The sequence below is a fragment of the Clostridium sp. YIM B02555 genome, from assembly GCF_022320955.1.
Lineage (GTDB): Bacteria > Bacillota > Clostridia > Clostridiales > Clostridiaceae > Clostridium > Clostridium saccharoperbutylacetonicum.
The window spans coordinates 1-57,671 of sequence record NZ_JAKJJY010000017.1; the positions used below are offsets into that span (position 1 = coordinate 1).

General features: G+C 29.1%; 50 protein-coding genes, 1 pseudogene and 1 riboswitch (1 of these 52 running past the window's edge). Of the genes and pseudogenes, 3 read left to right on the forward strand and 48 right to left on the reverse strand.

Annotated elements, in window-relative coordinates:
* Positions 1–346 precede the first annotated feature (346 nt).
* The 8 genes from L3B98_RS19905 to L3B98_RS19940 all read right to left on the reverse strand — a co-directional run bounded on the left by L3B98_RS19905 (position 347) and on the right by L3B98_RS19940 (position 11,574).
* Entirely contained in the window at positions 347–2,902 is a 2,556-nt protein-coding gene (locus L3B98_RS19905) for an MBL fold metallo-hydrolase RNA specificity domain-containing protein (RefSeq protein ID WP_238917972.1), read from the reverse strand.
* Between the two features lie 381 nt (positions 2,903–3,283).
* Entirely contained in the window at positions 3,284–5,692 is a 2,409-nt protein-coding gene (locus L3B98_RS19910; RefSeq protein WP_238918070.1) for a homocysteine S-methyltransferase family protein, read from the reverse strand.
* Positions 5,682–6,365: a vitamin B12 dependent-methionine synthase activation domain-containing protein gene (locus tag L3B98_RS19915; RefSeq protein WP_238917973.1), complete on the reverse strand. Its 684-nt coding sequence runs from the start codon at positions 6,363–6,365 to the stop codon at positions 5,682–5,684. Before L3B98_RS19915 ends, L3B98_RS19910 begins: the two co-directional genes overlap by 11 nt.
* Before the next feature lie 143 nt (positions 6,366–6,508).
* Positions 6,509–6,616: riboswitch (SAM riboswitch) on the reverse strand.
* A 53-nt stretch (positions 6,617–6,669) separates the two neighbouring features.
* Positions 6,670–7,620, reverse strand: coding sequence for an MraY family glycosyltransferase (locus tag L3B98_RS19920; protein WP_238917974.1), 951 nt, complete (start codon positions 7,618–7,620; stop codon positions 6,670–6,672).
* A gap of 160 nt (positions 7,621–7,780) precedes the next feature.
* The gene (locus tag L3B98_RS19925; protein ID WP_238917975.1) at positions 7,781–9,628 is read right to left on the reverse strand and encodes a M56 family metallopeptidase; all 1,848 of its coding nucleotides are present in this window, start codon (positions 9,626–9,628) and stop codon (positions 7,781–7,783) included.
* Positions 9,629–9,631: 3 nt separating this feature from the next.
* A complete protein-coding gene (locus L3B98_RS19930; protein WP_015391698.1) occupies positions 9,632–10,006 on the reverse strand; it encodes a CopY/TcrY family copper transport repressor in 375 nt (124 codons plus the stop codon).
* 283 nt (positions 10,007–10,289) lie between these two features.
* On the reverse strand, positions 10,290–10,838 hold the full coding sequence (locus L3B98_RS19935) for a PadR family transcriptional regulator (RefSeq protein ID WP_238917976.1): 549 nt from the start codon (positions 10,836–10,838) through the stop codon (positions 10,290–10,292).
* A 13-nt stretch (positions 10,839–10,851) separates the two neighbouring features.
* The gene (locus L3B98_RS19940; protein ID WP_238917977.1) at positions 10,852–11,574 is read right to left on the reverse strand and encodes a 4Fe-4S binding protein; all 723 of its coding nucleotides are present in this window, start codon (positions 11,572–11,574) and stop codon (positions 10,852–10,854) included.
* Between the two features lie 345 nt (positions 11,575–11,919).
* On the opposite strand from L3B98_RS19940, the gene L3B98_RS19945 reads away from it, so the two are divergent.
* Complete coding sequence (locus L3B98_RS19945; protein WP_238917978.1) at positions 11,920–12,732, forward strand: MerR family transcriptional regulator; 813 nt, start codon at positions 11,920–11,922, stop codon at positions 12,730–12,732.
* Between the two features lie 160 nt (positions 12,733–12,892).
* Here L3B98_RS19945 and L3B98_RS19950 read toward each other — a convergent pair whose 3' ends face one another.
* The 5 genes and pseudogenes from L3B98_RS19950 to L3B98_RS19970 form a co-directional block, all read right to left on the reverse strand.
* Entirely contained in the window at positions 12,893–14,557 is a 1,665-nt protein-coding gene (locus L3B98_RS19950; protein ID WP_238917979.1) for a B12-binding domain-containing radical SAM protein, read from the reverse strand.
* Between the two features lie 83 nt (positions 14,558–14,640).
* Positions 14,641–14,802, reverse strand: a complete 162-nt coding sequence (locus tag L3B98_RS19955; protein WP_238917980.1) for a hypothetical protein — start codon at positions 14,800–14,802, stop codon at positions 14,641–14,643.
* A 292-nt stretch (positions 14,803–15,094) separates the two neighbouring features.
* On the reverse strand, positions 15,095–15,412 hold the full coding sequence (locus L3B98_RS19960) for a hypothetical protein (protein ID WP_238917981.1): 318 nt from the start codon (positions 15,410–15,412) through the stop codon (positions 15,095–15,097).
* A gap of 69 nt (positions 15,413–15,481) precedes the next feature.
* Positions 15,482–15,770: pseudogene (locus tag L3B98_RS19965) on the reverse strand (hypothetical protein); the annotation flags it as partial.
* An 83-nt stretch (positions 15,771–15,853) separates the two neighbouring features.
* Positions 15,854–16,015 (reverse strand): hypothetical protein, encoded by a 162-nt coding sequence (locus L3B98_RS19970; RefSeq protein ID WP_238917982.1) that lies wholly within the window; start codon positions 16,013–16,015, stop codon positions 15,854–15,856.
* 292 nt (positions 16,016–16,307) lie between these two features.
* Between L3B98_RS19970 and L3B98_RS19975 the strand changes: the two genes are divergently transcribed.
* Positions 16,308–16,481, forward strand: coding sequence for a helix-turn-helix transcriptional regulator (locus L3B98_RS19975; protein ID WP_238917983.1), 174 nt, complete (start codon positions 16,308–16,310; stop codon positions 16,479–16,481).
* Between the two features lie 105 nt (positions 16,482–16,586).
* Here L3B98_RS19975 and L3B98_RS19980 read toward each other — a convergent pair whose 3' ends face one another.
* From L3B98_RS19980 to L3B98_RS19995, 4 genes are all read right to left on the reverse strand, one after another.
* Complete coding sequence (locus tag L3B98_RS19980) at positions 16,587–17,732, reverse strand: leucine-rich repeat protein (RefSeq protein WP_238917984.1); 1,146 nt, start codon at positions 17,730–17,732, stop codon at positions 16,587–16,589.
* A gap of 152 nt (positions 17,733–17,884) precedes the next feature.
* Positions 17,885–18,298: an FMN-binding protein gene (locus L3B98_RS19985; RefSeq protein ID WP_238917985.1), complete on the reverse strand. Its 414-nt coding sequence runs from the start codon at positions 18,296–18,298 to the stop codon at positions 17,885–17,887.
* Positions 18,299–18,333: 35 nt separating this feature from the next.
* Complete coding sequence (locus L3B98_RS19990; protein WP_238917986.1) at positions 18,334–18,984, reverse strand: TetR/AcrR family transcriptional regulator; 651 nt, start codon at positions 18,982–18,984, stop codon at positions 18,334–18,336.
* Positions 18,985–19,160: 176 nt separating this feature from the next.
* Positions 19,161–19,721 (reverse strand): hypothetical protein, encoded by a 561-nt coding sequence (locus L3B98_RS19995; protein ID WP_238917987.1) that lies wholly within the window; start codon positions 19,719–19,721, stop codon positions 19,161–19,163.
* 171 nt (positions 19,722–19,892) lie between these two features.
* Here L3B98_RS19995 and L3B98_RS20000 point away from each other — a divergent pair, with 171 nt between their 5' ends.
* Entirely contained in the window at positions 19,893–20,750 is an 858-nt protein-coding gene (locus tag L3B98_RS20000) for a YitT family protein (protein WP_238917988.1), read from the forward strand.
* 223 nt (positions 20,751–20,973) lie between these two features.
* On the opposite strand, the gene L3B98_RS20005 is transcribed toward L3B98_RS20000, so the two are convergent.
* The 31 genes from L3B98_RS20005 to L3B98_RS20155 form a co-directional block, all read right to left on the reverse strand.
* A complete protein-coding gene (locus tag L3B98_RS20005) occupies positions 20,974–21,450 on the reverse strand; it encodes a hypothetical protein (RefSeq protein ID WP_238917989.1) in 477 nt (158 codons plus the stop codon).
* Between the two features lie 417 nt (positions 21,451–21,867).
* A complete protein-coding gene (locus L3B98_RS20010) occupies positions 21,868–22,503 on the reverse strand; it encodes a hypothetical protein (protein ID WP_238917990.1) in 636 nt (211 codons plus the stop codon).
* 902 nt (positions 22,504–23,405) lie between these two features.
* Entirely contained in the window at positions 23,406–23,717 is a 312-nt protein-coding gene (locus tag L3B98_RS20015; RefSeq protein ID WP_238917991.1) for a hypothetical protein, read from the reverse strand.
* Positions 23,714–24,565 carry an RHS repeat-associated core domain-containing protein gene (locus L3B98_RS20020; protein WP_343073700.1) on the reverse strand — a complete coding sequence of 284 codons (852 nt, stop codon included), beginning with the start codon at positions 24,563–24,565 and terminating at the stop codon, positions 23,714–23,716. Before L3B98_RS20020 ends, L3B98_RS20015 begins: the two co-directional genes overlap by 4 nt.
* A gap of 274 nt (positions 24,566–24,839) precedes the next feature.
* Positions 24,840–25,322, reverse strand: coding sequence for an immunity protein YezG family protein (locus L3B98_RS20025; RefSeq protein ID WP_238917993.1), 483 nt, complete (start codon positions 25,320–25,322; stop codon positions 24,840–24,842).
* Positions 25,323–26,135: a DNA/RNA non-specific endonuclease gene (locus L3B98_RS29160; protein ID WP_343073701.1), complete on the reverse strand. Its 813-nt coding sequence runs from the start codon at positions 26,133–26,135 to the stop codon at positions 25,323–25,325.
* Positions 26,136–26,379: 244 nt separating this feature from the next.
* Complete coding sequence (locus L3B98_RS20035) at positions 26,380–26,766, reverse strand: hypothetical protein (RefSeq protein WP_238917994.1); 387 nt, start codon at positions 26,764–26,766, stop codon at positions 26,380–26,382.
* A 31-nt stretch (positions 26,767–26,797) separates the two neighbouring features.
* Positions 26,798–27,388 carry a DUF4291 domain-containing protein gene (locus L3B98_RS20040; protein ID WP_238917995.1) on the reverse strand — a complete coding sequence of 197 codons (591 nt, stop codon included), beginning with the start codon at positions 27,386–27,388 and terminating at the stop codon, positions 26,798–26,800.
* Positions 27,389–27,487: 99 nt separating this feature from the next.
* Positions 27,488–27,877 carry a hypothetical protein gene (locus tag L3B98_RS20045; RefSeq protein WP_238917996.1) on the reverse strand — a complete coding sequence of 130 codons (390 nt, stop codon included), beginning with the start codon at positions 27,875–27,877 and terminating at the stop codon, positions 27,488–27,490.
* A gap of 61 nt (positions 27,878–27,938) precedes the next feature.
* Positions 27,939–28,316 (reverse strand): RHS repeat-associated core domain-containing protein, encoded by a 378-nt coding sequence (locus L3B98_RS20050; RefSeq protein WP_238917997.1) that lies wholly within the window; start codon positions 28,314–28,316, stop codon positions 27,939–27,941.
* A gap of 377 nt (positions 28,317–28,693) precedes the next feature.
* The gene (locus L3B98_RS20055; RefSeq protein ID WP_238917998.1) at positions 28,694–29,335 is read right to left on the reverse strand and encodes a hypothetical protein; all 642 of its coding nucleotides are present in this window, start codon (positions 29,333–29,335) and stop codon (positions 28,694–28,696) included.
* Positions 29,336–29,352: 17 nt separating this feature from the next.
* Positions 29,353–29,691: a hypothetical protein gene (locus L3B98_RS20060; protein ID WP_238917999.1), complete on the reverse strand. Its 339-nt coding sequence runs from the start codon at positions 29,689–29,691 to the stop codon at positions 29,353–29,355.
* A gap of 19 nt (positions 29,692–29,710) precedes the next feature.
* Positions 29,711–37,378: an RHS repeat-associated core domain-containing protein gene (locus L3B98_RS20065; RefSeq protein WP_238918000.1), complete on the reverse strand. Its 7,668-nt coding sequence runs from the start codon at positions 37,376–37,378 to the stop codon at positions 29,711–29,713.
* A gap of 42 nt (positions 37,379–37,420) precedes the next feature.
* Complete coding sequence (locus L3B98_RS20070; RefSeq protein WP_238918001.1) at positions 37,421–38,194, reverse strand: DUF4280 domain-containing protein; 774 nt, start codon at positions 38,192–38,194, stop codon at positions 37,421–37,423.
* A 1-nt stretch (position 38,195) separates the two neighbouring features.
* Positions 38,196–38,717: a hypothetical protein gene (locus L3B98_RS20075; RefSeq protein ID WP_238918002.1), complete on the reverse strand. Its 522-nt coding sequence runs from the start codon at positions 38,715–38,717 to the stop codon at positions 38,196–38,198.
* Positions 38,714–39,817 carry a pentapeptide repeat-containing protein gene (locus tag L3B98_RS20080; RefSeq protein ID WP_238918003.1) on the reverse strand — a complete coding sequence of 368 codons (1,104 nt, stop codon included), beginning with the start codon at positions 39,815–39,817 and terminating at the stop codon, positions 38,714–38,716. The genes L3B98_RS20075 and L3B98_RS20080 overlap by 4 nt, the downstream gene beginning before the upstream one ends.
* Before the next feature lie 98 nt (positions 39,818–39,915).
* A complete protein-coding gene (locus tag L3B98_RS20085) occupies positions 39,916–41,364 on the reverse strand; it encodes a phage baseplate assembly protein V (RefSeq protein WP_238918004.1) in 1,449 nt (482 codons plus the stop codon).
* Between the two features lie 53 nt (positions 41,365–41,417).
* Positions 41,418–42,032 (reverse strand): hypothetical protein, encoded by a 615-nt coding sequence (locus tag L3B98_RS20090; RefSeq protein ID WP_238918005.1) that lies wholly within the window; start codon positions 42,030–42,032, stop codon positions 41,418–41,420.
* A gap of 73 nt (positions 42,033–42,105) precedes the next feature.
* Positions 42,106–43,545: a contractile injection system protein, VgrG/Pvc8 family gene (locus L3B98_RS20095; RefSeq protein ID WP_238918072.1), complete on the reverse strand. Its 1,440-nt coding sequence runs from the start codon at positions 43,543–43,545 to the stop codon at positions 42,106–42,108.
* Positions 43,546–43,957: 412 nt separating this feature from the next.
* Entirely contained in the window at positions 43,958–44,401 is a 444-nt protein-coding gene (locus L3B98_RS20100) for a hypothetical protein (RefSeq protein WP_238918006.1), read from the reverse strand.
* Positions 44,402–44,435: 34 nt separating this feature from the next.
* Positions 44,436–46,631, reverse strand: a complete 2,196-nt coding sequence (locus L3B98_RS20105; protein ID WP_238918007.1) for a hypothetical protein — start codon at positions 46,629–46,631, stop codon at positions 44,436–44,438.
* A gap of 30 nt (positions 46,632–46,661) precedes the next feature.
* On the reverse strand, positions 46,662–47,048 hold the full coding sequence (locus L3B98_RS20110) for a DUF4280 domain-containing protein (RefSeq protein WP_238918008.1): 387 nt from the start codon (positions 47,046–47,048) through the stop codon (positions 46,662–46,664).
* Between the two features lie 23 nt (positions 47,049–47,071).
* Positions 47,072–47,602 (reverse strand): DUF1629 domain-containing protein, encoded by a 531-nt coding sequence (locus L3B98_RS20115; RefSeq protein WP_238918009.1) that lies wholly within the window; start codon positions 47,600–47,602, stop codon positions 47,072–47,074.
* Positions 47,603–47,630: 28 nt separating this feature from the next.
* Positions 47,631–48,236, reverse strand: a complete 606-nt coding sequence (locus tag L3B98_RS20120; RefSeq protein ID WP_238918010.1) for a hypothetical protein — start codon at positions 48,234–48,236, stop codon at positions 47,631–47,633.
* Positions 48,237–48,264: 28 nt separating this feature from the next.
* Positions 48,265–49,683 (reverse strand): phage baseplate assembly protein V, encoded by a 1,419-nt coding sequence (locus L3B98_RS20125; protein ID WP_238918011.1) that lies wholly within the window; start codon positions 49,681–49,683, stop codon positions 48,265–48,267.
* A gap of 16 nt (positions 49,684–49,699) precedes the next feature.
* Positions 49,700–50,290, reverse strand: a complete 591-nt coding sequence (locus L3B98_RS20130) for a hypothetical protein (protein WP_238918012.1) — start codon at positions 50,288–50,290, stop codon at positions 49,700–49,702.
* A 249-nt stretch (positions 50,291–50,539) separates the two neighbouring features.
* Complete coding sequence (locus L3B98_RS20135) at positions 50,540–51,319, reverse strand: hypothetical protein (protein ID WP_238918013.1); 780 nt, start codon at positions 51,317–51,319, stop codon at positions 50,540–50,542.
* 121 nt (positions 51,320–51,440) lie between these two features.
* Complete coding sequence (locus L3B98_RS20140) at positions 51,441–54,059, reverse strand: molecular chaperone (protein ID WP_238918014.1); 2,619 nt, start codon at positions 54,057–54,059, stop codon at positions 51,441–51,443.
* Between the two features lie 92 nt (positions 54,060–54,151).
* Positions 54,152–54,850 (reverse strand): hypothetical protein, encoded by a 699-nt coding sequence (locus L3B98_RS20145; RefSeq protein WP_015391672.1) that lies wholly within the window; start codon positions 54,848–54,850, stop codon positions 54,152–54,154.
* A complete protein-coding gene (locus L3B98_RS20150; RefSeq protein ID WP_238918015.1) occupies positions 54,847–56,127 on the reverse strand; it encodes a normocyte-binding protein in 1,281 nt (426 codons plus the stop codon). Before L3B98_RS20150 ends, L3B98_RS20145 begins: the two co-directional genes overlap by 4 nt.
* 21 nt (positions 56,128–56,148) lie before the next feature.
* On the reverse strand, positions 56,149–57,671 hold the 3' portion of the coding sequence (locus L3B98_RS20155; RefSeq protein ID WP_238918016.1) for a serine/threonine protein phosphatase. 328 nt of this gene lie beyond the right edge of the window; only the last 1,523 of its 1,851 coding nucleotides appear in the window; its start codon lies beyond the right edge, outside the window; its stop codon occupies positions 56,149–56,151.

Sequence of the window (57,671 nt, forward strand, 5' to 3'; positions counted from 1 at the left end):
GTATCTAATTTCTAGTGTAGTGTTACGATTATAATTTCTCAATGATGTATGTATATTCCATTTATAAGTTTGAATATTAATTTGGATATCTATATTGCAAAAATAATTCTTCAAAGTTTAAAGATTTCCAAAGGAAATCAGCCTTCATTGACAATTGATGCCCTGAAAAGGTACCCTGTGGGGAATTGAACATTGATAATTGCAAAATATATATGACAAAAATGATGTCCAAAATTTAATTAAAGCATTGCCCCACATGATGTATATATCACAAATCCTTACACAAAAAATAGAAATAAGTTCTTGAGCTTATGCTCATCACTTATTTCTATTAATTCTTTAGTGGCTAATTTAAGGTCATACTGCATCCTGTCATTTTTTCGAATTCAAACTTAACCTTCTCAAAACCTTCTTCACCCTCTGTAATATTTAATGAAATACTCATATTACTTGGATTATAGGATGGATTTTTCTTTAATAACACCTCATTTTTTTCACATAAAAGCTTTGCTATATTAATTAATTCATTTTGATTTACTTTATCAGAAATAGCAATACTCCAGCCTATTTCAAGTGAAAGGTGTCCAAGCTTTTCTTCATATTTCTGTCCTATTTTAGGTGATATAAATACAAGTTCAATATATTTCACATTTCCATTAGTCTTTATACTTTTTTTATAAGGCTTATGTTCTTCATTTTCAAAAGCTTTGTCAATAGAATTTAAGGCTACATTTTGCTCTATAGCTTTAATTCCATCAACTTCAAAAAATAATTTATCACTACTCAAATCATTATTAATTGCTGAACTTCCTTCTTCAACTATTACAAGCTTCCACCCAGTTTCCTTTTCAAATATTTTATTTTCACTTCCAGCTCCAGAATCTTTTCCATTAAGAAATACATTTATAGAAAACTTTTCTGGATAAAAGGATATTTTTTTAATCAATGCTGGATCAATTATTTTTTTAATAAGAAGCTCAGCTGCACTATTATTTATTTTTTCATTAATACATATTTTCCATTTTGTTTCTTCATAAAATTCCTTCATTAAAACCTCAATATTAGAATCTACTCCTTGAGGAAAATCGAAATTCAATATTATTTCTTTTGTTCCAAGCATTACACTAATTTTTTTGTAGTCAAAAGCTTTAAATTTTTCTTGTACAAGCTGTATCAATTCTTGTTGAGTAAGCTCCTTTGGTTTTAATGCTTCTTCTATATCTTCCTTAGTTTTTGCCTTAAATAAAAATAATCGCTTTACATCACTTTCAAAATATATACTATTTATTATAATTTTTTTAAAATCCTGTATATTGCTATCACTATTATTACTAGAAGAATTATTCATTCCTTTATCTTGTAAAATTCCAAATTCTTTTTCTCCACTCCATATAAATGCCAATTCTTCAATGGTTAAAAGCTTATTATTATAATTTTCATTAACACACTTCCATAGTTCATTTATATTAGCTTCATTTAATGCTTCTTTCCTCCTCAAAACATATGGAAAGTTCTTATGTAACTGCTTTCTAGGATTTCTAATATTTATAACAATTTCTGCTCCACACGCTGGTGTAAAAGTTCTTCCTATAAATTCATCTGCTATTTCTTTACCTAAACTTCTTATAACTTCTTCATTACCATGAACTAAAATAATATTTCTTGCTGATATTCTTTCTAATACGCCCTTAATTTCATTTTTATCTGCATGGGCTGATAATCCAACTTTCCTTACATTGCATTTAACTGGAATATTTAAACCATTTATATTTAAATATCTCTCACTATTTTTATCAGCTTCAGTAAGCTCTAAAATCTTTCTTCCCGGTGACTCTTCATCTTGATATCCTGTAATAATAATGTATCCATTTTCCATTGATGCTATTTTTCCTGCATAAAAGGCACTTTGGCCACCAGTTAGCATACCTGAACTTGAAATAATAATTACAGGTTCTTTTTTGTTAAGTATTTCTTCTCTATTATCTGTAATCATAATTTCCATTATATTATCATCGTAAAAAGGACTTGCACCTCTTAATATTTTCTTTCCAAGAGAATTCTTTAGAAATAATGGATTCTTATTATAAACCCTATTAATATCTCTTACCATTCCATCAACATAAACCTTAACATTTTTTATAAGCCCCTTATTCATGGCACTTTTTAAAATAAGAATTACTTCTTGAGCCCTGCCTAAGGCAAATGCTGGTATTAACATCTTCCCATTATTCTCTATACATTCCTTTACTGCTTCAATTAGATTTCTTTCTTCAACTTCACGATTAGAATGTAATCTATCTCCATAAGTGGATTCAACTATTGCTACATCAGGTCTTAACTTTGGCAATTTCGCTCCTTCAACAGTTCTTTGAGAAAACACGGAAAAATCACCTGAATAAAATACTGCCCCCTCGGGACTCTGTAAATACACACAGCTGGCACCTGCTATATGTCCTGCATTATAAAAGGTAACATGCATATCTTCAAAGATAGGAAATTTCACTTCATAATTTATAGTAAAAATCCTGTTCAAGGTATTTTCCACATCTACTTCAGCATATAAAGGAATTTCTGCATCCCTATTACTCATTATCTTTAAGCTGTCATATAACAAAACCTTAACCAAATCCTTAGTCATATTATTCATGTATATTTTAGCATTTGGATATTCTTTACTAATAATAGGAAGACAGCCTATATGATCTAAATGAGCATGACTTATAATTATTGCATCCAAGCCACCATAAGTCTGAATATCCCTAAAATTAGGCATACTATCCTTGCTTGCATTTTGCCTAATACCAGCATCAAGTAAAATATTTTTATTATTTATTTTAATTAAGATTGAACTTCCACCAACTTCTAAAGCTCCACCTAAAAAATCTATATTAATAATTACCACTCCAATTTATAATATTTATGTTCCAATTATCAATGTTCAATTAACGTACCCAAATATAAAAGCTCCAAGGGAGAAAGTTCATGTTTCCAAATATAAAATTTGGACATTCACTTTTCTTTTAGAATTTCTTAACCTATATCTATAATTAAAATTGAAACTTAATCTATAATGGCTACATTATTTATAATAATGTAATAACTTAATACAAATTATATACATATTTCTAATAAATTTCTATATAATAAAAAGAACTTATACTATTCTTGAAGATTAGTATAAGTCCTTTATTGGTTTTTGGATTTGGAACATCATTTATGTTATACCCAAAATATCAAAGAATATTCATATTAGATGTTAAATTTTTTAATTCCCTTCAAAGCATTATCCAAATACTTTTTTAGCTATTTCTACTGATTCCTTTGCATCCTTAGCATAAAAATCAGCACCTATTCTTTCAGCCGTATCATTAGTAAGCACTGCTCCACCAACAAATACTTTTCCTTGATATCCATCCTCTCTCAAGGCTTTTATCGTTTCTTGCATACTTTTTAGGGTTGTAGTCATAAGAGCACTCAAACCAATTAGCGACACTTTATGCTTTTTAGCCTCTTCCACAACTGTTTCTATAGGTACATCTTTACCCAAATCAATCATTTCATATCCATAATTTTCCAAAATAACTTTTACAATATTTTTACCTATATCATGAATATCCCCTTTAACTGTTGCAACTATTATTTTTCCTCTTGATATAGTTTCAGTATTATTCCTTGCTATTTCAGCTTTCAAAACTTCAAAGGCATTTTTTACTGTTTCAGCAGCTTGAATAAGCTGTGGAAGAAATAATTCACCTTTTTCATATTTTTCTCCAACTACATCTAATGCTGGAATTAAATACTCATTAACTATTTCTAGTTCTTTTTTCTCTTTTAGCAATTCTATAGTTGCCTGTTTTGCTTCTTCCTTTAAACCTTTAATAACTATATATTTTAAATCAGTTTTTCCATTACTACTTACAGTTACATTCTTATTTACTACTCCATCCTTAGCAGTAATTTCCATTGATACTTCTACATTAGCATAATTATTAATATACACTTCTGCACCTTTATCATAATTATACAAAACATTATAGGAATCAATTACTCTTGTCATACCCTTAGCATTTGGATTTATTATTGGTAAGTCTAAACCATTTGCAAGAGCTAAAGCTAAGAAAGTTTCATTCACTAATTCTCTATTTGGCAATCCAAAGGAAATATTTGAAACCCCAAGCACTGTTTTAGCACCCAGCTTCTCTTTAACCATTCTTACAGCCTTTAAAGTTTCCTGAACTTCTTCCTGCTGTGCAGATACAGTCAAAACTAAGCAGTCAATAAATACATCTTCTTTTTTTATTCCATATTCAGCTGCTTTATTTATTATTTTCTCAGCAATTTTAAATCTCTCTTCTGCCTTATTAGGGATTCCTCTCTCATCTAAAGTTAAACCTACAACACTTGCTCCATACTTTTTAACTAATGGAAGTATTTTATCTAAAACTGCCTCTTCTCCATTTACGGAATTTAATATGGGCTTTCCATTATAATATCTAAGGCCAGTTTCTATTGCTTTAAGATCTGAGGAATCAATTTGAAGTGGAGTATCCACAATTCCCTGCAATTCCTTTACAACCTTACGCATCATAGCAGCTTCATCAATTTCAGGCAATCCAACATTAACATCTAAAATATGGGCTCCAGCTTCTATTTGAGATATTCCTTGTTTTAATATATAATCCAAATCTTCATTTTTCAAAGCTTCTTTAAACAATTTCTTTCCTGTTGGATTAATCCTCTCACCTATGATTCTAACACCATCAATTCTTACCACCTTTGATGGAGTACAAATTGCAGAGTACGTTAAATTTTCAATTGGCGCTAAATTTTTATCTTTAACCCTAACAGCTAATTCTTTAATATAATCAGGACTTGTGCCACAGCATCCACCAATTATTCTAACGCCTAAATCAATAAAACTGCATAAGGTATCAGCAAATTCTTCCTTAGTTACGTCATACTTTGTTTCACCATTTAAAGCTAAAGTTGGAAGCCCTGCATTAGGCTGTACCATTACCGGGATATGAGCCAAGCTGCATATTTCTTCAATAACAGGCTTCAACTGTTTTGGTCCTAAGGAACAGTTAACCCCAAGAGCATCAACTCCAAGTCCTTCTAAAACAAGTACCATAGCCTCTGGAGAACAGCCAGTAAAAGTTCTTAAATTTTCTTCAAAGGTCATTGTACAAAATACAGGCAGCTTTGAATTTTCTTTAGCTGCTAATATTGCTGCTTTAAGTTCATATAAATCAGTCATAGTTTCAATTAAGATTATATCTGCTCCAGATTTAACACCTTGAACAATTTGACGTTTAAAAATTTCATAAGCCCTGTCAAAGCTTAAAGTTCCCATAGGTTCTAAAAGTTCCCCTATTGGCCCAATATCTAAAGCAACATAAACATTACTATTACCTTTTGCTCTTTTTGCAATTTTAACAGCTGCATCTACAGCTTCTTCAACCTCTAAATTACAAAGCTTTAACTTCAATTCATTAGCACCAAAAGTATTAGTAGTTATTACATTAGCTCCACTATCTATATATTCTTTATGAATTTCTTCTATAATAAGTGGTTCTTTTATATTTAAAATCTCTGGATTTTCGCCAAGCTTTAATCCTTTCCTTTGAAGCATAGTTCCCATTGCTCCATCAAATATTAAAATGTTATCCTTTATAATTTCCTTAAGCCCCACAGGATTCACCCTCTCTTCTAAAATTGCAATTTTCATAGTTATTGCATTCCTTACAAGTCCTTTTTTCCTTTTCTATTTCACCTTCAACTATACCAATTATTGCTGTTACAGATTTCCTGGGAAATAATAAATTATTTTCAGATACTGTAAGTCCTATTTTCTTTTGTGCATCTAATGCTCTTAAAAAGCTATTTTGAACATCTAATGGCAGATCTCCATACCCAGGACTATATCTAAAAGTAATACTACAGCCATTTGCTGCTGCCTTTTCTTTAACAACATTTTCTACAGCATCACAGACTTCTTCTACTGCTGCAGTAGCACAAGCATCCAGTATAAGTGCTTTTGTTAAATCAGTTTTTTCATATAGCCTAGTTTTCTTTTCCACTTCATTACCTAAAGTCACAGCTAGTAATACGCATTTCTTTGATTTTTTCAAATGCTCTTTTATATCTTTTCCTTTAAGAATTAAGTTTGTGCCTATTACTTCCACACCAGCTTGAGCAGTTATTATATCTTTATATTCATATATAACTCTTGGGATAATTACCTTTTTCACTTCTTCTCTAACTTCATCAATAATTCTCTCTAGGTTTTCATCCAGAGCTTGCCCTTTGTATCCAAGATATCTAAGAACTTCTTTCCTGCTTATTGCAAGTTCAAATACATTCATATTTTGCCCCACCTCAATCAAGTTAATATTTATTAGCTAAGATTTTCTTACTTTAAGTCTCAATTTTAAATTACAAGTTATCAATTATTTTTAAGGACAAAAAAAGCCTAAAGGTATTTCCTTTAGACTTTAAATCTCAAAACACCTTATCTATCAGCTCTTACGCTGCAGGATTTAGCACCTTATATATTTTCAAATATATCGGTTGCTGGGTTTCTTCGGGCCAGTCCCTCCACCACTCTTGATAAGTCTTATAATTAGCCATTATATATTATTAAATCATATTTGTAAAGAAATTATATATTTATTTCTTAATCCATAATAAAAGTAATGATGCTATACTAAAAGCTAAACTTATTAACATTATGTAATTTACAACTTGAACAGTAGTAAAACCTTTTTCTGCCAATCTAAAATGTATTTGACTTCTATCAGCTTGATATACAGGTTTACCTTCTGAAAATCTTTTAAAGATAACAAACAGATTATCAAAGATAGGCACTGCTAAAGCTAATATTGGTATAAACAAACTCATAATAGTAGTTTGTTTAAAAGCTCCATCTAAAGCTGTAATGCTCAAAATAAATCCTAAAAAATTAGCTCCAGAATCGCCCATAAATACCCGTGCTGGGAATTTATTATAATATAAGAAACCTAAAATAGTTCCTACTAACATTAAAGATATCATTGCTGATTCATTTTGCTTCAATATTATTGCCGCAAATAAAAATGTCATTGCTGATATTAAAGACAAGCCTCCTGCTAATCCATCCATTCCATCAGACCAGTTAATTACAGTAGTAACTCCAAATATCCAAGTTATTGTAAGAATAAATTGTATAGTTGAATTTAAAGCTATGTAATGTCCTGTGAAAGGATTAGTGAATCCTAAAAAAGCAATCCCAGATTTAAACACAAGCGCAGCTGCTATTAGTTGAATAACTAGTCTAGGAAATATAGGAAATTCTTTTCCTTTTGTTTTGTACCAATCATCTACCAGACCTATTATTACTATCATTGTGGATGCTATAAATACAGTTATTTTTTTCCCAAGCTCGTCATCATAAAATGCAAGATATGATATAAAAAAACCAATATATAAAGCTATTCCACCACATAATGGCGTTGGTGCTTTATGTTGCTTTCTTTTATTTGGCTTATCCGTAAAATGTATCTTTTTAGCTAATCTCATAAGAAAAGGCATGGTAATCATTGCACCTAAAAGCGATACTACCATTGCTAATATATAATTCATCTTTTCTACTCCTTAGTTAAGTCTATGAAAGTAAATTATATCCACCAATATCCAATTATTCCATCTTGGCTTACTTCCCATTTGATTATACTATTAAAGGTATCTTATATCAATTACAAAATTATTAAGGTTATACTTATAAAAATTAATAATTTATTATTTAATTCTCACTAACTTGTTTTAAAACATAGTACCAAGGAGTTGCTCCTCTTTCTCTATAATCTCCATTTTTCCATTCAAAGAACATATATTTTGAACCGTTAATTTCCTTTATTATATACTTAGAGGCTGTTTTATTATTTACATCTAATACTAAATCTTTTGTCCAAGTTATAGTTTTATCTTCAATTTTACCATTTTCATTGAAAATTAAATTTTTTAAGTATAAATCTCCATTCCATGCCTTTTTATCTGGATTAAATTTATCCACATTTTCAACAAAATCAACACTTTCCCACTTTCCAAGTACTTCAGTATCATTTATAAAAGGATAATCAACTTTGTCAACTCTTGTTTCAACTTTGTCTCCAGAAATGTTAGTATCGAGTGCTGGTGTTGAACTAACCTTTTGTAATACATAGTAATAGGGCTCCATACCTCTAATTGTATAATCTCCACTTTTCCATTGAAAAAACATATACGTTGTCCCATCAATATCTTTGATAACATAACTACTATCAGTCTTGTCTACGTCATTAATAATATGATCCTTTGTCCAGGTAAAAACTGTTCTTGGAACCTTTCCATCCTCTGTAAAACTTATATCTTTTACATATAAATCGCCAGTGAACTGCTTGGTATTTACCTTAAAGTCTTCCATGTTCTTAACAAAATCTACGCTCTTCCATTCACCAACTATATTAGCATCCTTAACAAACGCATAGTCAATTTTATCAACTTTTGCTGCATTGCTGTCATTTATATTTGAAGCTGCTCTTGCATTAGTAAGTACAGCACTACTAATTAATAGTAAAGCTGCAACTGCCATTGCAGAAAATCTATAGGCTTTTTTATTAAATAATTTTATCATAACAATTCTCCTTCTTACTTCAGATTTATTATTTACTATCGAAGTTGTTCCAATTAAAGGTGTTGACTTAGAAAACTTATCAATCATCTCAATAATTGTATAACCATATTCCTTAACTTCTTTATCTTCTGTGTAAGAAAGTGCAAGCGAATCACAGCATACTTCCATATCTTCCTTCATTTTTCTAAAGCCATAATGGATAATTGGATTAAACCAATAAATTACCTTTAAGAAAATAATTATCCAATTTATAACTATATCTCTACGTTTTAAATGAGATAATTCATGAAGAAATATATATCTTAATTTATCAACATCTATTACCTTACTAATATTATTAGGAATTAATATTACAGGCTTAAAATAACCAAATAATGCAGGAATCTTCACAATAGACGTTTCAACTAAAGCTATTTCTTTTTTAATGCTCATTTCATTTTTGCACTGTTTTAATATACTTAGAAGTTCATTATTGTTTGATTTACCATTATTATTTATCTTTCTTCTTAGTCCTCTATACACAAAAAGTATATAAGCGAAAATAAATATCACTCCAATTAGCCAAATAAAACTAAAAATATTCATTCCTGATAAACTAGAATTCATAACTTTATCAGTAGAAAAATCCATAGAATTTATAGTTCTTAGAATCACATCATGGTTATCTACAGAGCTAATTTGACTACGACTTTGTGCCAAAACAGTTCCGAAAGTTTCAGTTTTATTTGAGAACAATAACAAAATATTGTTTCCTACTCCATTAATAATATTAAAGATACTAAATGGACTTTCTGGTAGCTTAAATATAGTTAAACGGAATATTACTAAAAACCATAAGGTATATTGAAATTTAATTCCTAACCTTCCTTTTGAATATTTTCTAAAAATAAGAAGCAAACAAATTAATATACTTGCCGTAATAGATGTTTGAAGTATTAATTTAAATAATTGGCTTAAATAATACATAACCGCATACATAAATTACTTATTCCTTTCATCTAGTATACTTTTAAGGTCTTCTATATCCTCTTTGCTTAAATCACTTTCTTTTATAAAACTCACTAACATATTTTTAATGGCACCATTATAAACTTTACTTAAAAAGGTTTGATTTTCTGCATGTATACATTCATTTTCATTTATTAAAGGATAGTAAAGATATTTTCTTCCTTCTTCTTTAAATCCAAGTGCATTTTTGCTAACCAATCTGCTTATTAAAGTCTTTATTGTTTTAGGTTTCCAATCCTTTATATTTTCTAAAGCCTCAATAATTTGATTTGATGTACACAGCTTTTCTGACCAAACAATTTTCATTACTTCCCATTCTGCCTCAGATATCTTAGGTATTTCTTCCATAAACTTCACTCCTTTATTTGGTATTACAATTGTAATCTACTTTAAGAGTACAACTGTAATCCACAATTGTCAAGATATTTAAGTATAAATTTTCCACTAACTATTCTTTGTATATTTTCAACAACACTTTTAGTAATTTAACTCATTACAAATTGTAGTTAGTTATAACCACTGGTTAGATGGAATTATCACTCAAAAGTAGACAACTTCATCTAATCGGTGGTAATCTAAAAAAAATACTGACAAGAATCTCCTGTCAGTAAATATTTCCGTATCTTCAGTTTTATTCATGCTCTTTATTCAAAAGCTCCAACATTTCATTACTCCAATCAATATACAATTTGGTCTGGCGCATTCCCAAATTTAATACGCATAATATATTCTTATGATTATTATGCATTTTTATATTTTTCTTTAAATCTGCATCAAATAATTTAAACAATTCTAATTTTCCCTCAGCTTCTTCTTTGAACTTAATAATGTGTTTTCTCATTTCATCCGCATTTTTATCAGTTGACAAATACATCTTCAAAAGCAATTCACTTCTAGCAGTATCTTTTTCATTTTCTGCTTCCATCCACTGCTTAAGTTCTTTTTCTCCTTTTGAAGTTATTGTATATCTTATTTTTTCACGTTTTATTTTATCAGATGGTTCCTGCTTAGAAAAATCAATTAATCCTTCTTTCATCATTTTGCTAAGTTCCGGATATATTTGTCCAAAACTTTCCTGCCAAAAAAATGACATTCGCATATTAATAATTTTTTTCATTTCATATCCACTTAGTTCTTCTTCTTGAAGCAGTCCAAGTAATACATATCTTGTTTTTTTCACTTATCTCTCTCCTTTAATTCACTTTATAAGTAATAGCCTTTTTAGGGCAGCTATCAACACAAGCTCCACATAATATACACTCACTGTCCTCCATTTTCTCCGCGTTAACTTTCTCTGAAACATTAAGGCTCATAGGACAACTCTTATCACATATATGGCAATTTATACATTTATCCTTGTGAGCTTCTAATTTAAGTTTTTTAATATGAAGCAGATTTCCTAATTTATTGCCTATCACCATAAATGGTGCCATCCAACAAAAATAATGACAAAAGATTCTTTTACCAAATAAGACAGACGGAATAAAAACTAGAAGTATTACCAAGTAATATATAATGTATCCATATATATTTGATATTGATATTCCATGATCGGTCATATAGAAAAAGTCTACCGTTAATTTTTGCTTGCTAAATACAAAGCTAATAATTATACCTATTATCCATATTAGCCAAATTACATATTTTATATTATTCTTCCAGCCCTGTTTAGCTTTTTTGTCATTAACAAGCACAGTACATTCTTGTATTCCGCTAACTGGGCACAGATATCCACAATATGCTCTTCCTAAAAAAACAGAACTTATTAACATTAAAAGAAATACAATGAAACTACCATTAATTACTCCTTCCAATGCTCCTTGAATAATTAAATATGGTGAAAAATAATATATAGTTATTGGAAACAGTAACATTGAACTTATTAAAAACAATTTTCTAACATTTTGTCTCTTCATATTTTACCCCCATAATATATCTTTTAGTTATATATATGTATCTTAAAGATATATTAATACAAGATAATATGTATGTCAATTATAATTTTTCAAGTTAGGCCCCCCTTTAACCAGTGGTATTCTAAATACAAAAAAATACTAACAAGAATCTCCTGTCAGTAAACTTTTCTAGAAATTATTTAATTTTACGTATACTATCTTCCACTATTTCCTTAACATATTCTATGTCAAATTCATTTCTGCAATAATATGATAAAATATATAATAAGATATTGACTCTAACATAGTGTGAGGCATTATTCTTAATTTGTAGTTAGCAATGATATTTTTTAGGGAGTTGATTTTATGTTTAAGATTGGATATTTTTCTAAACTGACAATGGTATCTGTACGTATGCTGCGATATTATGATGAGGTTGGACTTTTTAAGCCTGCTGAAATAGATACATTCACCGGATATAGGTATTATTCAGCTAAGCAAATCACCAAACTTAATCTCATTGTTTCCCTTCGCGATATGGGCTTTACTGTGTCTGATATAGCCATCGCTGTGAATGAGCAATCTGATGCTAAATTGAGAGACATTTTAAAACAAAAAGAAGAAGAAGTTAAAAATAATATTAAAGCCGAAAAAGATAAACTAAGAAAAATCACTGCTACAATTAAGAATTTAAAAAAGGAGAAAATCAATATGAATTATAATGTCACACTAAAATCAGTACCGTCCTATAAAGTTATCTCATTAAGAGATACTATACCCACATTTGACGCAGAAGGAATCCTTTGGCAAAAGTTAAGCAAATATATTCAAGATGAACAGATTTCTTGTGGTAATATTGCTTATGCTACTTACTACGATGAAGATTATAAAGAAGGGCCAGTTGACATAGAAGTTTCAGTTGTTGTTGAAAAATTATTAAATGATGCTGGTGACTTTACTTTCAAAGAAACTATCCCAATAGAACAAGTTGCAAGTATATTAGTTCCAGGTGATTATTCAAATATTGCTCCTGCATATAATTTTCTAGCACAGTGGATTGAAGAAAATGAATATACCATTTGCGGGTCTGCACGTGCACTACCCCTAAAAGGAGTTTGTAGCGAAGAAAACACTCATGAATACTTGTCTGAAATAAAGGTTCCAGTCAAAAAATTATAAATTAATTAAGGCATAATCAAAAAATAACAAATGAACATTCTAGTCTATTTCTTGTTATTTTCTTTCATATGCCTAAACTTTCTCAGAGCCCCTAAGGCTCTGTTTTTTTATGGACTATGAACTCTTTGGTATTGTTCCCTTTGCTAGCATAAGTTAAACTTTATATATTATCTAATTTAATATACTCATTATTATTATTAAACAAATAGTATGAAGTTTCTTCTACTAATTCACCTTTTGATATATATCGCTCTATATTCAAGCTAAACTTCTCTAAATGATGTTCCTTAAAGGAATACTCTTCTCTTAGCTTTTCCTTTATGCTCTTTTCTTCTTCTCTTTCCATTTCACTTCTTAAGAAGTCTGGCAGACCTCTTTTTTTATAATAAGTCAAATAATTAAACCTAACTATTTCTTTTAAATATTTATTGCTTTCCTTTAGGGCTAACTCATTAAAGTCTAAAAACACTTTATAATATTCAACATTTCCTATATTTTTATTAAAGTATCCTTGCTCTTCAAAAAACATCCCCAAGCTGTAATAAAAATCAAAAGGCTTATCAAATTTTTCCTCAAAGTATTTTATTATAAGTTTAAACTTTTGAGAATTATAGTACTTATCAACCATTTCTTCAACTTTTTTAAGCTTTAAAAGCTCTTCATAGGATATCTTATCTGTTTTCAAAATTTCATATGGTGGATATGGTGAGTATTCCATTCCATATTTATCTGCATCTTCTCTCATGGAAGATCCCTTTAATAGTTTTAAAAATCCAAGTTGTATTTCCTCTGGCCTTATTTCATACATATCATTAAAAGACTTTTTAAAAGATTCATAATCTTCTCCTGGTAATCCTGCTATTAAATCTAAATGCTGATCTATATTTCTTAAGGCATCAATTTCTAAAACTTTTTCTTTTATATCACTGAAATTAACAAACCTATTTATATTTCTTAAAACCTCATCATTAGTAGTTTGGACTCCAACTTCAAATCTAAATCTTCCTTTTGGAGCATTTGCTAAAAGTTCTATTTCCTGAGGCTTTAATATATCTGCTGATATCTCAAAATGAAATTGAGTATTTGTGTCTTGGTTTATTAAAAAGTCCCATATAGCCATTGCAAATTTTGAATTACAATTAAAGGTGCGGTCAACAAATTTAACTAATCTAACTTTTTTATTTATAAAATACATTAAATCCTTTAATACTCTATCTATATCTAAAAATCTAACTCCATGACTTGTAGATGAAAGACAATATTTGCAGTTGAAGGGGCAGCCTCTTGAAGCTTCGTAATATACAATTTTATTACTTAAATCTTCGCCTTCTTCATAAGGAAATACAATTTCCTCCATAGACATTAATGGACGTTTTTCATTAGAATGAACTATTTCATTAGCTTTATAATGCAGACCTCTAACTTCTTCTAATTTCATTTTTCCTAATTTATATAAAATGAAATCCCTATAAGTTTTTTCTCCTTCGCCTTCAATAACGTATTCTCCAACATTATTTTTCAAAAAATTTCTAGAATCAAATGAAACTTCTGGTCCACCATATAAAATTTCTATATTTGAATCTACTCTTTTAATTAAGTTAGAAACCCTTGAGATAAGTTCAACATTCCAAATATAAGTTGAAAATGCAACTACATCAGGCTTTTCCTTAATTATTTCTTCAAGGATTCTTCCTTCTCTATCATTTATAGTGAACTCTTTTATTTTTCCTTCATAATCAAGATCCTTTGTAAAATTCTTTAAATATCTAACAGCTAAATTACTATGGATAAATTTAGAATCAACTGCTGTTAACAATACTTTCATCTGTAACTCGTCCTTTCATGTATCATTAAATTTGAAAATAATAATAATTTTTAATACTTTATATAGTATACATTATTAATTTCTTAATAAAAAGAACTAACACTTATTTTAGTGCTAGTTCTTTTTATTATATTGCCAAAAGAAATTTTTAATTCCGTTATATCTATATCTCTAGTTTCTCTTAATATATCTTGTCTAACCGCATTCAGATTTTCTTTAGTATCTTTATTCTCATTTATCCTCATGTTATTATGTCCCCCTAAAAATCTCTAGACATGTGCATCAAAAACAAGTTTGCAACATACTGTAATCTTACATATAAAATGTTTCTTAATATTAAAATAATTACTCTTCAAAATAATCAAGACACATTCCAATAGTTATATCTTCTAAAACTTCTATATACAAATCACATTTTCTGCATAATAAAATGAATGCTTCAGTGGTTATTACTTCGTCATTCATATTATCTGCACAAAAAATATCGCAAATCCATTCCTAAATGGTGCGATACTCAAGCTATAGAAGTTTATTTTATTAATTATTTAGAAACATAATTAGTATTTTAAGTATGACCACTAGTGGTGCTCTTAATATAAAAGCACTTACAACAATGCCCAGAATTGGTCTCACCTTATTTGATTCTTTTTGAAATAACGAAACCACACCTAATAATAAGCCTATGATTGCAGCAACGATTCTTACTCTAAATTCCCATAAAGCGTAAGTATTAGAATAATATAACGTATAATTCCCACTAATATCTATTATTGCAATTACAATAAAATAGGCTATTTGAGTTAATGCTAACCTATAAGATATAGTACCTTTATTTATCTGTTTTAACTTTTCCACAACAAGTCCTCCACTATAATTTATAAAAATGTTGTAACATATTTCAATTTACTATTACAAAATAATTTTAACATATTTATTACTTAAATCTTCGCCTTCTTCATACGGAAATACAATTTCCTCCATAAGACATTAATAGACGTTTTTCATTAGAATGAACTATTTCATTAGCTTTATAATGCATACCTCTAACTTCTTCTAAAATTATTTCTTCAAGGATTCTTCCTTCTCTATCATTTATAGTAAATTCTTTTATTTTTCCTTCATAATCAAGATCCTTTGTAAAATTCTTTAAATATCTAACAGCTAAATTACTATGGATAAATTTAGAATCAACTGCTGTTAACAATACTTTCATCTGTAACTCGTCTTTTCATGTATCATTAAATTTGAAAATAATAATAATTTTTAATACTTTATATAGTATACATTATTAATTTCTTAATAAAAAGAACTAACACTTATTTTAGTGCTAGTTCTTTTTATTATATTGCCAAAAGCAATTTTTAATTCCGTTATATCTATATCTCTAGTCTCTCTTAATATATCTTGCCTAACTTCATTCAGATTTTCTTTAGTATCTTTCTTCTCATTTATCCTCATGTTTTGTGTGCCCCTGAAAATCTCTAAACATGTGCTTCAAAAATAAGTTTGCAACATACTTTAATTTTGCATATAAAATGTTTCTTGAAATTCAAATAATTACTCTTTAAAAATGCATATTCTTTTTAATTACTACAGTTCATATTCTATCATGTTAATGCGGAAATACTACAGTATTTTAGCATTTTACATTATGTAATATATACAATTTAGAGTAAATGTCTCTTATTATGACTTTGTATAAAATATAATTTTTTACTTAAAACTATTAATAATATAAGGAGTATACCATATGAATGAAACAGAGTTAAAAATTGCAGGCAAAGCACTAAAGAAACTAAGAAAAGAAACCAAATTATCAATTTTTAAAGTTGCAAAAAAGGTGCATATTAGCATGAATTATCTTTCATTGTTGAAACGTGGATTAAATATTCCTTCTGATACAGTACTATTTAACTTAGCTTAATTTTATGAGATTGATCCTGTGGCATTGTTTAAGCTATATGATAAGATTGTTCCACCACCAAATTCACACTACTCTATAAAACTATTACTTATTTTTTGTTTATGATCAAGCACTTACTATGATTTTGCTTGCACTTACACCAGAATTAATTAAAAGTTGTTTCGTTTTTTCACTCTTTACATAAATTGTAGCTTTTGTACAATCTTGAAATGGATTAATTCCTATACCACCACTTGGACTATTTACGTAATTTGCTATGCTTGTTACACTATCTGGAATAGTTATGCTTGTTAAATTTGTGCAGCCTTCAAATGCCTCTTTTTGTATACTTGTTACACCATTTGGTATCACTATGCTACTTAAACTACTACAACCTTGAAATTCAATCTCGTTTATGATTGTTATACCATTTGGCATTTTTATGTTGCTTAAACTGCTACAACCACTAAATGCACCATAGCCTATGGTTTTTACACTATCCGGAATTGTTATGTTTGTTAAATTAATGCAATTCTGAAATATACCATCCCCTATATTTGTTACACTATTTGGAATTGTTAAAGTTGTTAAACCACTACATCCAGCAAATGCCTTAGGCCCAATAGACTGCACACTATTTGGAATAATTATGCTGTTTAAACTCTTACACCCTCTAAAGGCGGCTTCATTTATAATTTTTACACTATCCGGAATTGCTATACTTTTTAAATTAGTGCATCCATTAAATGCAAATGCGCCTATACGTTTTACACTATTTGGAATATCTACATGTGTTAAATTACTACAATTCATACACACTATAGATTCTATACCCGTTGTACTATCTGGTATTGTTATGCTGGTTAAATTCTTGCAGCTAGAAGCTGAAGTAAATCTTATACGTTTTATATCAGTACCATCAATTTTATTTGGTATCACTACTGAGCTATCAGAACCAATATATTCTACTATTGTACCAGTTGATTTATCAAATTTAAAATCACCACTTATTGTAATCTCTGCACGTGCACCACTATCATTTACATAATATCCATCAATTGTTGTATCTTTAGCCATATAACCTTTAGAATCAAAATAATACCATTTAGAATTAATTAGCCTCCAACCGGTAGCCCATGAATTACCTTCTGTGTACCACCAGCCTCTAGGATCGCTTTCCCATTCTGCACTTGCACCTATTGGATTTAATGCTAATACTGAAGCTATTACTAATGTACTAGCTATTACTTTAGTTAATTTTAGTTTTTTCATTTTTATAATCCCTATCCCCTCTTATATGTATTACATTACCATTATTTATTAAGTATAACATATTAGAATTTATTTTAATATTACTTATTCTTGCAATTTAGTGTTAGTCCTTTAAAGGCATTACAAACAACAGTTTTCAATTCAATTAACATTCATTGCTTAATCTTATCTGCACTTTCTAACGCATTTTCAATAGCTTTTAAAATAACTTTAGAACTATTAGTAGCACCTGAAACCGTATCGACTTGAAGAGATTGAGCTTGTACTACTTCTTCTGGAATAATCTCTGCCTTCTTTCCTCTTTCATTTTTATGTTTAACTAATTCAATATCTACTATCTTATGTTTTTCAACTTTAACATTAACTTCAGCTCCAATAAAAGATGTCTCAAATTCACCTGGATAATTTCCATCTTTTATTCTTGACAAATCAACATATGCTATTTTAATTTCTTTTATAGCTTCTTTATATTGTTTAATATCCATAAAATATTTAATACCATATACTCCACCACATAAAATCAAAATACAAATGACTATAATCAGAATATTTTTTACATTAATCATACAAAAACTCCTTTAATCCTTTATCTTACACAATTCTAATTACTTCTTATTGAGTTAATTACAATTTCAAACCCCACCTCAATTAATTCTGACATTGTTTTGTTGTAGCTGTTATTTATGTACTTTTCTTTTTTATCAATTAACCATATTAGTCCCATTAAATGTGACCATAGTGTAAATACAATTGCTATAGGATCAATCTTATTTGAAAATTCTCCTGTTTCAATTCCTCTAGCCACACATTTCTTTAAAATATCTATAGTCACTTCGCCTTCTTCATAGCACTTCCCGACTATTGTTGATTTATTTTTACTATGAAAATCCTCATCTTTATTTTGATAGTCCATCATTGCTTTAAAGTGTGCAGGATATTTATCTTTGAATTCAATAAAACACATACCCATAGTTTTTATTTTTTCACTTTCTGTCTTATCAGAGATTTCAGATAACTTTTTCTCCACCAGTTCATTTATCATTAAAAATCCTTTTAGCATTATTTCATAATATAATTCTTCCTTACTGCTAAAATACGAATATATAGTTTTCTTAGTAAATTCAGCTTCTTTAGCTATATCATCCATTGTTGAATTTTCAAAACCTTTATCAACAAATACTTTTTCTGCTGCATTGATTATGTCATTTCTTCTAATTTGCTTTTCCTTTTCTTTTCGTTCAAGCATCCCCATTTTTATTCCTCCAATTTACCAACTTCACTAAATATAACCTAAAGTATACCCTTAGTATACTTTAGGTTATATTTAGTGTCAAGTTATCAATACTTTACTTATAGTTTTTGCAACAAAATTCATTTTTATGCAAAAAAAATCCCCTCCTAGTGGGGACAAAATTAGCAGGAATTAATTTATGTTAAACAGCTATAATTAGTACTTTCACAATCAATTTTTTCTTCTACTATAACTTCAGTTTTTAACTTAGTTCCTCTTACAAAAAAAACATCTTCCCAAGCTTTAACTTCCTCTATTTTAAAATATTTAACAAGAATTTTTTTTATTTCTTCAATATTTGAACTTAAAAGTATATTTAAATTTTTGAAAGTAAATTCCTTGACTTTTCCTTTTGGTAAGATAACCTTTATTTTATTATTAAATACTTTTCCTCTTTCTTTATTAATATCCCAAATAAATATTTCTCCAGAATCTTTTATATATGAGCTCATCTCCTTTATTAATCGCTCCTTTTCAAAGCTCGTCCATATCTTATTTAAATCAAAAAAGAAAGTGCATGCATCATATTTTCTACTTTTCAAATTTATTTTACTATTATTATCAACATAATCTAAGGATAACTCCTCTTCTGCGTCCTTTGATATATTGTAGATAATTCCAAGATTTTTTTCTCCTACATCTAATATGTCTCCCTGTAGACAAACATCTTCTAAATCAATTACCAAAGTCTTTCCCATAACTTCTCCTCCTACATCCATATATTAATTACATTTTACCATTATTTTGAAATTTTTTCTTCAATTTTTGAATATACTTTTTATAGATACATATTGATAATTTTGTAATTAGGCTAAACTATAGTATAATATGCATAAAGAACGTATAAAAATAAAATAGGAGGCGATTATATGAAAAGTAAGAATAATCACATTTTAACTCTTGTCTATAGAGTTGTATTGATGAGCATAGGTTCAGTTCTTGCCTCAATAGGTCTAGAAATCTTTTTAATCCCTAATAACATAATCGATGGTGGAATAACAGGTATATCCATAATGGCAAGTTATATAACAAATTTACCTTTAGGGTTATTTGTATTTATCTTAAATATACCTTTCCTAGTTTTGGGATATAAGCAAATAGGTAAGACCTTTGCTCTATCAACCTTATTTTCCGTTATATGCTTATCAATTGGCGTATCTTTTTTACATCCAATACCAGGTATAACTAAAGACATACTACTAGCAACTATATTTGGCGGAATTATACTAGGCGTTGGCGTAGGTATAATTATAAGAAATGGCGGTTCTTTAGATGGAACTGAAATAGTTGCAATTATCATGGATAAAAGAAGTAGTTTCTCAATTGGAGAAATCGTAATGTTCATTAATTTATTTATATTAGGTGGGTCTGGTATATTATTTGGCTGGGATAGAGCAATGTATTCACTAATGGCATACTTCATTGCTTTTAAAGCTATAGACATTACCGTTGAAGGTCTCGATGAGTCAAAAGCAGTAATCATTGTATCTGAAAAAAATAAAGATATTTCTGAAGCATTAACTGACAGACTTGGAAGAGGTGTCACCTTATTACATGGAGAAGGTGCTTATAAAGGCAAATCAACAAATGTCATCTATGTAGTTGTATCAAGACTAGAAATTGCAAAGTTAAAAGGAATAGTCAACGATTTTGACGAAGATGCATTAGTAACTGTTACCAGTGTTGAAGCTTCTGGAAAGAGATATAGTAAAAAGGCTATTCACTAATGATATTCATTATATACCTATCTTAATTTAGATAGAAAAGACAAACTCATAGAAAAATAATTTTTCTTAATTGTAAAACCTCATTTTGGTTATTCTTGGCCAAAATGAGGTAAAAAAGTAACTAAGAATTATATATGCGACCAATCTTTATCGGATAGCCGCTTTATTTTAATATACACTAGGTAGTTTACCGCCTAGTAAAAAACAATAACTATGTATATATCTAAAGCCATTGAAGAAAATACTCATCATCTAAATCTTTATAATCTTTTCTATAAAAATCTTCGAAGTTTATGATATTTCCTTTCTTATCTTTTATAGAGTATTTCTTTCGTTTTCCGTTTTCCAAAACTACTATATCTGCGGTAAACATATTAGTTATCCCAGCTTTTCCAAAAATAATTTTTTCAACTTCATCTATACTATTAACTCTTAAAATTCTGTAATCTTCTTCATGTGCCATACGTTCAAATACTAGAAACCCATCTACATCTACCTCTTGTTCTCCTAAACTTAAATTACTTAAACACTGTTCATGACACTCTGATTTAATAATCTCTTTTTCTCTTGGTGAAAAATTTGTTATTAATTCAATAAAGTAATCTGCACCTTCATCTCCACCTTCTAATTCATAAAAAAACTCATTTTCATCTTTAACTTCATCAATAACTTCAAAAAGTTTTCTAATAGTATATTTCATAATATTTATTTTCCCTTCATATATTTATTAAGTAAATCTTTTGTATCTTGTATATTAATTGCTGTTAGAACACTATTTACTATATTTAAAATATATAACACCTTATTCTCAGTAATCTAACCTTTGCTACAATTACATGTGTTTTTATCGATATTTCCTTTATATTTTACCTGATAATCTTTACTCTTCTCTAAAATAGCCAGACTTTCTCATTACCGAATATTATTTCTTCGGTATTAGGTTGTTTCACTATTTAAGTACTATTAAAAACAAATTCTGATTATATTAGATGAGATATAATACTTAACAAAAGCCTTACAATTTCTCACTATGCTGTTCATTTAATTCTTTTAAGCTTAATATCATTAGCTCTAATAATATCAACTAGTGATAGCCTTGTATAACTAGGGAATAACATTATCCATCAACTTCAACTAACATTCTTAAGTATGTTTGAAATTGTGAACTAACATTATTCAATATTTCTCTACTGTTTTGAAGATTTGGCGTACATAAATACTCATAGATTGAGATTAATATATATCCAACCTCAGTATCTATAAATTTTTTTCCCTTATACACATCTATCATTTTCTCTACAATTTCAAATGTATTTTTAACTTTCTGTTTCTCATAAATATTACATTTATCAACTAAAGTTAAAAAACCTTCTTTTCCTATGCTACTTTCTCTGAGTTCGTTTATCAAATTTTTATCCACGATTGTACATATATTTTTCTTATAATTTTGTAATATATTCTTACGATATTCAGAAAGTTTCTTAGATACCAATTCTATTTCTTTTCCTTGTATTATGTCTTCTTTGCTAATTAAAAACATATTTCCTGGTATAGTTATAAATGATTCTACTACTATTTTATCTATCTGATTTTGTTCTTTGTATATAATACTCATTTCTTCTAGTATTTCAAATGCTTTTTGCATTTTAACATTATCTAAACCTTCTGCTGCTCTTAATTCAAACATAACCTCCCATATATAGTAGTTATATTCATTTAACATTTGTTCAGCTACAATAGTTTTTTTCACCATATTATATTAGCTCCTTATCAACATTTAAAACTAAGTCCTTTGCATCCACATGAATTATTATTTTTTAAATAACTATTGTTTTTATTACGACATTCTTTTTTTATAAATTGTCTCTATATATTTTACAATCCTATTTCCGCTTCTCATAGACTGAATATTAGATTTTTCTATATTTCTAATTTATATTTAATGATTTATAGTCCTTTTAATAAAAATCTTACATTTTCTCGCTGCATTGAAAAGTGTTTTCTCAGTCTTCTAAATATTTATTTATCTTCTTTATCACTTCCTTAATACTATTATTATTGTTATTCTTTGTTCTAACAATCGCATCAACACAATTTTGAATACAATGATTGATTCAAGCTGACTTGCAAGTAAGAGCATCATAAAACTACAACATCAATTATTTAAATATAAAACCTCATTTCTGTTATTAGTTTAACAAAAATGAGGTTTCATTTATAGATAAATACTTTCCAACCCTCTCTAACGACATTAGATGTCCATGATACGTTCCTGAACTTAGTTACTTGTAGGCTTACAATCATCATATCCTATTATTTTTCCTGTATCATAAAAATAATACACAGTTGTTGTATTTCCTTTATTCATAGCTTTTCCATTGAATAATGCTTGTTTTTTTATAGACTTATTATCTATGCCTGGTAAATATTGAGCTTGTGAGTGACTAAAATAACATCTGTTAAATAATCTCCTTTTCCTAACAAATTTTTAATAATAGTAAGATAGCCTACACCTTTTATCAAGATGTAGGCTATCCTACTATTATTTTTATTACTGCTTCAAATGTTTTTTTCATCTAATTTATAAAATCTTTATAATAAGTTTGCTCTTACATACATTTAGTCTGTATCGGTTACATCCAAATTATATATTTATTATTCGCTGTCATCATCGTCATCATCAGCTATCCAAGCTGACCAATACTTTGCCATATCTGCAATCCTCTCGACTGCTGAATCACATGCTCTTGATATAAAATCTATTCCTTCTTTACTTCCTATCCAAACTAGAGAAATAGATTCTTTTAAATAGGATTCAATTTCACCTTCAACTCCTTTTAATAATTTAACCTTACATGAAAATTCTTTAAGAACATCTGTTGCCTTGGAATGTGGATATGCGTTTCTTGCAACATCAAGTTTAGGCATATAAATTTCGACTAAATTTGATACTATAGCTTCATTCATTTTTTGAATATCTCCTTCCATTCATTACTTGTAGAGTCAATAACATGTATACTTTTTATATTATTATTAAACAGCTCCAGACCTTGTTGACTAGTACCTAATCCCAAACTTAGCATTTCATTTCGCTCATATTTAACCTCTACCAATCCTGACCCTGGTTTAAATCGTGGCAAATTTGGAAAATCTTCAGCGGCAGAAATATGAGTACCTCCTAATTCTATCAAACCATCTCTTGTTCCAGACTCTAATTCAAACTTAACACTCTTGCTATCTTTACTCCCTTGGTTAACACGCTTAGATAAGTCATTTAATACATAATCTGATTCTGTCGTTACTTTTAACTCACTTGCTCCTTTTTCACGTTTCGTCAATATATTATTCTTCTCCAACTTAGCATATTCTTTATCTGACATTGTTCGATAGAAGTATTCACTTTCAGCCTCCCCCGCCAAATTATTACCTTTATCTTTACACCCATCAATCTCCATATATCCACTAGGATCATAATATATAATAGGATTATTAGAACAATAAGCATAAAGATTTAATCCATCACCACGATAAATATCTTCTTGAGTAAATCTACCAATTACAGGATTATAGAATCTCGCTCTTAAATAATATTGACTAGTAACACCATCATACTGCTGTCCTTTATAAGTAATTCTATTATGAACTTGCTCTTTACCATGAAGCACATTTCCAAAAGCATCATACCAATACTCATTTTTAACTTGCTGATTCTTATCACTAATAAATACTGTACTTCCCTGTTCATCAACAGTATAGTAATGTCTGTCTAGTTTAAATTCTGATGCTAAATTTTGTTCCTCACCTAATTCTGAAATATCAGCAGCAACAACCTCATAATCTCTAGTAAATCTAGAAACAACATTCCAATCATTATCAGCCTCAACTAAAACATTTTCCTTATGGAAAATAAACTTAGTTAATTTTTCATTTTCTTCAATTTCAGCTCTTAAACCTTCAGTATTATATCTGCTCCTATAAAATTATTGTGCTACACATAAAATAGCCCACACCTTTTAACAATTGTGTAGACTATTTTACTCTTAAACTATATTTGGCCTTAAGCTAGAATTTATATTTTCAAAACTTAACCTAATTCTTATTTTTTATATAATCTTCTATTATTTTGATATCTCTTTCTCTATTATTTTCCGGATACAATCCCAGTTTTTCATATCTCCAAATAAGATGTTGTTTATACGGATCACTACTACTTAAATCACTATAATCATAGTCAATATTAAATTCCCCTTTATTATTTAAATATAAAGTAAGATTTGTCCATTGTTGCTGTTTTTCTAATGAAAAAACATTCCACAATTCTCTTAAATATTCATCCAATTCATCTGATAATTCTTCTATCCCTTCATCATCTAAATCATATTTTTCATCTATATCTAAACTATATACTGGTTCATTCTTAGTATTTTCATAAAAATAAAAATACGATATTATCAAATCCTCTGTTACCTCAGAATATAAAATAATTTTTTCCCATTCCACTGGTATGATTTCATCTAATTTGGTCGCAATCTTTTCGTATATTTCATTAACACAATTATTGTTTAAAATCATTTATTTTCCTCCTTTTATGTTCTTTACTACTGCTTTAGCCTTAACTCCATCTATACTATATTTTATTCTAAAACTATCTGGTCTAAGAGAATCTCCTTTATATTTAGGACTTATATCAACTACAACTTTTTGCTTAGCTTTAACTGCATCCGCCCACATATTTTCTAATTTTTTATAAGCACTTGTATTTACATTTCCAATCATCGCAACAATATTATCAACTAATGGTGATCCATCAAATATTATAGCAATTAAATGTCCTCCATGATCTTTATTGCCTTTAATTGTTATTCTATCTTCTCCACCTGCCTCTAACTGATGTTTGTTATTTCTCTTTCTCTTATCCTTTGGTAACACTTCTTTTAATTGTCCACTTGCATTTGTTATTCTACCTAAATTATCAGTTTTATAACCATATCCATTTACAGTATAAGTTTCATTAGGTTTTAGTGTATATTCACCATCAAAATGATTTCCGTTAGCTGATTTTGTTTTACTCTTACAATCCATATAACCACTAGGATCATAATAAACAACAGGATTATTTCCACAATAAGCATAAAGATTTAATCCATCTCCACGATAAATATCCTCCTGCGTAAACCTACCAATTACAGAATTATAGAACCTAGCCCTCAAATAATACTGTTGAGTTATGCTGTCATACTGCTGCCCAGTATAGGTTATCCTATTATGAACCTGTTCTTTACTATGAAGAACATTTCCAAATGCATCATAATAATACTCATTTCTAACTTGCTTATCCCTGTTAGTAATGTTCTCTTTGAGGAAACTTCTATATCTGCTGTAAATACTAGAAAATGATCAACATCTGCCCATCCTTATATGTAATGTATGTTGTACTATGAGTTTCTATTATGATTCTACACTATTATGGTGATTTTTTTCTCAATTTATAAAACCTCATTTCAGTTAATAGCTTAACAAAAATGAGGTTTCAATTTATAATAAAAATTCTCCTAATTTAATACATTTTATAAACCACTAAAATACTACTGATTTCAATTGTTTCATTTTAGAAGCTAAACTGCCGAAACTATTTAATATAATCCAAATAATATTTTAATGCTTTTGCTTCCCATCCCATTCTTGGTTCAATTCTTTTTTCTATGAGAAACTTTAATCCATTCTTAGATTTAATTCTTCCTAGTGCCACTAATATAGGAAGTACAATATTATCAAGTTCATATTCCTGAAGTTTCAACAGCTTATCTTCAATTTCATACAACAACTCCTTTGAAAACTTGGATATCCAATAAGCAGCTCCCATACTTGCATCGCTTGAATAATCATCTAGTGCAAATTCTACTAATAAATCTAACAACTCTCGATTATTGAGATTTTTTTCAAAATAATTTCTAGCTTCTAAATCATAATGTATTGCGTCAATTAATAATTCCCTTATAGTATCTTTGTCTTTCATGATTTAACCTCCATAATATTCTAGTTAAATATTATATCCCTAAATTTCTTTTTATATCATCACTTATATAATATTCTCTCTCTTCCGGCAATAAACTCGTTTCAAAATTTCCTTTTTCAATTTCTTTTCTCCATCTAAACACATCTTCAGAAATGTCATTAATCTTATAAATATATTCTTTGACATATCTTTCTAGAGTATTCCCTCTCATTCCAAGTTGAATAGCCATTCTGTCAATTTTTGTACCATATATATCTACATCAGGATCCCACTGACATATTACATCTGAAATTTTTAATTTATGTCTCCATTCATTTTGAGTTTTATAAATACCTAATTTATCTCTATATTTTGATAAAACAGCTTTAGATATGATTTCATTAAATCCATCCCTAAAAATTTCTATTGATAAAATCCTCTCTTGTCCCTCCTTCGTTCCCCATCCTGATCTATGCATCATCCACAAGAAAGATGTTTTAATCCATGACATTCTATCTAGGTCAAAACTTTCGCCAAAAGTGCCTGTTTTTAAAGCTTCATCTGCTATTTTATCATTGTATCCTTGATATATTGTAATGGTTTTTTCATCAAATTTTGCTGATATATTTTTTAACTTTGACATTTTGTTACTTCACACTTTCCTTAGTTATAATAGATAACAAATTTACCAACATCTATTTTAAGTTTATAATCCGTTATCTATTAATTAAACTTTTATTAACTATTTCGTTTTGGTTGTTCCTTCTACAATCTCAACATTTATCAAATTATTCTTATCATTAAATTTATCTAATTCTTGAGGAGTTATTCCATAGTTTATACCTTCTTTCTTATTTTCAAATCCTTCATGGTGAAACTTTATATTAGGAGATTTCTTTGAACCACGTTGAGGTACTGCTGTTTTTTGTATATATTCATAATATTCAGGATTTAATTCAAATTTCACTATGCATTCAGTTGTACCTGGAAGAACAGTATCATTGGTAAATCCGCCTAACTTTTCTGGTTTTGTAAGTTTTTCTATATTAGTTGTAGTCCATTTTGATGAATCTTTACCAAATGCAGCAGGTTGTAGTTTTTGTTGTTCATTAGTAACTAAAGCTTCTTCCATACTCATTTTCCTATATAGTACTAGATTGCTCTCAACGTTATTACCATCTTCACTTCCACTTTTACTGTTTCCTTTTTTCTAAACACTTCTCTGTAATTTTTTGGTATCCACTATAATCATAATACCTAACAGGATTATTCCCACAATAAGCATAAAGATTAAGTCCATCGCCCCTATAAATATCCTCCTGCGTAAATCTACCAATTACAGGATTATAGAATCTAGCTCTTAAATAATATTGTCCAGTAAACTGTTGCCCAGTATAAGTTATCCTATTATGAACCTGTTTTTTACTATGAAGAACATTTCCAAATGCATCATACCAGTATTCATTTTTAACACTTTGATTTCCATCAGTAATAAATACTGTACTACCTTGCTCATCAACAGTATAATAATTCCTATTTAGGTTAACTTCTTCGCCTTCGCTCAATTCCAAAATATCCGCAGAAACAACCTCATAACCTCTTGTAAATCTAGAAATTACATTAAAGTCTTTATCAGCCTCAACTAAAACATTATCCTTATGGAAAATAAACTTAGTTAATTTTTCATTTTCTTCAATCTCAGCTCTTAATCCTTCAGTATCATATCTGCTTACTAAAGTATTTCCTTCTTTAGTTATCGCCTTAACTTGCTGATTTAAAGTATTATACTCAAAGATATTATTTCCAGTTGAAGTCTCTTCTTATATCGTATTTCCTTGTTTATCATATATGAAAGTATTTACTCTAGATTACTTCAAATGAATATATTGGAATATTGAAAACAAGGTAACCTTTAATTCATAGCTACCTTGTTTATTATTTTTAATCTTTACTTTTTATAAAGAAGCTTTTTAAATATCTCCATATTAGACAATGCATCATTTAATAATCCTTGTTTATATAATGAGATAAATAAAGCAACAGATTTTGCTTGACAATTAATTGCTTTTTCTGGATTAAACTCTATATCTGTAAATGCATTATAAATTATAAGTTCTTTATAAAGATTAGGTTTTCTACTTAATGCATTTATATATATCCAATCATAGAATAATGTTTTAGGCTCTAATGGATAATTCATATTCTCAAGATTAAATCCAACCAAATTTCCTGAACTCCTTAATCTTCTATCTTTCTTAACTTCAAATGGCTCTATTCCAAGTAAATCTTTGTAAGGTCCACCTCTTTCAAATACTTTACTTGATTGAAAAACACATTCAAGTGGGTATTCCTTATTGTTAAAATTATATTTAAGATTAAAAGCACTTAATTGTCTACCCAATTCTACAGGAGATTTTGTTGAAATTTCTAAAACTTTTTCAGTTTTATACATTTCATTAAATCTTTCATGTAACCTTTTTACATTATTTTGTTTTTCTTTAAAACTTCTTCCATCCGAGTTCTGCATATTCACATCTATTTCTTCTATTTCAAATTCTTTAATATACCTAAATATTCTTTTTATGCTCATTATAATATCATCGCCCTTTACTCTGTTTTAAGTATTCTGCTAATATATCTTAAAAATTTAACAATCGCTGTTTCAATATCCTCCTTACATTCTGGATTCCACTCAACAAAACTATCCATATCCCTTGGAATGTTCATAATTAATTCAATTACCTTCTTATCTATCTGATTATAATTATCATATATAGATATCATCTTATCTAATATCACATATGTATTTTCTAATTTTTTTTTATCTAGTCCTTCTCCGTCTCTTAGTCTAACCAAAAATCCCATTTCGTCATCTTCTAATCCTAAAATATTATTTCTCAAATCTTCTATTAATTTCTTTTCTATAAGAGTTCCTTTCTTTTCCATATTAGTCTCCTTACCAATTTTACTTATGCGCTCTCCCACTTTTGCATTCCCTTTTTATTGTGGCTTGTTGCTTTGGATCTTTTTTTATAGCCTCTATATCAGATTTACTTAAAACTTTAACCGCTTCACCATTTATTTGTCCCTGTATTAGAACCTCTGATGATTGTTTTGCATACTTCATAGCAGTTTCATTTCCATTAAGTCTTACTTTCCTCATGTCATCAGTAGTTAAGTCTACAATTCTCTGCTTATCAGGTAACTTACTCAAATCTATACTAACTATATCATTATTTGTTTTTTTAGCCCATCTCTCTGCTTTAGCTATATTAATTGTTGTTGAATTATAAGATGTACTATTATTTTTATTTGCTACATGATCTTCCGGAGTAAATTTTTTATCATTGATGTTCTTAGGTATAATACCTTGTCCTATTGTATCTAACTCATCTTTTCTTATAACTCTAAAAACTATTGAATGCTCATCTACTCCTACGACTACTTTTCCATTATTCTTTTCTTTTATTTCCTTTACTGTATCGTGCATAGATACTTTTTCAAAGCCACTTGGATCATAATACCTAATAGGATTATTAGAACAATAAGCATAAAGATTTAATCCATCACCACGATAAATATCTTCTTGAGTAAATCTACCAATTACAGGATTATAGAATCTAGCTCTTAAATAATACTGCCCTGTGATTCCATCAAACTGTTGTCCCGTATAAGTTATCCTATTATGAATCTGTTCTTGTGCTTCAAGAACATTTCCAAAAGCATCATACCAATACTCATTTTTAACTTGCTGATTCTTATCACTAATAAATATTGTACTACCTTGTTCATCAACAGTATAGAAATAGCTCTTCAATTTAGATTCTTCTATATTTAATCCGTCTTCTGAATCTGCAATATCAGCTGCAACTACTTCATATCCTCTAGTAAATCTAGAAACAACAGTATAATCCTTATCAGCCTCAACTAAAACATTATACTTATGGAAAATAAACTTAGTTAATTTTTCATTTTCTTCAATCTCAGCTCTTAAACCTTCAGTATCATACCTACTAACTAAAGTATTTCCTTCTTTAGTTATCGCCTTAACTTGCTGATTAAAAGTATTGTACTCAAATATATTATTTCCAGTTGAAGTCTCTTCTTTTATTGTATTTCCTTGTTTATCATATGTAAAGTAGTTTACTCCATTTTTGTTATGAAGTTCTTTTAATTGATTTTTAACATTATAAACATACTTTTCGCTAATATCATTTGTAGTCTTAGTTAATCTGTTTCCAACTTTATCATATGTGAAGCTTTCTTTTCGTTCATCATAACTTGAATCAACAAGGCGATTCATTGAGTCATAGCTATAGAAGTTCTTATGCTTTGAACTTACTTTTTGAAGTCTGTTTCCATTTAAATCGTAAGCATAATTATAATCTACTAAAACTTCACCATTTGATGATATCGTAACTAAGCTTTGGACATTTCCATCACCATCATAAGTATAATCTGTCTTTAAGCCATTTCCAACAGTAACAGATTTTATACTATCATTTTTATAATAATCATAAATAGCAAGATTATTTTGATTATCATCTTGAATTAACTTAACTCTATCAACTTCATCATAGCTGTAAATACTGCTTTTTCCTGTGATGTCCTTAATCGTTTTTATATTATTATTTTTATCATAAGTATAGGTTAAAAGAGTTTTTCCAGAAGCACTCTTTCTTTCAAGCATTCCTTCAATATTATAAGCATATTCATATTGCATATTTCCTGTATATGCATTTTTCAAAGTTCCATCTGGATTATATTTAAATCTTTGCTCCACTACCTTTAGCTTATTTTTATTTGGATCTTCTGCTTTTTCAGCTCCATTTGTTTTATTTAACTTTTCTTCTTGCTCATGCTTTTCTTTCCTATCTTTTAATCTTTCTGTAAAGCTTCTTCTTCGAGAACTTTGAGCTAATGGACTAGTCACGAAGCCTTCTTCTGACTTTCTATTAGCCTCTTCAATTGCTTTTAGTCTAGCTTCTTCAGTTTTCTTTGCTTCTAATTCAATTGCTTCCTCATCAACTTGATATGCTTTTACTGACACTATATTTCTATCTACGTTATAGCTTCTATCTACATGATTCTGATTTCTATCAATATGCTTTGTAAGATTTCCTTCCTTATCATAATAGAAATATTCACTATTTCCTTCTTGATCTCTTATTTCACATACTTGTCCTAAACTGTTGTAGATATATTCTATAGTTCCACCATTTGCATCTGTTGTACTTGTTATATTTCCTGCATAGTCATAAGTATATTTCTCAACTCCACCTTCTGGTGTTGTTATTTGAATTATTCTTCCCCAATCATCGAGAAGATAGCTTGTTTGATTTCCATTACCATCAGTAATTCCAGTAATATTTCCTCTTGCATCATACTTGTAGCTTTGAGCTGCTTTATTTTCTTTTCTTGAATTTGGAGTAACTATATCTTTAATTTGCCCAAGTAATGTATAAGTATATTCAACCTTGTTATTTTCTCCATCAATAGAAGTTTTTATATTTCCTTTAGGATCATAAGTATTTTTAGTTATTGTTTCTCCTAAAGCATTTTTAACTTCAATAACTTTTCCCTTTAAGTTATAAGTATAAGTTGTTCCAACTCCATCATCTTTAGCTTCATTATATTGCTCTGGAAGTACTTGTTTTATTATCCTATCATTTTTATCATAAAATAATCTTGTTGTATTTCCTGAAACATTTATGAAATGAGTAAGTCTGTTTTGAGCATCATAAGTATAAGCCTTTTTCTTTTGATCTTCCTTGAAATTAAGTTTTTCAAATAACTTCTCATTTTCTTTCCTATTTTCATGTCTTTCAGTCCAATGTACTCTATAATCATTTTCTCTTATAAATTTGTTACTTATAAGCTTAGCTTCTTCTCCAGAATATTCACTTATGCTGATTACATTATCTGCTTTATCATAATTATAAACATAACTTCTAAAGATTCCATTAGCTTCATCTTTTTCATGTTGCTCTATAACTCTATCTGCCTTGTCGTAAACCCTTCCTATTTCAAAGCCTTTTGGAGTTATTATCTTTGTTATATTGCCATTCTTGTCATATTCATAATTTGTTACGGCCCAAATATTTTTACCAGCAGTTTCTGGTGCTACAAAGCCTCCGTTTATTTCTTCTTTCTTTTGTACTAGATTTCCAACTTTATCATAAATATAATGAATTGCTTTAGTAGTTTTATCATTTATCTTAAAGCTTTCATAAGTCTTATTATTCAAGCAGTCATATTTGTATTTTGCTTTTGCTCCATACTTATCTTTAACTTTAATCAATCTGTTTTCTTCATCATATTCAAAATAAATCTCATGATAATTACTGCAAGCTTCCTTTTCAGAAACTAAGGTTATTCCATGCTTTTCAAGTATCTTATTTCCATTTTTATCATACTCATAGCAAGTTACGTTATACTTAATTTCTGCTTCAGCTTTCTCAACTGGAACTCTTTTTTCAATTAAATTTCCAACTAAATCATATTTAAATAATATAGCATTTCCTTCAACATCTATTTCTTTTATGATATTTCCATGAAGATCATATTCAAAAGTCTTTTCTGCAATTCCTTCTTCATTTATTATTGAACTTAATCTATTCATAGAATCATAAGTATAACTATAACCTAAACCATCATCTGTTTCAGCATTATAATATTCCGGACTTATATGCCTTATAACATTTCCATTTGAGTCATAGAAAAATCTTTCTATTCCTCCATCAGGATAAATTGTTTTTATTTTTCTATTATCCTTATCATAGACATACTCTACTCCAATTCCATCATAAGTTTCATCACTATAATAGTTTGGATTTATTTCCTTTATTATATTTCCTTCACTGTCTCTTATGTTTTTTTCTACAATTCCAAGTGGATTTTTTATGCTTATAAGCCTATCCATATGGTCATAAGAGTATTTGTAGCCTTCATCAGAAATATTTCCCTTCATACATGCATTTGGAGTATAAAGACTTGTTAGATTCCCCATGTTGTCATAATTTTTTATTGTCACATTTCCATTAGCATCTTTTATACTTGCTACAAAATTTAAGTTATTATAACCAAATTCTATTGTTCCATACTTTGTACTTATTTCAGTATTTCTGCCTACTTTGTCATAGGTATATTCATACTCATATCCACTGTTTGTTATTACCCTTACTGGATCTTTTCCTAGTTTTCCATCTAAACCTCCAAGATATTCATACTCATATCTTGTACTGCTTCCATTTCCATCTGTCTTACTTAAAATTCTTCCATTTGAATCATATGTAAATCCTTCAGTTGTCCAATTTGATGCTGAAAGTTTTGTTTTCTTCTCTATTAAATTACCAATGTTATCATAAACATATATAATTTCTTTTTCTTCATTATCTGCTTCTTTTATTATGTTTCCATTTTCATCGTAAGTGTATTCTGTTATTAATCCATTTGGTAAAATCTCTTTTAATAAATATCCAAATTCATCATAAACCTTGTGAGTTTCATATCCATTTCTATCTTTTATATATATTTTATTTTGATAATCATCATATTTATATTCTTCTGTGCTTCCATCTTCATAAAATAGATGTGTTATTAAGCCATCTTTATTAAATCTTGTTTTTTCTGTTCTTTGGCTCTTAGTATAATAGAAGGTTACTTCTTTTTCTGAATCATCATAAGTTATTTTACAAGTATCATTATTTGGGAAGTCTTGACGTATTACTCTTCCCTTATTATCAAAGAAGTTCTTAGTATAAGTATGTCCATTTTGGTCTGTTATGCTGCTTATATATCCCTTATCATCATAAGTATATCTTGTAATTCCTTGATCAACATGAATAACGTCTGTTAAATAATCGCCATCATACTTATACTTAACTATTCTTCCTAGCTCATCTTTTATTTCGATTACTTTTCCATCTTTATAAGTAAAGAATAACTTATAATTTGAGAATGTAGTTAAAGTCTCTATATTTTCTCCTATATAACTTACAGAAAGCTTATTTCCATGTCTGTCAGTTATATTTATTAATTTCCCTGAACTATTATACTTATAAGTTTTCTTATCAAAAGCTGTATTAAATATCCAATAATCCTTTTCTTGTTTTAAAGAATAAATCTTAGCTCCGCCTTTATCATTTACCCAAACTTCATCTCTTAAATAAAAGCTTTCAATATGGCCATCTTGACAAAGTACATTTATTTTATCTCCTTCAACTCCAAGGCAAGTTTCAAAATTTGTTGTCCATCCTAGTCCAAGAAGTCCTATTCTGTTATTTACAGATTCATATTTTCTTTCAATTTTAAATTCTTCATAAATATCTGGAAGGACTATATCTGTTGCTGGAATATATAAACTTCCTGTTGCTCCATCCACTGGGTCAGAGAAGCATACTTTATTACTAACATATTTTCTTATTAATGTAGTTGTTAGATTTGCATCTCCAGTTGTTGCCAATTGGCCTGCCATATCTACAGCCACATCTGTAGCGAGCCTAACTTTACCTAATGTTGAACAGCCTAGTTTTGCAACTTTTCCAACTTTTTCTACCCCTTTAAATGCAGTTGTTCCTCCACCACTTAAGCCACAGTTTAAAGCAAAGGACTTTGCATAGCTTTCCCATCCATTATTTACTTGCCCATCATCTGCGTAATCTGCGAGCAGTTCAAAACCTGTATTGATACCAGAATCAAGACCAATTTTCCCCATTGTCTGTGCCATTTCCTGCAAAGATGCTCCACCTGTTAATAGAGCTGTACTTATTCCAGCTATCATAACTGATCCATATTTTATAGCATTATAAAGTGCCTCATTTCCACCGCATATCTTATCCCTAAAAAAGTTATCCGATTTCGAGTAATCCCCACTTTGAGCTTTACTATAATCCGACAAACCTTCTTTACCTTCAGCTATACCTACCGTAAACGCTGTAGCACCAGAGGCTACTGCAACTCCAGCTATAGCAAGAGTTAAGCCTCCTGTTGCAACTGTAGCAGCTGCAAATACTGCAATCCCAACTCCAACTGCAACTGCCCCAATAACTGAAGCAACTACTCCAAAGCCAATCTTGCTTTTAGCCTCATCTACTTTGGCTTCCATTTCCGCTTTAGCCTGATTATTAATTTCCTTTATTTTATCTGCATCTCCGTCATTTCTATGAGCTATTTCATCTGGCAACTCTGCTGGATCTTTAATACTTCCTTCATATTTGATGGTATTTCCCTTTAAAAAGGTTGCATCCGCCATTTGTATTCCAATGCTTCCCTTAACTATTTCTATTTTGCTTTTGGCAGAAACCTCTACATTTTGTGGTCTAAAAGGTGGCGTGTCTCCACTTCCATTTCTCATTCCAAGCTCTAAATTTTCAGATGCTGTAAGATTTATGTTTTGCCCATTAAGAGACACATCTCCTGATTGAGCTAAGTTTAAGCTTACACCTCCTCCACCTGGTGAAAAATTCATATCACTTGGTGTTAATTTCATTTCACTTCCACCTGTATGAGAAAATGACTTAATATCTGGATTTTGTGTCTTAGCTGAACCTCCTCCCACTCTTACTGAATGAACTGCAATCGCTTCTTTTTCATCATTAGTTGGGAAATATATATGAACTTGACTTTCCTTCTCTGGCATACAATACCAAGCACTGCTTTCTATAGCATAAGTGAAATATTTTTGATTTGAACCAACTTCATATACTGGATCTATCTCAAAATGAACACTCATAGTATTTCCTTTTACATCTTTAACTGTTGCAGGAATACTCATTCCAAAAATCTTATGATTTACCTTAAGTGATGTTCTAAGTCCTCTTTGAAGACCTAAAGTATATATTGTCCTAATTTCTTCTTTGTAAACTTCAATATGAATTTTTGCTACTACACATTCAATCTTATTAAATAAAACTTTTTCACCAAGGGTTAATTTGATTGAACTAATAATATCCCAGTTTGTATATTCCTGAAGAAAATTTTCTTCAAATCCCATAGCTGTGTGCTGATTATAGCTATCGATATTTTTTACAACTTCATAATCTTCTTTATTTATTTCCACATTGTTATTTAATTCTGGTATTCCAAAGTGAAAGCGTCCATACTCTTCTGTAGCTTCAGCAAGTAACACACCATTAAAATGGCTTGCTATTCTCCTTAAAAATTCCCAATCTGTTTCTTCATATTGAAGCACAAATTCCCCTATTGCCTGTCCATTTGTTATACTATCTGTAAAGGCTTTATTAGAATAAGCTTCTAACACCTTTGTTATAACTTTTTGATAGGTCATATCTAAATCACAAAAAGTTCTGCTATTCTTTTTAATATCAAATTCCTTTGTATAAGAAATAGCATGTATTTCCATAACTTGAACATTGCTTTCATAAGTCATAAAAACTTCACTTATTTTTCCTAAAAATAGCTTAGTTTCTTCACCTGTCTCTTCAATTCTTGATACAGTTATTTTTTCTTCACTAACATTTTTATTTAAATATTCTAATATTTTCCCATCTTCTATTAGTAGTTTTACCTTTAAATACGCATGGTCATTAATAGGATATACTATATCTATATCTTCAACTTGAAGCGCATTATAAGGTGTTTCTATTTTCAAACTTTTATACGTCAGCATCATATTAGTCCCTCCTTTTCACATACTAAAATTAAAATTCTCTCTTTATCCTTTTTGTCCACTTGTATATAATTTAATTTTTCCCCCAAATGTACATTGAAGTGTGCACTTTCCAAGTAATGCTGGTTTTCCATCAATGAGAACATCTTCCTTCCCATCTATCCATTCTGTAGCTATCATTGGAGTACATACCCCAACACATTGTTTTAATAAATCTTCACCTACATCTTCTTTTGGTGGTTTTGAAAAGAAATCCATTACCTTTTCCGTAAAACTTTTTGGTCTATCTTTAATATCCTTTGCTATTTTTTTAGCATTTTCTTGCACACTTGGATTCTGAGGACTATTACATATTCCAAAATTTCTTATATTTATTTCTGGTTTGCTATCTCCTACATTTAATTGTGGTATCCCATGTATAAATTCTCCATGACCAACTGGTACTACGACATAACTTTCATGAAGTGCACAGCTGCAAGTAATAGCTGCTGTATGGACTATATAACTTTTTTCAAGTTCCTTTATTCTTTCAGCCTCATCATCAGCAGCTTTTTTATCCTCATCCTTTTTCTTTTGCTTTGCCGCTTCAGCCGCTTCTGCTTCCTGCTTCTCTTTTTCTTTTTCAGCTGCTTTTTCTTCTGGAGATAACATTAACCAATCAATTTCATTGCCAATATCCCTTTTAAGAAAACCTCCAACTCTTTCTGCCATAGTCACAGTTTGATTTATTGTATTTACTGTGTCTTTAACACCTTTTTCAGTTTCATTTATTGCTGTACCTGCTATGACACCATATTTTTCTTCATTATCACTTGCCATCTTATATCACCTCTACTTCCTCAAATTTAATACCCACAAATAGACCTCTTTTTAGCATGCTTTCAACTACATCCAGAGACACTATAAAATAATAATCTACCCCTGCTTTAATTTGAAATATATTGTAATCTTCTATTTTCTTAGAATCTAAAACAATCTTATCTATCCAGCCATTTTTAAAGTAGACAGCTTTATCACTTAATGCATCTAGTAATTCTGGTAGCACTAATCTATATACTTTTTGTGTTTCCATTTCTAAATCTGAAAATACTGCAATTTTATAAACTATAGTATTTTCATATAATTTAAAAAGTTTATGAAGTTCATCTGAAATAAGTAACACAGGTGCTTGTATAAGGTCCGGGTAAATACTATTTTCATCTGCCTTAACAGGCACATTTGTGGAATCTTTATATTTTTTCTCATCTTCTTTTAATAAAGTCATCTTTTGACTATTATTAAAATCTTTTATTTCAATTGCATTTTCAAGCTTTCTGTCTTGCTTTAAAATGAAGTACTTCATATTTCTTCGCCTCCGTCTATATATATAGTTTGAAGCTGTTCTGAAGTTAAATTTATAAAAGGAATATCTTTAGCACTAAATATTACACCTTCTAAATCCGCACCTTCAAATGATACATTTTTAAACTTTGCATTTATAAAATTTGAATTTTTAAGATTTGAATTCGAGAAATCTACATATCTAAGCTCTGCCTTTCTAAAATCTCCCCCTAACAAGTTTCCACTGCTAAATTCAGAGTCTTCAATTTTTGAATTTTCAAAAGAAATACCTACTAATTTTGAATTTACAAATTGACATTTTTTTATTTCTGTAGCCTTAAACTGTCCTCTTACTATACAGCATTCTGAAAAATTTATATTCTTAAGCTTACTTCCTTTAAAATTTATAAATAACATATTCTGATTAGTTAAATCACCATTTTCGAATATACTATTCTTCCACACGGAATATACAAACGGCAACTTTTCCTCATCTTGTTTTTTTAATTCTAAAAGTTCTTTTATATTCTTTTCCCTATTATCCATAGCAAAAAGCGTTTCACTTTTTCCATGATATTCGCTCCACTTTACTACATAATAATTATCTACTGAACTTTCTTGCATCCAATCCTCTTCATCTAAATCCCATAGCCAATTTCTTACATTTTCTGATATATCCATATAATATTTTGATACAAGCTCAAATATTATTTTTTCAATATCATAATCATTAACTTTACCCATATAAATTTTTTTTTCTTTTTTTAATTTTTCCTTGAAGCTATCAAAAGGTTCAAATAAAAAGCTTAAATCTATTTCTTCATATATAGAATCCGAATCTAAATACCAAGATGAATTATAGCCATGAGCTAATATCTTATAAGATTGATTCAGAATATTAATTCTAAGAAGTTCAAATTGAAAAACTGCTATTTTATACTCTTTCTTTATTTCTTGAAAATCTTTTGCTTTTTTTATTATGCTTTTCATTGCAGCTATTATTAAATTTTTAATCTTTTCTTCATTTGCTTTAAAATTTTCTTCAACCTTTAATTTAAAATCTTCAGCTAATTTTTTCGTTATATTTTCATCGAAATGTTCTAATGCTTCTTCTCTATTCATTCCAATCCCTTCCTTCTATTTTGGGAATCCTTCTTTTTAAGTTGATTTAAAACATTTAAAATTAATCATCAGTTTTGTAGCTTTTTCTTTCTATATACCTACTCTGCGTTAACATTAACTTGAGTACCTTTTTCTTTTATCTCACCAGAACTATTAAATTCTAATCCTCCACCTTTATCACAAGTAAAATTCACACCTTGTTTTGCACTTATTAAAAAACTTTTTTGAGCTACAATTTTAATATCTTGTGCTGCATTGATATTTATATTATTTTGACTTGTGATACTAAGTGTCCCATCACTTGTAAGGCTCATATCTGCCTGACCACTATCACAAGAAATAAAGATTCCACCTGGTGTAAGTTTTACTTGCTTATCATTTTTAGTTCTTAAATACTTATCATCTGGATTCCCCATTCGATCTTCTACTTCACCTGTTCCTTGCTCATAGTTACTTACTGCACTGACAGCAAAAGCTTCATCTTCATCCTTTGTTGGGAAATATACTCTTACACTATCTCCTATTTCAGGCATACAATACCATCCACTTCCGTCACTTGATGCTGACATGGTAGAATATTTAAACCAATACGCTGTTCCTGTATCTTGAGCTTCATCTATTTCTAAATGAATTTTCACCAAATCACTTTGAACCTGTATGATTTTCCCATCAATTGAGCTACCAATAACTTTTGTATTATATATTCTTTCCTGCCTTAACCCATTTTTAACTCTTAATTTATAGCAATTTGCCAATATACTATCTTTGATTTGATAAATCCCTTCATATACATAAAAAGCCTGTCCTTGAAATTGTATATTATCTCCAAGCTTCAAAATTTCATGGCTCTCTATTTCATATGTCATATAGTCGGCTTCACTTGCATCTTGTAGATAATTTTCAAGCATATATTTATAACTATTTAAATCTTTATATATTTTATAATTTATATTTTCTGCTTTTAATTCTTTAGCCTGCTCTGGCACTGCCATTACAAACTGTATTGCCTTTCCATCCATAACTGAAAATAGACCTTGATTATATTTAGAAGCTATTCTTTTTAAAAATTCCCAATCTGTTTCTTCATATTGTATAAGTAATTCTTTTACTTCCTCATTAGGTATGTTCAAAATATAATTAGAGGCACTATAATTTTTCATTATAGAATCTATAAGAGCATGAGTTGTCATTGATGTGTTTTGAAAAGATTTGGATTTCTGTTTTATATCCATTAGGTAAGACATGCTTTTTGCTTCAATATTTAACGTATATACATCAAGTTCTACATTTATTTCTATATTAGTAACAACACCATAAAATAAAGTCGTACTCTCTTTTTCTACATAACAAATTTCTATAGTTTTGTTATTTGTAGTTGAATTAATATCGTCGTCTTTAACTTCATTCTTCAAAATTCCTGTTAACTTTAAGAGAGCATGTTCATTTATATTAGTTTCAATTTTCAAACTTTTAATTGCCTCTAGATTGTAACCATTAACTCTTATTTTTTCATAATTAATAGCTTCAACAATTTGATTTCCATCCATTTTTATCACTCCCTCTAAATTTTCTCCCTCATTTAATCAACTCAGCTTTATATTTATTTTATTTTCATAAGCATTATGCTCGCCTTAATTAAAAGTTCCCATGTTTTTAGATCTTTCTCAAAACAATTATAATTACCAATCATCAATGTTCCTTTAAATTCTCTATAAAAAATCAAATTATAAAGTTGCCCTTTTCCTGTTGGCGTCATATATGTTCCATATGATACTTTTGAAGTACCTTCCCCGGCTTCTCCTTCTTCTATCCATTCCAAGAAAAGTCCGATATCCTTAAAGTTTTTTTCCATACCTTTTTTAAAGCTTGCAAAACTTTGCTTCTGAGCTCCTTTGTCTACATAAGCTAATGTGAAACTTACTCCATTATTATCATTAATTAAAGTAACATTTTTATCAGTATTTGCCTTTTCTTCAAAATAAGCCAATGGCATTGGAATTTGTAACTTGCCTTTTAAATATTCTTTCTTCGCAAATCTAAATTCAGTATTATTTATATTTACAAAGCCCGCTTTCATTTGCTCTATTACTTCCTCAAGCGTAATTTCTTCTTTCTTAGAATCTATACTATTTTCCTCTGTAACTTTGTTCCTTTCTTCTTTTTCAAGCCTTTGCTGCATTTTCAGCTTTGCAATTTTTTCATCTATGTTATCCATAACTAACTCCTCCTTTATATTAAAATTTATCCAAAGCTTTTATTTAAGCTTCCACAATATCTTTTAATACTATTTAGCCATTATTCTGAACTCTAGTTCCACTCACTAATATCTCATCACCTTCTGATAATATTAGACTGCTTCCAGCTTCACATAAAATATCTACAGACTTTTGTGCACCTATTATCATTTCATTTTCAGCTCTTAATGAAAGTTTTTGAGCACAGGCAATATTTATATTATTTTGTCCTACAACGTCAACCGTTCCATCGTTATTTAAATTCACAGATGCTTGTCCACCACTGCATTCTATAACTATCCCGCTTGGAGTGAATTTTACTTCTTGCCCTGAATCAGTTTTTAACGATTTATCATCAGGATTTGACATTCTATCTCCCTTTGCCTCTGAGCCTGATTTTCCTTTGTTGCTATCTATTGCATTTACAACAAAGGCTCTACTTTCATCTTTAGTTGGACAATTTAATCTTATTCTTTCCCCAACTTCAGGCATGCAGTACCAACCTCCACCATCTGGAGATGCTGCAACCGTTGCATATGGGAACCAATAGGCTGTTGAAGTATCTATATCACTACTGATTTCGAGTTTAACTTTTACTTTATCTCTTTGAACCTCTAAGATTGAACCATTAATTGAAATTCCTATAGCATTCATATTATAAAGACGTTTTGATTTGAGACCAGTTTTAACTCGTAATTCATATATGTTTTCTAAATTAGCACCTTCCATTGTATAATTTGCGCTTTTAATATAAAATTGCTTATTCTTAAAAGTAAAGTTTTCCCCTAAATTAAATATCTCTTGAGTTCTTATTTGATATGTTATAAAATCAGTTTCTAATGCATCAGCTATGTCATTATTTTTTATATCATTATATTCTTCTATTGCTTTTGATACTTTATAATTTACTATGCTTGTCTTGGATTCTACAGGAATTTCAGGAGTTCCTAGATGCAAATGAATTTCTTGTAATTCCATTGCACATATAAGGCATTGATTATATCTTGATACTATACGCTTTAAAAATTCATAATCGGTTTCATTATATTGCAATATAAATTCTCCAATTGGTTCATTAGGAATATTTATATCATAATTTGCCTTAGAGTAAGCCTTCATAACTTCATCTATTAACTCATGAGTAGTCATATTTATGTTTTGAAAATCTCTTTTTTTCTTCTGAATATCCATTGTGTAATCAAAACTTTTAGCTTCAATAAATAATTTATACACATAACCTTCAGTAATTACTTTAATATTTGTAATAATTCCATTAAATAAAGAAGTATGTGCTTCTTCTTTTTCATAAAATACTTCTATTGGTGTTCTCTCATCTGTCTTTTGTACATAATCATCTTTCATTTGATCATCTATAATGCAGGTAAGCTTTAAAACAGCATGATCATTTAATTCATTTTTTATATACATCTCCTCTATAGATTTAACATCATAAGTAGATATTCTCAAATTATTATAGGACATAAAATCTTCCATCAAAATTACATCAATCCCTTCCTTATTGTTTTGATTCTCCTTAAAACTCTATAATTAAATTCAAATCATTAACTTTATTGCAACTTATTTCCGAATTAAGGTTTAAACTTCATATATAGTTGTAATAATAATTTGCAACCACTTTTTATTTCAGTATTTTTTTGTATATTTTACAAGATTCAATTACTTTTCAATATTTAAAATATTGTTCACACATCTTACTAACTTAGAAACGTAATTTTTCTCAATTCACAAAACCTCATTTCGGCTAATACTTTAACAAAAATGAGGTTTCATTTATGATGAAAATTCTCCGAATTTTATACACTTATTAAATCAGAAAAAGCCGTTACTCATATCTATACTTTCACAACTTAGTGGCTACCTTACTGGTTGTTGTTTATATAAAGAGTTAACTTTCAATTACATTATAAATCATAGGATCAATTCTAATCTCTTTATTTTTCTCACACTCATTAACTACTAATTTCAATAATTCTTTATAATTTTTTGTCCAAGGAGTTATTGAGATTTTTTTGTTTTCAGCAAAAATTCCAACTGAAAATTTTACAAACCTTCCTGCCGGTTGCTCTTCAACTTTATAAACATCTACCCAATATATATCTATACACCTAATCATACTCTTTAACCTAATACCAGTTTCTCTTATAGAGTAATAAGTAAACAAGTTAGCTATCACACCAAAGAAAGACAATAGAATACAAATTATAAGTATAGAGTCCAAAATACTTTTTTTAGTAAATCTTATATCAAGAAATACTAGTAAAACTTCAAAAATGACGACACTTAATCCAACAATATGAACACTTAATTTAAATTTGTATCTTTTATTCATTACATTATCCTTTCAATTTTACAAAACAAAAGCTCTATTTTATTCCCAAAAAATCATATAATTTATCTTGTGCTTTATCAATTAACGCTGATGCTTCATAATCTATTGCAGCAGCTGCTGGAACTGCAAGAAGGCTAACTCCTCCGCTCTCGGGTGCACCAGCAACACCTGCTGCTGCTAGCTCTCCTGTTAACACTCCTACTCCAGTAGAAACATATACTCCAGTAGCCTGTATACCTGTCTTAATTATTCTTTGACCAACTGTATTTCCATTATCTTCACTCCATGTATTAGCTATATCAAAAACCGTAGTAACTGCTGTTGCCAATGTTCCTATTTTAGATATCTTCTTATATGGTTTAAAATTTACATTACTATTATTTGGATATAATTCTATCGTTCCACGACTATTAGTGAAAATCTCTGCCTTTTTTTCTATACTAGCTACTGCCTCAGAAAATGAACCTGTTGCTGATCCTAGAACTTTTGGTATTATATCATCTCCTTTGGGAATTTTCCATGGTATCAATGGTTTTGTACTATTAAGTCCATCATTTAAATCGTCTAAAAGACTTTTATTATCTTCTCCCTTTATTTCATAAACTGATTCCTGTGGATTGCTTGGTGGCTTTGCTCCTAAACGAACATCCTTAATTTGAGTAGAATCTGTATCAATTGCGCTTCCTACACAAGCTTTAGATCCAGCCATAGCAGATATTAAGAGCCCCATAGAGATTTCCATTATACTTTCACCTATTTTTTTTGTAATTGCAATTACATCGGCAACTCCGGCTGTAGGCTCATCATCTGTAAAAGCTCCATAGCTTTGTCTATCACTTCCATTTTGATACACAATACTTCCTTTAACATAAAACTCATTTTCAATAGATATATAACCACTTTTTCCTTTTTGGACTCTTATTTTACTTGAAGCATTTATTGATACACTTCCACCACTTATACTTACACTTCCACCACTTACACTTAAATTGCCTGAACTACTAAAGGTAATTCCATTTTCATCATTTAAATTTACATTAAGGCCACTTCTATGAAAATTTATTGCTCCAGGAAGCATATCCAAGTAGTCTCCAGTTTCTGTTGCTAAATACCTATTATTTGTATCTGAGAAATCATCACAGGCTTCTCCATTTTTTCTTACACAATTTGTAGCTATTGGAGCTGCTTTTATTTCATCTTGGAAATATAACATTGCATTTTCTCCAACTAACGGCATTGAATAAAGTATATTTCCTGTTGGTGGTGTATAATAAAACCACGCTGCTGTAGCTGGATTTTGACCCTCATCTATATTTAAATGAAGCTTTAGCGTTTCTCTGTTTCTCTCTAAAACTTTTCCTTCAAGAGATACTCCTTTGATTTTATGGTTATAGAGCTTATCAATCCAGATTCCATCTTTCCTACAAAATCTATATTTATATATTAATTCTCCTTTCTGAAGCTCTGCCTCAAATTGGTTAACATATAAATTCTTTTGTTTAAAATAAATTATGTCTCCTATTTCTAGCTTATCACGTACTTCTACTTCATAATAAAAGAAATCTGTATCATGAAAATCTACTCCAAAACCGTTGCTTAAAGCTTTATGATATGCATCTAAATCTTTGCAAGCTTTATAATTTATATCATCTCTTACTTCATAGCTCTTACCTGTGGGTCTTCCCAAAAAGAATGCATTTTCAGATTTTATTATATCACAAATTAGCTCTAAGCCTAAATGACTAGCCACTCTTTTCAAAAAATCCCAATCTGTCTCTTTGTACTGAAATAAGGGCTTGCCAATACTCCTTGGTTCACTCATGCATTGAGTAAATCCATATATTTTGTAGTCCCTAAGTATTTCTTTAACTAGATTGTCATAACTCATGTGATAATCTTGAAATGATCTTGTTTTTTCTGCAATGTCCAAATTAATGCTACTTGAAGCTGCTTCTAACTCTAAATAATATAGTCCTGTTTTATTGGTTGTTTTTATATTTTGTACTATTCCATTAAATATTATGGATTTTTCATTGTTTTCTAATTCTTCATACAAAACAATTTTATCTTCTGTAGAAGCTTCTGTAGCATATTTAAAATTTAAACTGTCATCTATTAAACATTTAATATATAAGTATCCATGTTCACTTGGCCTACAACAAATCTTAATATCTTCTATATTTAATATACTGTATGGACATTCTATCTTTAACTTATGAAATGCCTCCATCCTCTCTAATTCCCCCTTATTTAAATATTTTTAGTCTTGTCCATGATTATCAAAGGTTATTACCCCACCACAATCACAAAATATTTTTGAATCTGTTGTAAGTGCTGGCTGGCCATCAATTAAAGTATCACCCTTTGCATTTTGCCATTGTCCTTGTATTTGCAACATACATTTTTTTCCTATTTGTATTGATCCATCTTTATTAATAACCGTTATATCAATCTGTTGTGGCAAACGGCCTTCATTTGCACAAACTCCAAAATATGGTATATTATCTACTGGTTTTGAATCTGTTTTGTTTAATAATGGATTACCTTTTGCATAACTTCCATGACTAACAGGAAGATTTATCTTTCTTAAATTGCTCCCCTTATCACATTTCATCTTTGCCCCTCTAACAATATAATAAACTGCCATAAAATCTCCTCCTAATAAATAAATTAACTACTTCTTATCTCAAGTCTTTCAAGATTAATTCCATTAAAGTCTCTTCTTAATAAGCTTTCAGCTACATCTAATCTAACGATAATCATCGTTTTTGAGCTTTCCTTAAGCTTAAAGATTTTTTTATTCTTTATTTTCTCTTCATTTAATATAAGCTTTTTAACAACTGTTTTATTTAAATTCATTTCTGCTGCTTGACTTAATGCTTCTATTTCTTCAAAGATTGGCAAGTAGTATATATTTTGTTTTGAATTTTCAAAATCGACTAAACATATCATTTTAAAGATTATATTTGGATCGTATTTTTCTATTATTTTTTTTATATTCTCAGATACTAAAAAAAACGGGTGCTCTAAAATATCTACATAATTATTATTGTTACTAGTTTTTACATATAGAACCATTGCATCTTTTATTTTATCTGCATTTACTAAAGTTAAATTTCTAACATCAATTTCTTTAGTCCAATTCACAATAGTTGGAATACCTGTACATCTTTCATCTTGTTTTAATAAAAAATAATCCATATTTAACCCCTTCCTAACTAATGCTCTCCTATTTTTCTTTTGGAGTTTCATAAATAAGTATTGTTTTATCACGAAATTCTCCGGCAAATATGTTTATTTCTTCATCTTTTTTCATTTCTTTATATTCCTGACATTCCACCAAATCGCTTATTACAGCTTCTAAAAATTCAATTCCAATTTCATGATACTTGTTTGCCTCTTTAAGCTTTATCTTTTCTATATCAATTTCAGTTATCGCTCTGTTATATGCTTTTCTTTTTTCCTGCAATTCTTTTTCATGGTCAAAAAGTGCTTCATATATGCAGCTAAAATCAATATTTACTGAGCATTCTTCTTTATCTAAAAACCATCTGTCATCATATAAATCAATTCTGTAAGTACCTGAATTCTCCATTATGCTTGTCCTTAGATAAGAAATATAGATATACTTTATTTCTCTTTTTAAATTCTCTTCCTGTATTTTCTTAGCTTTATTACAAACCTCTTTAAATTTTGAAATTATCGTTTCTTTTAATTTCTCTTTATTTTCCTTAAAATTTTCTAGTATTTTAGGATATTCTTTTTCAAAATATCCAATCACATATTTTTCTTTAAATTCATCCATTAGCTTTTCTTTATCTATTGGAATTACCATTATCTTTCACCTCTTGCTACAAGTCCTCTTATTGAGTATTGATTTTTCCTCCACTCATAACAACATCGTCTTTGATTTTAATACTTGCACCAGATTGAGATAAAGTAACTCCTCCATCTCCATATATCGATACACTTCCACCACTTATACTTACACTTGAACCTGACATTGAAATATCATTATCGCTTTTTACTTGTATTCCTCCATTGTCATCTAAAGTCATCAAATTGCTTCCTGAAATAATGTCTATTCCTCCAGGTCTCATTATTATTTCTTTTCCATATTTCGTGCTAAAACTCTTCACATCTGGATCACTGCGTTTACTTTGATCAGAATCTGAATATGGATAATGTAGAGAATTTAAAACATATGCATGATTTTCAACGTTATCTGGGAAATATAGTCTTACTACATCTTCAACTTCAGGCATACAATACCAGCCTGTACCATATGGTGATGAAAAAACTGTAGCATATTTAAACCATTTTGCTCCTTCACTTTCCGTTGGGCTACCATCTAATTCTAACGATACTTTTACCTCATCCTTTTGAACGTCTAAAACCCTTCCCTGAAGTGATACACCTACAATTCCATCATTATATAATTTTTCTACCTTCATGCCTCTTTCATCTCTTAAAATACATTTATTAACAAGGGCACCTTTTATCATTTGAATATCACATTGGTACACCATAAGTTTTTTCCCATTAAATGCAACATCATCATATAAGTTCATTATCTTATTAGTTGTTATTTCATAACTTATTAAATCTAAATCCGATAAACTGTAACCTTCATTGTAAGCTTTCAATTTATATTCAAGAAGTCCCTTTTTTATTGAATAATTGAATTCAGTAAGATTTCCGCCCTTACCTCCACCAGCCCAGCCTATTGAATATTTTATTCCTGAAAGACTGCATGCTGGAACCAGTCCAACATTAAAATGTGAAGCTAATCTCTTTAAAAATTCCCAGTCAGTTTCTCTATATTGAACTAATAATTGATTTACTTTAATTGAGCCTGTTACATTATTCACCATACTATAGCTTCCATATTTGCTATTTATTTTATTGAATACATTAGTATATGTGAATTGTTCATTTTGGAAAGTTGCACTACATTTTAAGGTATCCATTAAATAAGTATAGCTTAAGGCCTCTATTTCTAATGTTCTAACATTGTTTTTCACACTTATGCTTATATTCGTTACAATTCCATTAAAAAAGGGTTCTATATTTTGCTCTGCATTAGTTAATGCTACACTGATAGTTTGATTTTCACTTGCTGTCTCAACATATTCATCTGTACTTTCTTCGCTTAGTATTCCACTTATATAAAATCTTGCATGTTCATTTATTTCTTGTACTAACCTAAATTTATTAATCTTCTCAAATTTATATGGCGATACTATAATATCTCCATAGGTATAAACATATTCTTCATTCATTCTCTCCTACCCCCAATTAATTATTTTCAACTTTTTTAGTTTTTAAAGTATTAACCATCTCCACTACAATATCTTTCCATTCATCATACTCACTATAACTACAACTGAAAGTTCCCATTATTGTTTTCTCTTGAAGTGCAAATAAAAATATAAAATTATATAAAAAATCATCTATTGCGGAACTTTTGAAATCGAAATATCCAATCTTCTTTTCCTCTACTTCTAAAATTCCTTCATCAAAATATATATTTGAAGGATTAAGCCTATTATTAATCATTTTCATCGCATCTTTAAGTTCTTCTATCTGTTCGTCTGTTAAATAACTGTCTATTAATTTAAAAGTTACTGCTATACTTCCATTTTCATTTGATTTAATAATATCTGGTCTATTTTCTGATGGATATTTTAATTTTTTTGCTTCTAATGGCATATCCTCAAAAGTATTTGGAATATACATTTTTATTTTTCCATCAAAAAATTCTGCTTCTTCAAATTCATAAAATTTCTTTCCAATTTTTATTGGACCATTACAGATATCTTTTTGCTCTTCTTTTTTTTCTGCTGCATTTATATAGTCCAAAATTTTTTCATCTAATCTTTCTTCCATCCTTTCTTTCCTCCCCATAATTTAAAATTCTATCTAAATAAATTCCTTAAACCTAAAATCCGTCTAACCCCTGATGTTTACTATAAATATTTATATATTTATCTATTTTCATATTTAACTTTGTATATATTTTTCTATTTTGATATGTAACTAGTTTTATTTTTAAATATAAAACTTTAAAACTATAAACCTGCGTTTATATTCTCATTACTTGATCTTTAAAATTTGATGATTACTCCTTGAGAACTGCTAATCAATTAGTATCTTCTTAAATCTTCCACTGCCTCTATGTCCATTTCTATCTCTTCCATCTTTCACGCTTCTAAGCACTTCTAAAAGATAGTTGTATAGCTCCTCATTCCCATATTCCTTAAACTCAATCCCTAACTTATTCATAAGATAACTTACTATTATTTCTTTTTGAATTGCTTCTTTACTTTGAACACAAAGCATAGCAAATGATATATCCCAAGCTTCATTTAAATTACAGCTTAAGGCTTCTCTCCCAAACCTTCTTAAAATCTCAGGATTTAAACTGGTATTTCGATAAGCAGCATAAGGCGCATAAATTGTATTTACTGTATCATATTCAGTGCTTAAATCCGTGAAATCCGTATGATTAATTCTAAGCTTTGCACCACTTCTTAATTTGAATCTGCAGATTTCAATTTCATCTTCTCTAAGTTCTAATTTATCCGTTAAACTTATCTCAGTTGAATTTATTTTAAAATCGCTTTCCAATTTCTCAGGCAGAAATTTTATTTTTACAAGCATAAGCTTATTGTTACAGACATATTCAATCTTTTTTTCTTCCTTTAAAAGATAAAGAACCCCTTGATATTTTATTATTCCTTTTGTCAGTTTTATATAATCATCAGAAACTTCAATATCACATCCAGAAATTATTCCATTGGAGTATTCCCTAAACTGTGCATTAAAAAATTCTCTAGGAAAATCCCTAAGCTCCTCAAGCATTTCTATTTTCAAAAGTCTTCCACCATTAAATAGTGGATAATTATTTTGAAACACCTTTTTCCCTCCTCGTCTTCAAAATTCCCTTAACCAGCATTCCGCAAGCAAATTCTTAAATTCTTAAATTCCGAACGCGCCAGCTCCTAACTGTAAATTGTAAACTGTGCACTGTAAACTGCTATTTCCTTCCGTCGAAAAAGTTCTCTTCCCACTTATCATTTTCAAAATAGAAGAACTTTTCCTTTCCTATATATAGTTCTTCATCTTTTCTTAAAATAGCTAACACATAAAAGCCCCAAAGTTCTTCTTCTTCCCATACAAAGAACTTAACCTCATTGTTTTCAATATTATCTGTTTCATGTTGATTAATAGGGAACTTTTCTCCTATTATTTCTGCATTTGCTTTTTCTAATTCTTCTTCATTAAATTGATAATCATATTCGAACTTAACCTTATCATGACTATCCTTTAAATATAATTTAAGAAGAATTCTATCCATAAATCTTGATATAAAGCCTTTATTTATTTCTCTTCCTTTTATTAAGGTCTTTTGCTCTCCTGTGTGAGTATAAGCAGTTAAGACATATGGAAGTGTTGGTGTTTTACTTTCTATATTTATGTCTGCATATCCAAAGTTTTTAGCATATAAGTATTTCAAAGAACCTTTAAGACATGCTAGTTTTAATTCATACTCTTCTTTTGTTTCTTTTTTGCTCTTATTTATTTCAATTATTCTTCCTGGTATAAATTCTTTTAAAGCATCTCTAAAGATGTCCACCTTACAAGATTGTCCAGTTAATTTAATTAATGAATAATCGTAAAGTTCATCATTTTCATATAACTTTTCTAAAAATTTCTTTATTATGCTATAGACATCACCTTTAATTAAAGTTGTTATTTCATATATGCTTAAAGAAATACTTGGTGCTTCCTTAACTACTTCAAGCTTTCCTCTATTCATATAAGATAATTTCCACTTATCAAAGTTAATTAAGTTTTCTTCAGAAATTCTCATGCCCTCTGGAGCTAAAATAACCTTCAACATATCTGGATTTGAAAAGAATAGCTTTTTAACTTCTTCTGCCAAATCAAATAAGAAATAATAATTACTTCTAACCTTGCAGTAATCTTCTTTACTTCTTGTTTCATAAAGTTGAAATTTTGTTGGTATAATGCTTTCTGCCTTTTCATATTCTTCATTTAAGGTTTCATATAATTCCTTAATGCCATTCTTATCAACAAATCTAAATACATCTATTTTAAATTCATCTATTATAGCTTTTTTAATGCTTTTATCCTTATTAACTAACTCATTTGCCATTAATATTTTTATAAACTGCATTATTCTAAAGGTAAGATTATTTCCTCCAAAATCTGTATCACCATTTTCATAAGAGGTTTCAATATCTAACTTGTAAGAAACTCTGCTGTTGGAAATTCTAAAGCTACAGCCAGTAAGATCTGTGGTTCCGCCACCACAATCTATAATAAGAGCCTTGTACCATTCTCCTTGTACATATTTCTTTTTTTCAATTAACTCGGAAATAGTATTGTAAAGTACTGCTGCACTTTCTTCTAAAATATTTTCACTTTCAACGGTATAATCTCTTAAAATATCTTTAAATAAAGTATGGAATTTATATTTTTGTTTTGATGGACATGATATATAAATGTTTTTAAATTTACATTTAAATCTCTGCTGCGCTAAAGCTATAATGTATTCTAAGTAAGCTTTTATAATTTCTTTTCTTTTTATAAAGGTTGTTTTTTCCTTTACATCTATAACTTTTTCTTCTTTTTCAAAATCACTTATCCATCTCTTTATGTCATAAAATAAGCTCATTCCATCTTCAACATATCTTCTTCTAGACTCCAGCATTGCCTCATAGCCAAAGACATATTCAATTTCAGCATCCCTTATATTTTTAACTCCTACAACACTTGGTATAAGTGGTGTTATTTCAATGTTTTCTTTAGTTTCATTTATTATCTTAACGAATTTTACTCTATCATCTTCATAACTTTCACTATCACTTTCAGTTTCCTTTAACCCCGGAAATATTTCTTTATCTATATAAATTCCAGCTGTTGTATTTGAAGTTCCAAAATCAATAGCTAAAGGCATTTTTGTTTCTACTAAAGGCTTTACTTCAAATTGAAGAATAGGCAGTGAAATAAAGCTTAAAATATGATCCTTTTCAACAATGTTATTTTCATAAATATCATAAAGTAGCTCTGAGTCCTTTTCTGAAAAGAACAAAAGGCTATAATGCTTGCTCTCAGTCTCCTGCGCTTCTATAAATTCACTCTTTGTTAAATAATATTCTTCCTTATTATTTTGAACTAATTTTTTTATATTGAAGATAGTGCAGACTTTATAATTGTTATCAACTAAAAGCACATTGCCTTCTTCAAGCTTTTCTTTGCTCTTTAAAATATAGTTGTCATAAATTTCAAGAGCTAAAGCTTCATATATTGTAAGCTTTCCTGGATAATCTATATTGTTATTTTTGATTAGTTCCTTTTTACTTCTTCCTAAAAAACTCTCAAGTCTTTCAACTCCACCAGCTTGATGTTTTTTTATAAGCTTTAAATCTTTTTCTCCCCTATACTTCATTATGAGCCTTACAAGTTCTTCTTTATCAAGAGGATTCATTATACTCTTTACTAACTTTTCTTTATTACATATTTCTCGTAACTGAAAAGTAGTCATGAGTCTTAAATCTTTTTCTCTATATTTATTTTTTCTGCCTGTGTCCTCACTGCTCTTATGCAGCTTATATGAATATAAACTCATTTCATCCTCCTAAAATTAATAGCCAATCTTCAATTATCAATCGTCAGTTATTACTACATAATTGATCCTTGAGCATTGATAATTGACCATTGCTATTCCACCATAACTATCTCATTAATTCTCATAGTATAATCAAGTCCAATAATTCCAAAATGCTTATCCCAAAATATAAAGGGTTCCATATTAATAGGTAAAAAAGTTTCTAAAACAACTTCTATTTTATTTTCAAGTTTCTTTTCTTTCACTTCATCTAAATAAATATAAATACTTTTGGGTTTATCTTTATTTAAATAAACTATGCTGTTTTTAAAGATTTCCTTGATAATTTTTTTTAGTAGCTGAATGGAAGTACCAGTTTTATATAAAGTGACAAAACCATTTAATAAAACATCTCTTTCCTTATTATCAAAACTCCTTATATCCTTTGCTAACTTTTCTCCATAAACCTCATTTAATATATCCTTATACAAAAACCTTTTATATATCTCTGTTTTATTTAAACCCTGCTTTAAATCTAATTCTCCTAGGTAATGTAACAGAATATCTAAAAGAACTTCTCTAAATTCCCTGCTTTCCTGAACATTTATATTAAATAAATCCTTGAAAACTTCATAAAATCTATAGTATTGATTTACTTCAATAACTTTATCCTCTGGAAGGGAAACTGAATTAAGATGCTCTAATGCAACTTCAATATAGGGACTATAGATTTCCGCAGGTATAAATTTAATATCCCCTCTGGGAATCTTTTCTTTATCTGCTTTTAACAGAGCTTCCCAAATGTAATTCATATTAATCTTCCTTCACATCTGTATTCTGGATAAATAAATTGCACTTCTGAAACTAAAAAGCTTAAAATGTCTTTGTTTAAATAATTTTCTTTATCAATTGGTTCAAAATATAAAACAAGAACTTTCTTTATTTTATCTTCTCTTATTTCATCAATGATAAAATCATTAACCTCATAAGTCTCTTTGTCTTCCTCTAAAGTCTCTTCCATTAAAACAACCTCTTTAAAATTCAGATATTTTGCTGCTTTAAAGGAATTTATAAGCCTTGCAAGCTCTGTTTTTGTCTTTATAGTATAAGCTTTATCAAAAGCTAACTTATTAGAAAAATTTATATTAACTTCATTACTCATAAGCTCGTATTCATACTTTTTCTTACTATTTTTATCAATGCTTATAATGCTTAATAATTTCCACTCTACTGCTTTATCAATATTTGAAGCAATTACTACAGCTTTTTTAGTAAAGGTAACCCCGTCAATAGCTTCATTTTCATGATCAACTAAATAGCCGTTATTTATTCCTTCTTTTTCAATTGAAATATTGTGTTCATACCCCACCTTATCAATGCAAGGTATTGGGAAGCCATCACCTTTTAAGATTAACTCTCTTACATTCCAAAGTGGCATCATGTCATATTCTATGAACTCACTATATTCTTGAAAATCCACTTCTATTGAAGTTATGTTTTCCTCTTCTTCAATGCTATCTTCACAGCCTGTTAAAATAACATTTGCAAACTTATGAATATATGGATTATTTATTGTTGTCCAAGCTATGTTGCTATTTATGAAGCCTTTATATAATTTGTATACTATATTTTTGTATTCACAATTTTGAGTAACTGTAAAATAGGCTTCATGTGTCTTTTTATCTGTTTTAATTACTCCCTTTAGCTTAAAGCTTTCTTCAAGAAATTTCTTATAAGTGGAGTAATCGCCTTTAAGATAAATCTTAAATAAATTTTTATGTTCCTTAGCTTCAAGGGACTGCTGAATTTCTTCAGCAGCATATACCTTATCTTCTAGATCTCCTTTAAGCATTGGAAATAAAAAGTCTTCTGTTACATCATATCTATCTCTTTTTACAATAGTTGAATAAACATTGTACTTTTCTTTGATATAAGGTAACTCACTAAATACTCTCTTTTCTAATTCATATACCTTATTATTTGAATGCTCCTCTAAAGCTTCAAACACACTATTCATTATTTGTTTTAGCAACACTCTATCCTTTAAGTCTTTTATTTCATTTAATTTTTCATAAATTCTATCATCCATATTTTCACCTGCGTTTAAATTTTATTTTGCTGTAGGTTGGGCTTTTGCTGTTGCTTGATCAATTGCAGCTATTTTTTCAGTTACCTTTGTTACATCGTCTGCATCTCCCAAGCTGCTATATACGTCTTTGGCTAAAAGGTAAAGTACCTTGGCTGAGCTTGTATCTCCTGCTGAATATTTTTTATCAGCTTCTGCCTTATATTTATCTGCTTCACTTTTCTTATCTGAAGTTTCATTAATTTTTTTATCCATAAGTGCTATTTTTTCCACTAATTCATCGGCTAAACTGTTATCATTAGCTTGTTCAAAAGCTTCCTTCGCTAATGCATAGTACATTTTTGCACTTACATAGTCTCCTGCTGTATATTTTAAATCTCCATTTTTTCTTAAATCTATAGCTTTTGCTTCGCTATCCTTAGCAGCCTTCTTATCATCTTCTGCTTTTTTAGCTGCATCGTCTTGTTGTTTTTTCTGATCATCTGCTGCCTGCTTAGCATCTGCTGCTGCCTTATCATCATCAGCCTTCTTTTGCTTTGCATCTGCTCCTTTTTGATCATAAATCTTTTGGATTTTATCCATAGCTTCTTTCTTTTCATCCTTTAAATTTGCATCTATTGCTAAATCTTTAGCTTGTAGATAATTTCCTAAAGCTCCATCTAAATCTGCGTTTTCTACTTGCTTATCTCCTAAAGTTAATAAATCTGAAATCTTTATAGCCTGCTTTGCTAAATCCATCTTTTTTAATACATAACTTCTTTCAATATTTTCTGCATCTCCTGCCTTTTCCAAGGCAAGTACATATTTATCAAGAGCATCTTCGTATTTTTTTCCATCTAAAGCTTTATCTCCATCGATTACTATTCCTGTATCTTTATAATCATCATCTAAGTCTTTTTCTTCAGGTAGCTTATACTTTTCTGCTATATCTAAAGCTTTTTTATATTCTTCCTCTGCTTTTTCCATATTTCCATTTTGAATGTATTGTTCTGCATTATTTTTGGCCTTGTTCATTGCAGCTATATCATTTTCTTTTTTATTTTTATATATCATAAATGCCCCTACCCCGATTGCTATAATTAAGAGTAAGAGTATGGCAACTATTATTGCTATTTTTATCTTTTTGCTTCTTTTAGGATCTAAATATGCTTTTTCTACAAAAGTCAAAGCTAAGGTATAATTTTCAATATCTTTTAGCTGCTTTGATAGGATCATATCTTCGACGCTATCAAGTACTTCCTTTGGTTCCTTAGCACCTTCTAAAGCATCTTCGATTTCCTTGCCATCACAATTTTCCCATACACCTTTTGTAAGTAATGCAAAGACATCTCCATCTGCGACTTTAATTTTCTTTGACATATATATCTTTCCTAAATTGCTTTGCCCTAAATAGGAGGAAAGGTTATTTCTTTCAAAATGCTTTGCAATAGCATCTTGAGGAATCATTTCATCATCTACTAAATTTTGAGCTAAAGACTGGTCCTTACTTTTATGTTTTAAGTAACCATCTTTGAAGTAATAAAATCTAGTATTTCCTATAACCGAAT

Coding starts and splice junctions, on each gene's coding strand:
- L3B98_RS19915 (WP_238917973.1), bottom strand. CDS start 6,365: ATGAATGTATTTGAACTTGCAATAAGCAGGAAAGAAGTTCTTAGATAT.
- L3B98_RS19920 (WP_238917974.1), bottom strand. CDS start 7,620: ATGAATTATATATTAGCAATGGTAGTATCGCTTTTAGGTGCAATGATT.
- L3B98_RS19925 (WP_238917975.1), bottom strand. CDS start 9,628: ATGTATGCGGTTATGTATTATTTAAGCCAATTATTTAAATTAATACTT.
- L3B98_RS19930 (WP_015391698.1), bottom strand. CDS start 10,006: ATGGAAGAAATACCTAAGATATCTGAGGCAGAATGGGAAGTAATGAAA.
- L3B98_RS19940 (WP_238917977.1), bottom strand. CDS start 11,574: ATGAAGAGACAAAATGTTAGAAAATTGTTTTTAATAAGTTCAATGTTA.
- L3B98_RS19945 (WP_238917978.1), top strand. CDS start 11,920: ATGTTTAAGATTGGATATTTTTCTAAACTGACAATGGTATCTGTACGT.
- L3B98_RS19950 (WP_238917979.1), bottom strand. CDS start 14,557: ATGAAAGTATTGTTAACAGCAGTTGATTCTAAATTTATCCATAGTAAT.
- L3B98_RS19955 (WP_238917980.1), bottom strand. CDS start 14,802: ATGAGGATAAATGAGAATAAAGATACTAAAGAAAATCTGAATGCGGTT.
- L3B98_RS19970 (WP_238917982.1), bottom strand. CDS start 16,015: ATGAGGATAAATGAGAAGAAAGATACTAAAGAAAATCTGAATGAAGTT.
- L3B98_RS19975 (WP_238917983.1), top strand. CDS start 16,308: ATGAATGAAACAGAGTTAAAAATTGCAGGCAAAGCACTAAAGAAACTA.
- L3B98_RS19980 (WP_238917984.1), bottom strand. CDS start 17,732: ATGAAAAAACTAAAATTAACTAAAGTAATAGCTAGTACATTAGTAATA.
- L3B98_RS19985 (WP_238917985.1), bottom strand. CDS start 18,298: ATGATTAATGTAAAAAATATTCTGATTATAGTCATTTGTATTTTGATT.
- L3B98_RS19990 (WP_238917986.1), bottom strand. CDS start 18,984: ATGGGGATGCTTGAACGAAAAGAAAAGGAAAAGCAAATTAGAAGAAAT.
- L3B98_RS19995 (WP_238917987.1), bottom strand. CDS start 19,721: ATGGGAAAGACTTTGGTAATTGATTTAGAAGATGTTTGTCTACAGGGA.
- L3B98_RS20000 (WP_238917988.1), top strand. CDS start 19,893: ATGAAAAGTAAGAATAATCACATTTTAACTCTTGTCTATAGAGTTGTA.
- L3B98_RS20005 (WP_238917989.1), bottom strand. CDS start 21,450: ATGAAATATACTATTAGAAAACTTTTTGAAGTTATTGATGAAGTTAAA.
- L3B98_RS20010 (WP_238917990.1), bottom strand. CDS start 22,503: ATGGTGAAAAAAACTATTGTAGCTGAACAAATGTTAAATGAATATAAC.
- L3B98_RS20015 (WP_238917991.1), bottom strand. CDS start 23,717: ATGAATGAAGCTATAGTATCAAATTTAGTCGAAATTTATATGCCTAAA.
- L3B98_RS20025 (WP_238917993.1), bottom strand. CDS start 25,322: ATGATTTTAAACAATAATTGTGTTAATGAAATATACGAAAAGATTGCG.
- L3B98_RS20035 (WP_238917994.1), bottom strand. CDS start 26,766: ATGAAAGACAAAGATACTATAAGGGAATTATTAATTGACGCAATACAT.
- L3B98_RS20040 (WP_238917995.1), bottom strand. CDS start 27,388: ATGTCAAAGTTAAAAAATATATCAGCAAAATTTGATGAAAAAACCATT.
- L3B98_RS20045 (WP_238917996.1), bottom strand. CDS start 27,877: ATGGAAGAAGCTTTAGTTACTAATGAACAACAAAAACTACAACCTGCT.
- L3B98_RS20055 (WP_238917998.1), bottom strand. CDS start 29,335: ATGAGCATAAAAAGAATATTTAGGTATATTAAAGAATTTGAAATAGAA.
- L3B98_RS20060 (WP_238917999.1), bottom strand. CDS start 29,691: ATGGAAAAGAAAGGAACTCTTATAGAAAAGAAATTAATAGAAGATTTG.
- L3B98_RS20065 (WP_238918000.1), bottom strand. CDS start 37,378: ATGATGCTGACGTATAAAAGTTTGAAAATAGAAACACCTTATAATGCG.
- L3B98_RS20070 (WP_238918001.1), bottom strand. CDS start 38,194: ATGGCAAGTGATAATGAAGAAAAATATGGTGTCATAGCAGGTACAGCA.
- L3B98_RS20075 (WP_238918002.1), bottom strand. CDS start 38,717: ATGAAGTACTTCATTTTAAAGCAAGACAGAAAGCTTGAAAATGCAATT.
- L3B98_RS20080 (WP_238918003.1), bottom strand. CDS start 39,817: ATGAATAGAGAAGAAGCATTAGAACATTTCGATGAAAATATAACGAAA.
- L3B98_RS20085 (WP_238918004.1), bottom strand. CDS start 41,364: ATGGATGGAAATCAAATTGTTGAAGCTATTAATTATGAAAAAATAAGA.
- L3B98_RS20090 (WP_238918005.1), bottom strand. CDS start 42,032: ATGGATAACATAGATGAAAAAATTGCAAAGCTGAAAATGCAGCAAAGG.
- L3B98_RS20095 (WP_238918072.1), bottom strand. CDS start 43,545: ATGGAAGATTTTATGTCCTATAATAATTTGAGAATATCTACTTATGAT.
- L3B98_RS20100 (WP_238918006.1), bottom strand. CDS start 44,401: ATGAATAAAAGATACAAATTTAAATTAAGTGTTCATATTGTTGGATTA.
- L3B98_RS20105 (WP_238918007.1), bottom strand. CDS start 46,631: ATGGAGGCATTTCATAAGTTAAAGATAGAATGTCCATACAGTATATTA.
- L3B98_RS20110 (WP_238918008.1), bottom strand. CDS start 47,048: ATGGCAGTTTATTATATTGTTAGAGGGGCAAAGATGAAATGTGATAAG.
- L3B98_RS20115 (WP_238918009.1), bottom strand. CDS start 47,602: ATGGATTATTTTTTATTAAAACAAGATGAAAGATGTACAGGTATTCCA.
- L3B98_RS20120 (WP_238918010.1), bottom strand. CDS start 48,236: ATGGTAATTCCAATAGATAAAGAAAAGCTAATGGATGAATTTAAAGAA.
- L3B98_RS20125 (WP_238918011.1), bottom strand. CDS start 49,683: ATGAATGAAGAATATGTTTATACCTATGGAGATATTATAGTATCGCCA.
- L3B98_RS20130 (WP_238918012.1), bottom strand. CDS start 50,290: ATGGAAGAAAGATTAGATGAAAAAATTTTGGACTATATAAATGCAGCA.
- L3B98_RS20140 (WP_238918014.1), bottom strand. CDS start 54,059: ATGAGTTTATATTCATATAAGCTGCATAAGAGCAGTGAGGACACAGGC.
- L3B98_RS20145 (WP_015391672.1), bottom strand. CDS start 54,850: ATGAATTACATTTGGGAAGCTCTGTTAAAAGCAGATAAAGAAAAGATT.
- L3B98_RS20150 (WP_238918015.1), bottom strand. CDS start 56,127: ATGGATGATAGAATTTATGAAAAATTAAATGAAATAAAAGACTTAAAG.